This window comes from Thermoactinomyces sp. CICC 10521, assembly GCF_016055135.1.
Classification (GTDB): Bacteria; Bacillota; Bacilli; order Thermoactinomycetales; family Thermoactinomycetaceae; genus Thermoactinomyces_A; species Thermoactinomyces_A daqus.
The window spans coordinates 54,395-112,065 of record NZ_JAECVZ010000007.1; the positions used below are offsets into that span (position 1 = coordinate 54,395).

Consider the following 57,671-nt stretch of genomic DNA (forward strand, 5'->3'; position numbering starts at 1 on the left):
CTGTCAATAAACACCTGTTCCTGGATCCTCTTTAACCCCTCTTTAATCGTTCTCGCCCGAACATCGCCGATTCCCTCAACATCATCCAATTCCTCAATCGTCGCCATCATAATGCGCGACAGTGTTTCAAAACGGGCAACCAGCTTGTGAATTACATTGGAGGGCAAACGGGGAATTTTGTGCAAAATGCGGTATCCCCTGGGCAAAACCGATTCTTCCTGAATGTTGATATGGGTCGGGTAACCGAGAATCCGCACCAGGTGACCGTGTTCCAGCAAGTCATCAGCGGACAGCTTTTTCAGTTCCTTAAAGACGATCTGCGGGTTCATCTCCGGATCGACGCAATAATCTTTGATCAGCAATTCGGCTTCTTCCTCCACATCGGCGACCAACTCCTCCAGCTGCATGCTGATCAGTCGCCCTTCCGTCCCCAATTCATGGATATAAGTCTCGATCTCCCGTTTGATCCGAAGCACCATTTCCACCCGTTGCAACACCAACGCCACTTCGCTCAAGGTCACCAACTCTTCAAACTCCAAGGCCGTCAGGTTGGTCGTTGTCTGATCGAGAACGGATTTATATTTTTCAAGCGTCTGAATGGCCTGGTTCGCTTTGGTCAAGATCACGCCGATGTCCTTCAGGGCATAGCGGAAGTTTCCTTTATAAAGCGTAATGATGTTTCTTCGTTGCGAGATGGAAACGACCAATTTTCCCGTCTGCTTGGCCGTCCGTTGCGCAGTCCGGTGCCGAATCCCCGTCTCGGTGGATGGTATGGAAGATTGGGGGACTAGCTGGGCGTTGGCGTATAATATTTTTTTCCCGTCATTGCTCAAGATAATCGCGCCGTCCATTTTTGCCAATTCATACAAGTGAGCAGGCGTAAACGGGCAATCGATGTGAAATCCGCCGTCCACGATTTCCCGAACACTTTCATCATAGCCCATCACGATCAGGGCTCCCGTCTTTGCTCCCAGCACATTGTCAAGCCCTTCCCTGAGAGCTGTTCCCGGTGCAATCAGGCGAAGAATTTCGCTGCTCACCTTTTCTCTGCGTTCTTCTTCCTTCACACATTACCCCCCCAACGCCACTTTTAAAGCTTCATCCAATGTTTGTACCCCAATCAGTTCCACCCCGCTTGGCGGAGTCCACCCGCGGCAGTTTTTCTCCGGAATCACGACCCTCCGGAAGCCCATGTTGTGCGCTTCAGCCACGCGCTGTTCAATTCTGGAAACTCCCCGTACCTCCCCTGTCAATCCCACTTCGCCGACAAACAGGTCGAAAGGGGAGACGGGGCGATCGCGAAAACTGGAAGCCAGGCTGACTGCGATACTCAAATCGACAGCGGGCTCATCTAATCTTACCCCGCCGACAACATTAATATAAGCATCTTGGTTTTGTAAAAAGAACCCCAATCTCTTCTCAAGGACCGCCATTATCATTGCGACCCGGTGATGATCAACCCCTGTTGCCATGCGTTTGGGGGTTGCGAAGCTCGTCGGAGTGACCAATGCTTGCAATTCAACAAGCACAGGCCGTGTTCCTTCCATGCTGGCCGTCACCGCGGTCCCGGGGGCTCCGAGCGGCCGGCCCGACAAAAAGATTTCAGAAGGATTTTCCACTTCAACCAGCCCGATATCCTTCATCTCAAACACGCCGATTTCATTGGTGGAACCAAAACGGTTTTTCACCGCACGCAAAACGCGATACGTATGATGCCGTTCACCTTCAAAATACAAAACGCAATCCACCATATGTTCAAGCATGCGCGGACCGGCAATCGCCCCGGCTTTGGTTACATGGCCGACAATGGTGATCGCAATGTTTTTCTCTTTCGCCCATCTCATCAGAATTCCTGTACATTCGCGCACCTGTGAAACACTGCCCGGCGCGGAAGTGACTTCCGGATGAAACATCGTCTGAATGGAATCGATGACCATAAGCCTTGGTTTTGCTTCTTCCATTAATATTTCCACCGCGGTTAAATCCGTTTCCGAGGCGACGAGCAGATTATCGGAAAGAGCGCCCAGACGATCGGCGCGCAAACGGATTTGTTCTGTCGATTCTTCTCCTGATACATATAAGATGGGCAAGCCTCGCCTTGCCAATTCATTGGTCGCCTGCAACAGGAGGGTCGATTTGCCGATACCGGGATCGCCTCCAACCAAAATAAAAGAACCCGGAACCAATCCGCCGCCCAATACGCGGTTCAACTCCCGAATCCCCGTATCCGCGCGAGGCTGATCCAGCTTCTCCACCTGAGTGATCGGTGTGGCTTTTTCCTGTTTTCCCCTCTGGATCGACGTTCCCGGAACCCGCCGGGAAGAAGGCTCTCTTTCTTCCACCATGGTGTTCCAGGCACCGCAGCCGGGACAACGTCCCATCCATTTGGGTGTCTCGTATCCACATTCCTGACAGACAAATTTGCTTTTGTTCTTGGCCATCGTCTTTTCCCCTACTTCACTCCGCGTTCATCTATGTTTTTTCAGTCACTAAACAAAAATTTATGATCACAGCATTACTTCTTTCCCATTATAGCAAATCTTAAAAGAAATACACGTGAACATAAAGTGCAATTGTCAGGAAGACTTTAAAAAGCAAACGACAAAATTTTGACGAAAAGAAAAAAGACTGCTAAACCTCATTTGTTTAGCAGTCTGTGATGATCCCGGATCAGGTGGAAGATCTGGCCCCTTCTTTTTCTACCGTCAGCTGGCCGTCCCGGTAATCGATCACCACCGAATCTCCTTTTTGAATGTTGCCCCGCAGCAGCTCCTCGGACAGACGGTCCTCGATGTGTTTCTGGATTGCACGTCTCAACGGGCGGGCGCCGTATGACGGGTCAAAGCCTTCTTTTGCCAGATGTTTTTTCGCTTCGTCAGTCAGTTTGAAGTCGATATTTTGTTCATGGAGCCGTTTTCTCAGCTCTTCGACCATCAGCGAGACGATTTCCTGCAGATGCTCTTCTTTAAGCGGATGGAAGACAATCACATCGTCAATCCGGTTGAGAAACTCCGGCCGGAAGGTCTTTTTCAACTCTTCCATCACATTTTGTTTCATGTTCTCATAATCATCACGGGACGTGTCACCGACGGCAAAGCCGAGCCTTGCATTTTTCCGGATGGTCGAAGCCCCGACGTTGGAAGTCATGATGATGATCGTATTGCGGAAGTCGACCGTGCGCCCTTTTCCGTCGGTCAAGCGCCCGTCTTCCAGCACCTGAAGCAGGATGTTAAATACTTCGGGATGCGCTTTTTCAATCTCGTCAAACAAGACGACCGAATAAGGTTTGCGACGCACTTTTTCCGTCAGCTGCCCGCCTTCTTCGTATCCAACATATCCCGGAGGCGAACCGACCAGGCGGCTGGTGGAGTGTTTTTCCATATACTCGGACATATCGATGCGGATCATCGCATCTTCATCGCCGAACATCGCTTCGGCCAACGCACGCGCCAGCTCGGTTTTTCCAACCCCGGTAGGCCCGAGGAAGATAAAGGAACCGATCGGCCGTTTCGGATCTTTCAGTCCGGCACGGGCACGACGGATCGCCCGGGAAACCGACTTCACGGCCTCATCCTGTCCGATGACGCGGTTGTGCAGGATCGATTCCATGTTGAGCAAACGCTCAGACTCTTCTTGTGCCATTTTCTTCACCGGAATTCCCGTCCAGCTTGAAACGACTTCGGCAATATCATCAGCCGTCACTTCCGAGTCTGTTTTTCCTTGATCCTGTTTCCAGTTGTTGCGCGTAATCTGAATTTCCTCGCGCAGCTTTTGCTCTGTATCTCTCAGCGATGCCGCTTTTTCAAACTCCTGGCTCTGTACGGCCGCATCTTTTTCCTTTTTCACTTCTTCCAGTTTTTGTTCCAGTTTTTTCAGGTCCGGCGGAACCATATACGATTTCAAACGAACCTTGGATGCCGCCTCGTCGATCAAGTCAATCGCCTTGTCTGGCAGATACCGGTCAGTGATATACCGGTCGGAAAGCCTGACCGCCTGTTCGATGGCCGCATCGGTAATTTTCACGCGATGGTGCGCCTCATAGCGGTCGCGCAGTCCTTCCAAAATCAAAATCGCTTCCTCAATGCTCGGCTCATCGACGAGAATCGGTTGGAACCGCCGTTCGAGAGCTGCATCCTTCTCGATGTATTTCCGGTATTCATCAAGCGTGGTCGCCCCGATGCATTGCAATTCTCCGCGGGCAAGAGCCGGTTTCAAGATGTTGGAGGCATCAATTGCCCCTTCGGCTCCGCCTGCACCGATCAAGGTGTGCAATTCATCGATAAACAGGATGATATTCCCCGCTTGGCGGATTTCATCCATGATTTTTTTCAGACGGTCTTCAAACTCCCCGCGATATTTCGTGCCGGCGACCACCGTTCCCATGTCGAGCGTCATCACCCGTTTGCCGCGAAGCGTTTCCGGGATTTCCCCATCGACGATTCGCTGGGCCAATCCTTCTGCCACAGCCGTTTTCCCCACACCGGGCTCCCCGATCAGCACCGGGTTGTTTTTTGTCCGCCGCGACAAGACTTGAATCACGCGTTCAATTTCTTTGCTCCGCCCGATCACCGGATCAAGATTTCCGTCCCTGGCTGCTGCCGTCAGATCACGGGCAAGACTGTCCAGCGTCGGTGTATTGACGTTGGTGTGCGCACCCGGATGGGAAGAGAGTGCTTCGCTGCTGCCCAAAAGTTGCAGCACTTGTTGCCGTGCTTTGTTCAGGCTGACCCCCAGATTGTTGAGCACGCGCGCAGCGACGCCTTCTCCCTCACGGATCAACCCGAGCAGAATATGTTCCGTGCCGACATAGGTATGCCCCAGTTTGCGCGCTTCATCCATCGAAAGCTCAATCACCTTTTTGGCCCGGGGGGTATAGGCGATGTTTGTCGGTACCCCTTGGCCGCGCCCGATCAGGTTTTCCACTTCTTTTTGAATTTTATCCAGTCCCAGTCCCAGCGCGATCAACGCTTTGGCGGCAATCCCTTCGCCCTCGCGCACGAGACCGAGCAAAATGTGTTCTGTGCCAATATTGCCATGTCCAAGGCGAACCGCTTCTTCCTGTGCCAGAGCCAACACTTTTTGCGCCCGTTCGGTAAAACGGCCAAACATCATCTTCTCAGCACCTCACCTTTTCTGTGAAAGTGTGTTGAAAGAACCTTTGCCATGAAAATTTCTGCTCCGGAACGAAACCCGATCCCGACCCGCGCCTTTCGAGGCCGGCCGGCAATGGTTTCATCCCTGACCCGTTTTGTGAACAGTCCATCAACCAAAACGGTTTCTATGAGGGGTCAGGGCTTCCTCCTTTTCCTTTCTCAAGTGCAAGGCGTTCCCGAATCAATCTTGCCCGCCTGGTATCCCTCTGCTCCGCATTGAGGCGCTGACCGGCGTATTGTTGCAAAAAACCGGGTTGTGTCATCACCATCAGTTCATTCATGACATTGGCCGACACGCCGCGAATCAGTCCGAGATCAATGCCAAGCCTTACATCGGACAACCGTTTCATCGACTCCTTGGAATCGATAATCCGGGCATGAGCCAAAATCCCGTAGGAACGCTGCACGCGATCCTCCAGTTGAATCGGGGAAACTTCCTGCAATCGCTGTCTCGCCACATGCTCATGTTCGATCATCTGCTTGACAACTCCTTGCAGGTTGCTCAGAATCTCTTCTTCAGCAAGGCCGAGCGTTACCTGGTTGGATACCTGGTACAATTGTCCCAATGCCTCACTGCCTTCTCCGTAAATGCCCCGGACAGCCAGGCCGACCTGGGTAATCGCCGGCAACAGGCGATTCAACTGCTGCGTCATCGCAAGTGCGGGCAAATGCACCATCACTGAAGCGCGAATCCCGGTTCCGACATTGGTCGGGCAACTCGTCAGGTACCCCCGGCGGTCATCGAAGGCAAACGCAAGATGCCGCTCCAACCAGTCATCAATCTGGTTGGCCAGTTCCCATGCTTTTTCCAGTTGCAGTCCCGGAAAGAGCACCTGAATCCGAATATGATCTTCTTCGTTGATCATGATGCTGACTGACTCATCCTGGCTGAGAAGGACAGCACCATAACGCGATTCTTCAGCCAACATCGGACTGATCAGATGTTTTTCCACCAGCACCCGCTTCTCAAGATCGGTGAGATCTTGCATTCGCACCAGTTCGGCTCCCTGCAGGATGGGGTGAAGATCCTGTTCTTCCCTCCATGCCTGTTCCACCCTGCGGACAACCTCTTCTGCCTGCGATTGGGTACTGAGCATAGGAAAGGGAATCCCGACCAAGTTACGCGCGATCCGCACCCGGCTGCTAAACACGATATCAGATTGCGGACCCTTCACCCGCATCCATTCACTGATCGCATTTTGCATAAAATGTTCGAGCGACATGGAAGGTTCCTCCCTATTTCTCTAATCGTTCCTGAAGCGAGCGAATTTGGTCCCGCAGGCGGGCTGCTTCTTCAAACTCTTCCGCCTTCACTTTGATCGCCAACTGTTCTTTTAGTTTTTCCAATTGACGCTTTAACTTAAGCTCTCCTTTTGTCCGGGACGGTATTTTTCCCGCATGGTTTGCGTGACCGTGAATTCGCCGAAGCAGGGGATCGAGACGATCCTTGAACGTTTTATAACAATCGCCGCAGCCAAAGCGGCCGATTTTGCTGAATTGATTGTACGTCAGCCCGCAGGTGGGGCAACGCAGCGTCTGAGACGAGAACGATTCGTGCGTACCGGATGCAGGAGAATTATCAAAGTTTAAAAGTCCCGAGAGCAGCTGCTGAAAGGAGATTCCGCTGCTGAATCCCGGCATGCTTTCCCCTTTTTCTCCTGCACACACTTCGCAGAGGTGCATTTCGGTTTTATGACCATTGACGATCTTCGTGTAATGAATCGTAGCCGGCCGCTTTCCGCACTCAGGACAGAGCATCGGCCGTCACTCTCCTTTACTGAATAATGTAGTGATCAGGATTCGCATCATTTTCGCACGGATCTGGTCGCGAATCCGAACTGGGAGCTGAAGTGTTTCCCTGGAAATCAGGCGTTGCATCAGCATCGCTTCCCGTTGAGTCATCAGGTTCTTCTCCAGCAAATGGCTGATCACATGCTCCGCTGCCAACTGCGGAATGGCATCACCGATTTTTTCCAGCATCTCCTCGAAAATCTCCCGGCGGTTTTTATAACGGACTTTTTGAATTCGGATAAACCCGCCCCCGCCTCTTTTGCTTTCCACAATATACCCTTTTTCAATCGTGAAGCGGGTGCTGATCACATAATTGATCTGAGAGGGGACGCACTGAAACAAATCGGCCAGTTCACTGCGTTTGATCTCGATTACGCCATTTTCGCTTTCATTTAGAATGGATTTTAAATAGCGTTCGATTATGTCGGAAATACTGCTCATTCGAACGCCCTCCTGCTGACTTTGACTAACTTTGACCTTATGATTTTATTATAGATAAAAAACAAGAAATTGCCAAGCCTCTCTTCTCTATTTTAGAATTGACTTCGTTCGGCCCATTTATTACTCGAATCGTACCGATTTTACTCCTTCCAGCTCGCGCACCTCCTGAGCCAACAGGGGCGATTCGATCCGTTCCGGAAACCGGATGGTAAAGGTGATATTCAGACACCGTTCACCATCATCCTCTTCCTGGATATCGACTTTGCGGATACTTCCGCCTCTGTCTGCGATCATCGAGGCGATTTCGCCGAGCATCCCGGGTTCATCCGCTACCCTAATATGAAGGATATGCAGATGGCGCTTTTTAATCCAAACCGATTCGAGACGGTTGAGCAGTTCGAGGCTGACCAGTACCAGAAGTGTGGTTAAAATCGCCCCGAACAAAAAGCCGGCACCCACCGCCAGGCCAATGCCGGAAACCACCCACAGGGAAGCCGCAGTGGTAAGCCCGGTGACCGAGGCACGGTGGCGCAAAATCGTCCCCGCACCCAAAAAGCCGATGCCACTTACTACCTGGGCAGCTAGGCGCGCCGGGTCAATCCGAACATTGGCCTCTTTCACAAAATCGGAAAATCCGTAGATCGAGATCAGCATAATCAGCGCCGAACCCAGACTGACGAGAATATGGGTGCGAAATCCCGCCGGATGATTGTTCCGCTCTCGCTCCCATCCGACCACTCCCCCCAGCATGCCCGCCAAAAACAGGCGCAGGGCCACCTCAAACCAGGAGATTTCCCATATGCTTTGCATACCATGTTCGCCTCCCCGGCCGCTTTTTCCGTGAAAGTGATCAAGCCGGGTCAGGGCCCCACTCCAGACTTCCATCGTTCCTGATGGCCAGTCCTGCGGGACACTGTGACCCTCTTCAATCTTTCTTAAGCGAGATCGAGCATTTGCGCAAACGAAGAAATCAAGTGATCCGCCCCCGCCAATTCATCCCGGGAGCCAAACTGGGGAAAACCGCTGTAGCGGCAGCCGACCGTGACAAGCCCATTTTGCTTGCCAGCCTCCACATCGGAACTTCGGTCCCCGACCATCATCCCGTCTGTAACCTGATGCTGTTCTTTTAAAAGTGAGACCAAATCCACTTTGCTTTTCGTTTTATACTCTCCTGCGGAATAAATTCCCGTAAACAAGGAAGTTAAATCCCCGGATTCCAGTACGCCGCGGACATAGGGCCCCACCCCGTTGCTGGCGATAAATAAAGCGTATCCCCGTTCTTTTAATGCATGGAGTGTTTCTTTCACCCCGGGATAAAATTCCCCGCGGTGCCTGCCGATCAGCTCAAGCTCAAAACCGAGCATCATCCGGTCGGCTTTTTCCCTGATTTCTTTCGTCGCATCGGGCAGTAATGTCTGCCAGAGTTCATCATGGGTCATGCCGAAAACAGACTTGATTTTGTCTTCAGTCGGCATCTCTTCCCGGTAAAGCCCTTCCTCCTTTAAAACGCGAAACGTTTCAAGAAAAGCGGGGAGTCCCACTTTTTCCGATTGAAATAAAGTACCGTCAAGATCGAAGATGATCGCTTTCACCTGAATCCCTTCTTTCTATTGAAAATCATTCCCTATTTTAGCGCGAATCATCGCGATTGGCGATTTTCCCGCCGACTCCCCGGTTCAGAATAAAGAACAAAATAATAATTGACAAAATATTGTCCAAAAATATAAAATACTTCTATGAAGCGACTGAATTGTCGTTTCCCCATTCCATCCATCTTTTTGAAAGGAGGTCGTCAGCCATGATGTTGCTCATCGCTTTTGCATCCAACGGGATTCGTATGCCCATTTTCACCCTTGTGCCCGCAATGAACGGCAGCGGCAACATTTATCATGGCAAAATTCCATATTCATCCCCGTGCGGCGGCCTCAGTGAAAAAAAGGTGGATTAGGAATCTGACTGCAAAAATCACCACAGGGCTCCACACGGATACCTGTGGTTTTTATATTTGCGTTGAAAACCACAGGTCTGCTCCGTTCCTGTGGTCTTTTTTTTGCTTTGATTAACAAAAAAAGGAGTCGATGTGAGATGTTGGTCAATTTTTGGTTGATCGAAGGGCCCCGTTCATACCGGGAGAGCATTATCAACGACAAGATACGAGGCTTCTCATGGAAACGGCAGCTTTTCTTCTTTTATTATTAATCGCCCGGGCGGGAACGGGTCCTCATCCCGTCACGTCAACAAGTTCAATCCCTTGGGAGTGATTTCGATTGCTTACTGTGAATGAGGAAAAGAAAACAGAGAACCATTCCTCAGCGAGCCAAGTTGCGGTGGAATGCCGGGACGTCTGCAAATCATTTTATGAAGAAATAAAAGACAGCCGTTCATGGAAAAACCTGTTTCTGGGAAAGAAGCGGGAAGTGAAAGCCGTTCATCAAATCTCCTTTCAGATTCGCAGGAACGAGGTGTTCGGTTTGCTCGGCCCAAACGGCTCCGGCAAATCAACCCTGATCCGCCTTCTGTCCACCCTTCTGTTCCCGGACCGGGGCCAGCTGACCATCTTCGGACACGATGTCGTCCGCGACCAGCGTCAAGTTCGCCGCTTCATCAATCGCGTTTCCGTTGAGGCGTCCTTTTTCAAAAAGTTATCCGCGATTGAAAACTTGCGGTACGCCGCCCGGATCTACGGATTAAACACAAGCGAGGGAGAGAGAAAAGCGCTCTCTATCTTGCGGCGCCTCGGCATGAACGAAGACAAGGCGCAAACATCGCTGGAAAACCTCTCCCGCGGGATGCAGCAAAAAGTGGCCATCGCCCGCGCATTGATGACTTCACCCACCCTCCTGCTGCTGGATGAACCGACAACCGGGCTCGATCCCAAATCAAAACGGGATGTGCAGGAGTACGTGGAGGAAGTGATGGAGACGCACGATGCGACGATAATTTTGACTACACATGATATGGATGAGGCTGAACGGTTATGCGACCGCATCGCCATCATCGATCACGGCAAAATTGTCGCCATGGATACGGCGGAGGGACTGAAAAAACAGATCGGAACCGCTTCTATGGAAGAAGTTTTTTTCCGTTTTACCGGAAAATCATGGGAGGATGTTTTGGCCGATGAAAATACAGAATGAATTAAACGCCATGTATGCCTTTGTCGAAAGAAGCTTCAACCTGGTCCGGCGCTACATCACATGGGAGATCGTCTTCGTTTTTTACAACATCGTCAATGCATTGACCATCGGGCTGATCGGCACGACCATCAAAAACCAGGAGCAACGGGCCGAGATGATTCTCTATCTCGTGATCGGCGCTCTCTTCTGGGGTTTTATGTCCGTTTTATTTGAAGAAGTCTCGAACTCCATCACATGGGAACGTTGGGAAGGAACGATCGAATATACGTTTATGGCACCCATTCGCCGCATTACCCATCTGACGGGGATGTGCCTGTTCGCCATCCTTTACGGATTGGCCCGTACTGCGATCGTTCTCGTTGCCGTAGCCTCCTTTTTTGATTTTTCCCTGCAAAAGGCAAATCTGATCGGCGCCCTGCTCGTCCTGGCGGTCGCCAGCCCTGCGTTTATCGGATTGGGCTTGATCGCAGCCGTCCTGCCGTTGCTCTCGCCGGAGCGGGGAGCTCAAGCCACACATATCATTCAGGGGATTATCCTCCTCGTCTCCGGTGTCTACTACGATGTGAGCGTCCTGCCTGCTTGGCTGCAACCGCTCGCCTATCTGTCACCGGGAACCTATGCGCTCCAGGCAGTGAGAAAAGCGATCCTTGACGGGGCGGCGATCACCAGTCTCTGGCCCGATCTCCTCGCCCTGATCGGCATCGGGATGATCTTAATCCCGCTGGGGCTATTTGTTTTCTCCACTGCAGAAAAATATGCGATGCGCACCGGCAAACTAAAGAGAAACGGGTAAATCTGAGTTTCACCGTATTGGCGCTTTCGCCTGTAGCGACCCGCTTTCAAAAATCCCTCCATTTTATTCAGTCACAACTTGAAATAAACCGGGTTCATTTGACAAAATGGCAGAATTCGGTCTTTAATAACCCCAAACCATTTTCCGTTTGGGGTTTCTTTGCGAAAAAGGAGGGACGACCCATTTTGTCCTATAAACAAATCAAATGGCTGATCCTCATCATCCCCACACTGGTAACAGGAGTGTGGGAATACGTCCGCCATCAGTTTCTGCTGCCCGTCATCTCCATGCAATTCGGAAATTATCTGACACCGGTGCTGGTTTTTGCCGTGACCATCACCCTGCTTTACCGCCTGTTTGCCATCTATGAAAACATGCAGGAAGAACTGAAAAAGGAACGGGAGGAAAAAGCGGTCTTCAAAGAGCGGGAACGGATCGCCCGCGAGCTTCATGACGGAATCGCCCAAACCCTGTTTCTCTGCTCGGTCAAACTGAACCGGTTGCGGGAAAAGTACCCGGATGCCGATCTGGTCAGCGTCGATCAACACCTGCGCCAGATCCACGATGATGTGCGTCAGGCGATCTTCAATGTCAAAACGGCCTCATCCCTCCCGTCACAAGTCTGGCAAAAGCAGTTGGAAACGTGGTTTCACCTGTTTGAAACGGATACCGGTATTGCCGTCCGTAAGAAAATCGATCTTGAGGAGAGCAGGTTGTCCCCCAAAGAGAAGATCGAGTTGTTCGCCTGCATCCGGGAGGCATTTACCAATATCCGCAAACATTCGGGAGCCCGTCAGGTTGATTGCCGTCTCTCCTCCTGCCCGGGCGGCTGGAAGCTGGTGATTGAAGATGACGGAAAGGGATTTTGTGGCGATCCCTTCGCCTCCCCGACCAGCTTCGGCCTGAAGATCATGCAGGAGCGGGCCCGGCAAATCGGGGCAGTACTCTCCTTTACCCGAGAGCAGGAAAAAACGAAACTGATCATTCAAAAGGAGGGCGGGGAAATTGGAATCCCGTTGCCGTATCCTGATAGGAGATGACCATGATCACGCCCGCGAAGCGATGCGCATCATTCTTGAGGAAGATTCCCGTTTTCAAATCGTCGGGGAAGCCAAAACAGGGCAAGAGGTGATCCGTCTGGCGGAAGAATTGATGCCGGATATGATATTAATGGATATTAACATGCCCGGTCCGAGCGGTTTGGAAGCGACACGTGTGATCAAAGAGAAATTTCCCTACATCAAAATTGTGATGGTCACCGTTTCCGATGACGCGTCCGACCTGTTTGCAGCACTGAAACAAGGGGCACAGGGATATCTGCTGAAAAATTTAAATCCGTCGCTCTGGCTCACCTACTTGCGTTCCATTGCAGCGGATGAGACCCCGATGCCAAAAGAGGTCGCCAGACGAATCCTCCAGGAGTTTACAACACCGTACTCCCCTTCCGAGGAGCCCGGCCACGCCCTGACGCCGCGGGAGCAGGAGATTCTCACCCTGGTCGCACAAGGACTCACCAATCGGGACATTGCCGCAACTTGTTCCATCTCCGAATATACGGTAAAAAATCACCTGAAAAACATCATGCAAAAACTGCATCTGCAAAACAGGGTGCAACTGACGAGATATGCACTGAAAAGAGGCTTTTTGCGCTCCCGGCCCGGTGAATAAAACATTTCGGTCTTTTTGGCGCAACAATGGGATGAGACTCTGAACAAACGCGCGAGGAAGTCAGGCCCCTGACCGGCCTGCAACCAACTCTCACAGATAAAATAGCCCCAAAGAGGGATAGTATAAGCAAGGAGCTTTGTTAAGATGAATTTGTATCCTTCCGGCAACCATGCACGTTTTGCTGATGAAAAAGGAGGCCGTATGCCAAAATGGGGATGAAACGCCGTGTGATCGGACTGGCGGGAATCATCATGCTGCTGATTTCCGTAACCGCATGCAATCAGGCAGGCAGCAAACCGCATCATGAAGCGAATACGCCGACTCCGATTCAACTTAAAATCTCCTTCCAGTCCGATCCCAACCATCCACAGGCCAATCAGGCAACGCAGCTCAGCGCCAGTGTCCAGTCAAATACCGCTCCGGTAAAAAATGCGAAAGTGGAGCTGGAAGTGTGGAAAGAAGGAGAAAAACATCAAGTGCTTCCCACCACACAGACAAAAGCTGGCGTATACAGCACCAAACACACTTTTCCGCAAACAGGAACCTACCAGGTGATTGTCCATGTAACCACGCCCAACATTCACCAGATGATCATGGGAAAAGTCAACGTGGGTCGTTCTTAGCCCCTTTTTCCGCAATCAATCGTTTGGTAAAATAACCTGAAGATGGGCAATTGCCATAACATCTGAGCTAATTCCACTTCAATCGGGAGGAGTCTTTTTGAAGCAAAGACTCCTCCCGTTCATTCACCGCCTGCCCATGGCATCGCAGTTGATTCATGACCGTTTTCCCCACAACACCCAAAAGATAAGGATGGAACCCGTATGAATCAAGGCAAAATCGTGGTTATCGGAAGCATGAGCATGGATCTGGTCGTCACTTCACCAAAGCGTCCTCTTGCCGGAGAAACCGTCATCGGCGAGGAACTTCATATTGTGCCCGGAGGAAAAGGAGCCAACCAGGCGGTTGCCGCCAGACGGGCCGGAGCAGAGGTGGAAATGGTCGGAGCGGTGGGAAACGACCAGTTTGGCCGCATGGTGCGCGAAAATTTCCGCAAGGAAGGGGTATCGATCACCCATCTGAAACAGCTTCCTGGCACGAGCACCGGAACTGCCCACATCGTGCTTGCCGAGGGAGACAACAGCATCGTCATTGTCCAGGGAGCCAACAAAGAAGTGACCCCGGAGCAGGTCGAGGAAGCAAGCGAGCTCCTGTTATCCGCCTCCATCGTACTCATGCAATTGGAAATCCCCTTGGAAACAGTCTGTTATGCAGCGAATTTGTGTAAACAGCATAACATCCCGGTCATTTTAAACCCGGCTCCGGCAAACGCTTTGCCGCCATCGTTGATTGAACAGGTGACTTTTCTCACACCGAATGAACACGAATGCCGCACCTTGTTCGGGGAACAGGCAGAGGTGGAAGCGATTCTGCGCAAATATCCCAATAAATTGATCCTAACTGAAGGGGAGAAAGGAGTACGTTACTTTGATGGGGAAAAAATCAGCCGCATCCCCGCTCTGTCCGTCAAGGTAACCGATACGACCGGAGCCGGAGACACTTTCAACGGCGTATTAGCCGTCGCCTTGGCCAAAGGATTGTCATTGGAAGAAGCGATTCGGCACGCCTGTGCCGCCGCCAGCCTGTCGGTCACCAAGCTCGGTGCACAAGGCGGGATGCCTGCATGGGATGAAATCAAAAAAGCACTTCAATCACGAAATGAAATATAACCTCCTTCCCTTTTGCTTCAACTGACCTGACCGGGTACCAGCAAGCCGGACCGGCTCAACTGAATCATCATAAAGACGAGAAAGAGTGCCAGCCCGAAATAGGCGATGCCATACAGCCAGCGTATTTTTGCCGGAACACGATAGTACTCATCATCACTTTGCAACCCGCCGACCGGGTCCTGGATCATTTTTACCCGGATCACCATACGGACATCAGGATGATGCGGGGACGGGGAGGATGTGCTGACCAGTTCAGCCCCGGTCACCTCACCCGGGCATATAAACCGCAAAATCGTCCCAATCCCGGGAAACTCCACTTCGGCGAAATGTTCCTGTGTCTCAACCGTACAGTACTGGCGATAGGGAAGAGAACGGCGATGCGCTTCACCCGGAATCCAAATGCCCGATTGCTCAAAACGGGAACGTTCCACATTTGCCTGCATGTAAACATCCTTTTCCTTTCTCCGGCGTTTCCCTCGACGCAGGTGGGACCACAACTCCAGGACGAAGAGGATATAGATGAAGACCAGCAACAAGCTTTTAAGATAGATAATCAGCACCAGCCCGAAAACCAGTCCCGCCACCCACAGCCATCTCGTCACGGCGATGACAATCCGCCCGCCATCCAAAGGGTGAATGGGAAGCAGATTAAATAAATTAATAAAAAATCCGATGTAAGCGATGGCAAGCAAGATTGGATTATGCCACCAAATCCCCAGACAGTAGCAGGCAAATGCTCCCACTGTTCCCAACAACGGCCCGCCCAGGGCAATAAACGCTTCCGTTTCCGCATCGCTCGGCTGTTTCTTCATCGTGATCAAAGCACCCAAAAAAGGAATAAACGCCGGGGCGGAAACAGGCAACCCCCGCTGCTTGGCAGCAAGTACATGTCCCATCTCATGGATAAAAATCATCAGAACCAACCCGACGGCGATGCGAATCGGAAAAAAGAGGGCGTATCCGCCGATGGAGACCAACATGGAAATCAACGTACCGCCAAACTTCCCGAATTTCAAGAGCGGCAACAGCGCTTTCAGCTTTCCGAGCAAACTCATCAGAACCACACCGATCCAACCCAGCCAGGAAACAAATCGGTTCTTCTTTTTTGGATTCTCCTGATCCACTGCAAGGGCCTCCTTGTTGTTTATGTCGCGCTTTCTCCATTCGCAGTCAACCCTGCCAAAGAAACACCACTCCCCCGTTTTCAATAACTTATTTCCCGTGTTACCCCTATTCTATGACGAAACAAATCAAAAATAAAAAATATGCCGCATTTGTTTTACCGGGCCGTAACGGCAATCGGCCCGGCGTTATTCCTTCATATTTCACAACCGGTCGCCGGCCGGCTTACCGTCGCGGTCATCTCAATCGGTTTTACTCATACCGCAAACATTCGATCGGATGAAGACGGGCCGCTTTGTTTGCCGGAAGAATACCGAAGACGATGCCGAATACCATCGAGAACAAAAGGCCGCCGATGGCAACGGGCAACGAGACAGAAGCCGGCCACAGCCCGATCGCCTCCATTCCTCCCGCAACAGCGGCACCGAGCAAGATGCCGATGGCCCCGCCGATGAGGGACAAGGTAATCGATTCGACCAGAAACTGCATCAGGATATTGTTCCTGCTCGCCCCCAACGCTTTGCGAATGCCGATCTCCCTCGTTCGTTCCGTTACGGAAACAAGCATGATGTTCATAACCCCGATTCCGCCGACCAGCAGGGAGATTCCTCCAATGCTGCCGATGACGATCGTCATGATTCTCGCAATCTGGGTGATCCCCTGCGTCAGCTGTTCCAGATTTTGAACCTCATATCCATCCGTCTTATTATGGTTGCGGTTGAGAATGTTTACTGCTTCTTTCCCCGCTCTCTCCATCTGATCCGCTTGACTTACCTGCAAAGTCACTTGGTCAATTTTCAATTTTCCAAATACGACGCGCCAGGTTTGTGCAGGCAGATAAACCTCCGGGGTCTGGAGCAATCCCTGAATTCCTTCTGCTTTGTCCAGCACTCCGATCACTTTTAACGGTTGCCCTTTGATGCGGACAATTTGCCCAAGCGCAGACTGGCTGGGAAAAAGCTTTCTGGCCACGACATCGGACAAGATCACGCCGCCGCTTGAACTGTTAAAATCGCTCTCATAAAACAAACGCCCCTTGTCCACTTTTGCCCCGTTGGAGATTAAATGGGAATTTCTGTTAATCCCGAAGACGATCGCTCCGTCCACTTTATGATCGCGATACCGGATCGTCGCCGTATCATAGCTGTAGGACAGCACCTGACGCACCTCGGGAATCCGCTTCAGTTCCTCAATGTCTCCCTGGGTGAATATCTGTTCATCACCGGGAAGATCAAGATAGCTTTGATCCCGTTTGGGAACGAGGTTAATCGTATTTTTTGAACCGGCGAACTGCTCGGTCAATTGATCGGTTCCGCCTTGTCCGATGGAGACGATAATCATCACCGAGGCCACTCCGATGATAATCCCCAGCATGGTCAGGACAGAGCGCAATTTATGGGCCAGAATCGAGTCAAGGGCCATTCTGAAATGTTCCGCCAGTTTCATGTTGCCGCTCCTCTCACAGGGCTCATCCGTTCTTTTAACAGTTGTCCGTCGCGAATATAGACGATCCGTTCCGCCCTCTTGGCAACCTCCGCATCATGGGTGATCATCACGATGGTTCGCCCTTCCTTATGCAATTCCGCAAACAAATCCAAAATGACCTGACCTGACTTCGTGTCCAGCGCCCCGGTCGGCTCATCGGCCAAAAGGATTAAAGGTTCGTTAACCAACGCCCGCGCAATCGCCACCCGTTGTTGCTGCCCTCCCGAAAGTTCCGACGGCCGGTGATCTTTGCGTTCTTCCAGTCCTACCTTTCTCAGGGCCGCCACCGCTCTTTTCATCCTCTCCTCTCTGGAAACGCCGGCATAAATGAGGGGCAATTCGACATTTCGCCGGGCGGACATGCGCGGCAACAACTGGAACTGTTGAAACACAAACCCGATGGTGCGGTTGCGAATGGCCGCCAGTCCTTTATCATCTTCGGCCAACACATTTTTGCCGTTAAGAGTATAACTTCCCCCGGTAGGCCGGTCCAAACAGCCAATAATATTCATCAGCGTTGATTTCCCCGAACCCGAAGGCCCCATGATTGCGAGAAACTCGCCTTGTTTAACCGACAAATCGATATCCCGCAGCACCGGGATCACCTGGCTGCCGATCCGGTAAGATTTATGTATCCCCTTGAGCTCAATCATTTCAGCTTCACTTCCATTCCGGAACTCAGCTCTTTCGGCGGTTGGGCAATCACCTGATCCTTCGGCGTAATTCCGGACAGAATCTCGGTTGTCTGCTCGCTCGTTTTCCCGACGTGAACCTCTTTTTCCACCGCTTTGCCATCTTTCACGACATAGACGATTTTGCGATCCCCTTTGTCCACGACGGCAGATGACGGGATTCCCATTACTTTTTGGCTGCCCGTCATGATCTCCACAATCAGCTTGGTACCAAGCTTAAAGGGAACCGGCTCCGTCAACTTGATATCGACCGGGTAATTCACCTGGGAATCGGCATTATCCACGCCTGATTTTTCCTGCGGCATCAACCCCACTCTTTCCACCCGGCCGGACCATTTTTTCTCTGGTATGGCATCGGAAGTGAGCGTTACTTTTTGTCCCGGTTTTACTTTTAAAATATCGTAATCGGAGATGGCGGCTTCCACTTTTAAATGATCGAGATCCGCCACCACGACAAGCGGTTCGGTTCCTGCTCCGCCTGACACAATATTATCAACTGCCCGCACCACCGTTCCATTCAATTTGCTCGTCACATAGCGCTGCGCTCCGTTTTCATATTCGACGAGTCGGTCACCCCTTTTCACTTTCTCCCCCGGCTCGACCAGGATTTTCTTCACATCTCCGCGCTCCGGCTGCTGATAAACCGTCTGTTCACGCTCTGACATCATGGTTCCGGAGGTGGTAAAGGTTTGCGTAAGGGTAAGCGGCTTCAAGTTGACAACGGAAAGGGGAACATCCGCTTGCGCCTGATTCATCACCGCCACAGTGACTAAAACGGCCAGAAGCAAAACCGTCCCCAGGCCAATCCATCCTTTTTTTCGATCGATCCTTACTCTCATCCAAACTCATTCCTCCACATTTGATCTTTCTGTTGTTCATGAGGCGGCCAAAATGACGTTCAAGAGCAGGTCAGCGAGAAAAAACAGGAGCGAAATCAACCACGCCTGTCTCTTGGACAAGCCGGCAATCTCACGAATTCCGCCCGCATATAAAACCAAAGCCCAGATGGTAAACACTTCGATGGCGGACAGCAAGCCTTTCAACACCCCTGAAGCAGGTATGATGCCAGCCAGGCTGGTGACCGGTATTCTCGGGTCCAGTCCAAAACCCGCCACGCCGAGCACATTCAACGCGAGTGACAAGGCGTAGAGAACAGAGAGGTGAAGGTGGAAAGAAAAAAGGGAACGAAACTGGACAATCCGGCTGAACAACCTGATCGTCAGCCAGGCAATCCCGGTGGAGAGAAGCAGGGCCGAGAGATAGGCGAGCCAAGCTGCTGCCACGCTGGCTGCGATGAAAAGCGGCTTCAATGATTGGGCATCAAGCACGGGGGCACTCATGGTCAAGCGAATCCACTCATCGGACAAGTAAGGGTGATTCAAATAAAAATCCGCTTTAAATCCCACCAAAACGGCAAAAATCACCATCATCAGCGTCAGCGGAGCCCATACCAGCGGCGTTTGGCGAATCAGGGCATATTGTTTCCCGGGATTGACAAGCATTCCGAGCAAGCTCGGTTTCTCCTCCTCTTTGGTTGCAAACCCCAGATTTGGTTTCATCCGGCCCCTTCCTCCTTTACCTCCCATTCCCATTTTTCTCACTATTACATTAACACAGCTTGCCACCTGTTGTGGTAAAAATTTTTTGTTTTTTTACACATGGACTCCCGTTCGAATTCCAACGCTCTTTCTTTCATGGAAAACACAACTCTGTCTTTTCGGCACAACCCGGGGATCAACTTGAGCCCGGAAGGGAGGGTTCCCTCCGGAAAATATGAAAGATTCCTCAGAAAAAAGCCGTGCTGAATCAGCGCCGGCCCGGTTTGCAAAAAAAGCGGGATGCAATGCCCTGATCCGAAAAAGCACCGCATCCCGCCTGCTTGATTTTCAGGTGGTTTCATTCTCCATCTCTTTCCACATCTGATTCATCCTCTCATAGGTGGCCGGAAACGCGGCTTCATAGCGCAAAAAAGTGGGAATGGGATAGCGGACGCCACCCTTGTGGGTACCGGCAAGCCCCTCGGCGATTTCCTGCGCCCAAGCATACGGAAACGAAAATGCCATCTCTTGATCGTGCGTTTGCCCAAACACCCGGTCCCCGTAACACGGAAGAATCACTTGCGGTTCCCCTGTCTGTTTGGTGCGGACAACGATATCGGCACAATCGGCCCGCGCGCTGAAATGAGATGTTAACGAGCCTCCCCGTTTATACAGCGCTGCAGCAACCAGACGCATCACTTGCGCCGAATTGCCATAGACAAGCACCAAATCCGGTTCATGGCCGATTCGGGCAAGCGGACCGACCACAACCGTGCCCCGCTCCGCTTCGGAAAACTTCGGGACGGCAGCCTCGGCGTTTCTTCCCGCTTCCATCGTTTCCGTATACATTCCGCAGGCGAGCGTTCCTTCTTCATAATAGGGCAAACTCTCCTTAAAACCGAAGGCGACTTTGGCGATGGGACACGAAAGGTCTTCATCCCCCATGGCGAGGCTCCAACCATACCGTCGGGACATCGTGATCGCCTGGCAAATGGTCAAGGTCACTCCGAAGTCGCGAAAGGGTCGTTTCCATTTTCCTTCCGGCAGCTTTTCTTTTACGACCGTGATCCCCAGGGGAAATGTATCCGGACGCACGTATTTCTCAATCGTTTCTGCCAGTTTTGCCATTTCCATTCCGGCCACTCTCCTATCCCATGCATTTATCTTATAATTCCATTTTATCAGATCATTCTTTGCCGGATCGCAGAAAAATGCCGGCATTGATTAAACGATGCCGGCAACCAGCATACGAGATGGAGATCAAGCCAGCCAATTCAGCAGACGGGCATACTCCTCGATCCGGGGGCGCTTTCCCATGTCAAACGAAAAGGAACGCATCACCAATTCGTTTAATTCAGGCGGACAATCGCGGCGAACCGTTGAAAGGGGTGTAATCGTCAATCCTTGCCCCATCGGATTGTTTCCTGTCAAAATCTGATAGATAAGCACTCCCAATGTATACGAATCGTACAGCATATCCCTTTCTTGGTCAGGTGAGTAAAGGGAGAAGTCCATTCCCACCCCTTTGGGCAAAAAACCGAGTCTTCCCCCGTATAAAAAACGAAGGGATCTGTCAGTGGTTAACACCATGTTTTGGGGATGGACCAGTGTAAATTGCCTTTGATCATACAGCCGGCGCAGATGATTCACGATCCTCCGAATCAACCGCAGCCCTTCAGAAAACGGAAGTGGAGAACATCTGCTCAAGTGATGTGCGAGCAGCGTGCCTTCCATCCGGTGAAATACCTGGTACAACACATCCTCTTCCACAAATGCGTCCCGAACCGGGAAAAATACAATTTCATCACGATGGAAAACCGACTCAACACGAATGCGGTCCCGGACCGGTTCTATGTCCAATGCATGAATGAAGCGGGTTGCAACATCACCGCTGTCAAGGCGAAGCTCTGTGAAATAAAGGGTTCCGATGACAAACGGAAACGCCTTTACCACACGGTATGTACCTTTAATCCACTCTCCTTGTGTCTTTGGCTTCATTTCCCCTTCCCCTTTTTCACACCTACTACGCTTCATTCTATCACGATCATGGCAGAGAGAGTAGTCAACCGCCAAAATCGCCAAATCGCATGCAAACCGGAAAATCCGTATGATACACTTATAAATGAGGCAATCAATTTAGACAATTCAGATATGGAGGACCCCTATGGACAAAAAAATCATTCGCTCCTGGGCGATGTATGACTGGGCCAACTCTGCTTTTTCCACCACCATTCTGGCCACCGTCATGCCCATTTTTTACTCGGGCGTGGCCGGCAAGAACCTGGGCCCGACCACGGCAACGGCATACTGGGGCTATACCCAATCCGTCTCACTCTTTCTCATCGTCCTCCTTTCCCCGGTGCTCGGCGCCATCGCTGATGCCGGTAAAGGAAAGAAAGGTTTTTTGCGTTTTTTCACTGCCCTGGGCGCTGTCTCTTCAATTCTGATGGCCACGATCGGGGAAGGAGAATGGCTGTGGGCTTCGATACTCGTCCTCATCGGCTCTCTCGCCTTTGCCGGCGCAACCACTTTTTACGATGCCTTTCTCACGGATGTTGCTCCCGAAGCCAGTCGGGATCAGGTTTCCACCACCGGCTATGCCTACGGTTACATCGGCGGAGGCTTGTTGCTGGCCCTCAACCTCGCACTCATCCAATTCCACGACCGCTTTTTCCTGACAAAGCTGGCCGCCACGCAACTTTCCTTCCTCAGTGTCGGCATCTGGTGGTGGGTCTTCTCTCTTCCCTTGTTCCGTCATGTCAGGGAACGCGCACCTAAGAAACCCGTTCCCCCGATGCTCATTCTTGCCAAAACCGGAGTCCGGCGGGTATGGACCAGCCTCACCCAGGTGCGAAAATACCCCGAACTGCTCAAATTCCTCATCGCCTTCTGGTTTTTTAACGACGGCATCAACACGATCATCAAGATGGCAACCATCTATGGCACGGAAATCGGGATCGGTCAAACCGACCTCATCGCTGCACTCCTCATCACCCAATTCGTCGGGATTCCCTGCACCTTCCTGTTCGGAAACATCGCCAGGCGCATCGGCGGCAAACCGGCTCTGATTGTCACCCTGATCTGCTACCTGCTCATCGTCATTTTGGGATACTTTATGAAGAACGCGGTTCATTTCTATTTGCTGGCCGTTTTCGTCGGCTTCGTTCAAGGAGGCAGCCAGGCCCTTTCCCGCTCCCTGTTCAGCCTGCTCGTCCCTGTTCATAAGAATGCCGAGTTCTTCGGCTTTTACGGCTTGTGTGGGAAATTCTCCGCCATCTTCGGCCCCGCCGTCTTCGGTCTTGTCGGTCAACTCACCGGTTCCAGCCGAAACGGCATTGCCTCGCTCGCCCTCTTTTTCATCATCGGTATCATCCTGCTGCTGGTGGTCGATCTGGAAAAAGGAAAGAGGCAGGCACTCGCTGATGAAAAAGCGTCCGGTGCGGAGACAGGCACCGCGTAAAACAAAGAAAGAGGGTTTCCCGCAAGGACCTGTCCCTCCGGCGGCGAAACCCCGTTATCAAACAATAAACAATTACATATTTTATAAATTTTACAATTATACATTGACAAATGGCCATGACCTTGTTACGCTTGCCATTGAGTTTCCAGCACGAACCAATACTTATTTGCGAAGACAAATCAGTCAGGAGGAGACAAATGCCAAAAAGATTGCTTAGAGCATTCTTGTATGCGTTCTCTATTTCTCTTGTCATGTTAATCGCACTATTAATGCGTTTGAAAGCTGATACGGAGTTTGTTAATTTCATGCTGCCTTGGGGCCTGTCCTACGCCTTTATTGTCATTTTTGTCCTGTATCTGTTTTTCACATCAAATGTGATGAAAAAATTGATAAACTTCGTCAATTCCTGGGCGGCAGATTTTGCATTTTGGAAAATGAGCATTCTTGTTATCTGTATATTTATTGGCATCTTCATTTTTGCTACTGTGATCATCATCATACCCATCGCCATTTCTACAATATGAGTCTCGCTTAGGACAGGATGATTGGACATGGAGATCATCGAAACCATCGCTTTATCCCTCTTATTTCTCGTTATTGCGATTGCTATTTTTTTTGCTTTTTATTCCGCCTTCCAGGATTTCTGGGCCAAAAGAAAAGAGCTGAAAACATTTTTAAAAGATGCCGTGATCTTGGAAGCGACAGTGGTTGAGGTAAAAAGGGTGAAATTGGATCAACCGGTCTATGTCGGCAGGTTCAAAACCCCCGTATGGGAGATTGAATCACCGGTTCTTTGTTTCGTTGATCCGGAGGGAAATGAGTCGATTTGGGATACATCCGATCCAAAAGATCGTTACACTTTTTTTAATAAAAGGCAGTTTTACATCGGTGTATCTGACTTAACTCCCCCCGTGCCCGGCGATAAAAAGAAAATTTACTATAACCGCCGAACTGGGGAGAAATGCTTCTACTACCGCTATGGGATCACTCTCTTTGGCTTCAGTCTTGGATTCGCCCTTTTATTATTGCTCGGCCTCATTACCCTGCTATTGCTGATCAGCTCCTTCTCTCTGCTATTTAACGGCTAACGGGAGGATAATCTCCCTCCCGTTTTGTTGACTTTATGCTTTCTTTACCATTCCCATTTGTTCGTAATCCCCGCCCAATCGCGGAAATAAAAGGTTGTTACACCGGTCACATAGGGGACGAACAGCATGTTAAACAAGATTTGCGCCACACCGTAAACGAGCAATGTTCCGGTCAATTCCACGGCGATGAACTGAAACAGCAGATTAACAATCAGTGTTATGATCATCAGGAGGACAGAGATCCCCAGAATCGGAAAAAACTTTGCTTTGCCAATGGAGAACGCTCTTTTCCAAGCGGTGAACCAGCGGTGTTTTTCGATCACAGCAACATAAGGAAAATTCATGAACCAGACCATTAAAACAATTCCCGGAATAATAAACAACATCGACCCAAAAGCAACCAAAAATGCCGTAATCGCCCCGATCACATAAACGGGAAAAAGATTTTCAAAAAAGGTGGAGTAAACTTCCCCATAAGTGGGCCGCTCCTGGTTCATCCACTCATTGGCCATGTAAATAAAGGGAATCTCGATGACAAACATAAAAGTAAGGGAGATGATATACTGCGGAATTCTCATGAGAAACGGAACTCCCAGCGCAAGGTTATAAGCAGTCATAAAGGTGGACAAAAAGTCGGACAACAACAATAGCGGCAGTGTCGTCGTCAACGCCAGCACCAATATCGCCACAAAATTTCTTTTATAAAAAGAAAATCCATCCAAGAAGTATCTCATGAATCCGATCACCCATCTGTTAAGCATATTTCTGTCAGATTTAATGTTCCTTAATCCGGATTTCTCAATTTGGTCAATGCTTTTTGGAATTCTTCTTCATCCTCATGCAATTTCTCCCCATCCAAAAATCTCCTTTTCGACAACTCAAAATCCTTGCGGTCTTTTTCTTTTATCTCGTCAGTCAGAAGCTGACCATGATAAAAAGACAACAGCAACGCGCTCATCCATTTTCGGTACTGTCGAAGATAATCAATTACCTTTTTCCGATCCTCATAAGTTTGCATCTGAATATAGTTTTGATTAAAAAAGGCCTTGCCGATTTTAAATTGGTATTCCTGCATCTCTTCGTATAATGTCAATGTCAATACTCCATCTTGGATTCCTTTCTCGATAAACTTTGTCATTTCTCCTGTAACGTTTCTGGCCAGCTCCTGCTCTTTTAGCATCGTCTGCGTCATCTCCAGAAAACGATCAAGAGAAACCTGATAATCGGTCTCTTTGATGTTTTCAGTCGACTTCTTCAATTTCAACAGGAGATTTCGTGCCATTTTGGTCAAGGTTAATTTCCTTTTAGACGCTTTGAGAAAAAAAGTTCGATAGACCTGGGCTATATGGGAAACCCCAGCTGCTATTAATAGATGCTCATCAAGCCCATTTCTCGAAGGAAGCATTCCGTTCTCGTCGATAATTATATAACCTACTACATCATTCCCACGATGATAAGATGCACCATAGTAGCGTTGATTTTGCACCAGAATAAGCTCTGGTAAGATATTATAATATTCCCCTTGTTGTTTATGCTGTTCAATAACGGACTGGATATGTTTTGGAGTTGCCATTGCCATCCCCCACTTTCAGGAAATATTCAGCAACAATCGGGTGAAAAACCCGACTGTTGCCCGTTTAGAAAGGCCATAACTTCTTGGCAACACTCTTGACAGCACCTACCGCAGATTTGGCTATCTTTTTACCAACATCCGTATGCTTAAGAATAGTAGACGCTCCCCAAACAATTCCACCGCCCACGGCCATTCCTACTGCCAAAGGCGGACATGCTGCAGCAAATGGAGCTGCCGCCATCGCCATATTCCCCAGGCCCCCAATGCCGTTCCAAAAACCATCAGACTGATCTTGACTGCCTGCCTGGGCCGTAAAAGCTTTGGCAAATCCGCTTCCCGATTCAATCGCGGAAAAGCCGATCCCCACGACGCCCCCTACTTTTCCAAGGACAGAGGGTGCTTCCACATTTGATAATAAACCGAGTGCATTTTTTACATTACCACCTAAACCACTAAACCCTGCACCAGTAAAAGTTCTAGCCGCCTGAGCAAGATTACTCCATTTAACTGCTTGACCCGCTGTAATCGCGTGATCAAGACCATCCCAAGCATCCAGCCATGCGTTATCAAATTTGACTCCCAGAGAATCCCGGGTAATCGCAGATGCTAACAGATAAACTTTGGAAGAAATCGATAACTTCCCGCTCATAGTCAGGGGGTTTCCTGAAACGCTGGGCAATTCATTAAATATTTCTTCCAATGTTTGAGCTTTGGCTGCCCAAAGATCACCAAGTGCCACTTTTGTAATTTTGTATGTTTCCGAATCCGCGGTCTTGCCGTACAGATCCCACACTCCAGGCTTTGAAGACGGCGGTTTCTGCGCTTTTACCTCCGACTTGTTTATCGACTGTTGCGGGGCCGGCTTCGGACCTTCCTTCGGCTTATCAAAATGGTCACTCACATGGGGAACGGAGATCCCTCCCGCTTCTGCATAAACAATGCCTTGTCCAAATGAAATGCCGACTCCAACCACTGCGATCAAAAAAGCCATGATCCATCGATAGATGCTGTTTCGCATACTGATCGTTACGGAAAACAGGTGATGCCGGGATCATGCTCCGGTTCTTCCAAAGCCATGATGCCATTTCCCTCCCTCTCCATTGCCTTCCGTAACCGGTTCACCGTCCTTTCTCCCTGATGTTCAACACATGATGAAAAACCGGCCGGAAAAGAAGACAAACTTCATCCTTCGGCCTCTCTTCTCAGGAAAATTCCTCCATTTCACTGAAAATTCACCGACATGAAGTTCAATCCTTCCCGCAATATGTATTAGAGTGTTACTATAGATTACATGGTAAAATTATACCTTTATTAAGTATTATTTATAATATTCATTCTAGTGAATTTTGTGTCCAAATCCGTAAATTTGTCCCATTTATTCATAACTGATCTTAATCGATTAACTTCCGGAGGGGAGTCAATTAATGGAAAACGTTGTAATTCGGGATGCAACCATCGAGGACTTGACACGAATTGTTGAAATTTATAATGCCACGATTGCCGGAAGGATGGTAACCGCAGACACCCAACCGGTGACGGTGAAGAGCAGGGAAAAATGGTTTTATGAACACTCGGCAGACTCCCGTCCCTTGTGGATGCTGGAATATCAGGGGGAGGTATGCGGTTGGCTCAGTTTTCAATCGTTCTATGGCCGGCCCGCTTATCAAAGTACGGCGGAAATCAGTATTTATCTGAGCGAAAAGGCAAGAGGAAAGGGACTTGGATACCATTTTTTAAAAAAAGCGATTGAAAGCTGCCCCCGTCTCGGAATCAAGACCTTGCTGGGGTTTATCTTTGCCCATAATGAACCCAGTTTAAGGTTGTTCGCCAAATTTGGCTTTGAACGGTGGGGATATCTGCCGAAGGTGGCCGAACTGGACGAAGTGGAGCGCGATTTGGTGATCATGGGCAAAAGGGTTATGAACTGAGAATAAACGGGTCTTCTCTTGACCTTCGGCAGGGGCTGACGCGTCCCGATCTGCAACAAAAAAGCCGTCCCCGGGAATTGGACGGCTGGCGCCATTTGCGGTCCGGATGAGAATCATGATTCATCCGGGCGGTATTTCTCCAACACTTCGTCGAGAGCGCTGCTCAGATCATTTTCCGATAACCATTCGTCCGGATCGCACTCAAACGGAGGGAGCGTTTCCGCAAAAAAAGCTTCGCGGAGAATCAGCGGTACACGGAATCGTTCAAACGTCCGTTCCATCATCCGCATATAAACCGAAGCATCGGGCAGTTCCGCGAACAGTTCATGGCTGGGCATTCCGATCGCATCATTGGTGTTAACCTCAATGATCCAGGGGTTCTGCTCATGATCCACCCCAAAATCGATCCCCACTTCGTCATAATCATAAATTTGATCCAGCAGCCGGCAAATTTTAAAAGAAACTTCCTCCAGCTTTTGTCTGATTTCTTGCGTCTCCTCTTTCAGGATCTCATCGGTGGGATGAACGCGGCCATTGCTGATTTTGACATTAGAAACGATCGCATTTTCCCCGCCGATTCGGACCAGATCACCTGCATAGTGCCAGGTGCCGTCGCTCCCTTTTTGCATGTGGACGCGAATATCCATCGGCCGGTCGTTGCTCTGGCGGATGGGTGCACTCTGTTGGATAATATAATTCTTTTTTTCCATTCGCAGAGCCATCTCCCGGATCAATTCCTGTTCATCGAAAAAAACTTTGAGCTCTTCCCCTTGAGATGACAAAACAAAGGAATCAGGGCAATCCTGAAGCTGAATCCGGAATATCCCTTCCCCGCCCCAAGTGGAGATCGGTTTCACATAAATGCAGTGATAACGGCGGAGCATCGGGACAAGGTCGGCTTCCTTTTCGTACAAGACCGTAAACGGGAGGAGTCCCGGCTTGATTTCCTCTTGGGACAGGAATTTATACATTTCCCACTTATTGATAAATCTTCTTTGGGGATCAAATTGAACCATCGCTTGCCTCCTGGAAGTGAGCAGATTGAAACGCTGTTGTTTTTGTCTCCGTCACTTTATTTTGTTCATCCACATAAACCGTTGTATGTTGAAAACCGTCCATTTCTTGGGGATTCAGATAAGCCAGACTCAGGATCGCAACATAATCACCCGGTTGAAACAGGCGGGAGGGGGGACCGTTGAGGCAGATCGTTCCTGAGCCGGGAGGAGCAGGAATCGCGTAAGTTCTCCATGTCTGCCCGGTTCGGTAACCGTTGATTTGCACCATTTCAAAGGGCAGGATGTTCGCTTTTTGCATTAAAATCTCATCAATGGTAATACTCCCTTGGTAATCAAGGTCTGCTTCTGTTACGAGTGCCTTGTGGATTTTCCCTTTGCAGAACAAGCACAGCATGATTAAAATCCTCCCTTTTGCGTCTGTCCCACGTCATACTATGTTGGCAAGAACGCAGATGAAACTTGTCCTGAAGGGGTTGAGCCGCTCGACATCGGCTTTCCCAAACCGCGATATTTCGCCAAGCAATCTGGTCTTATGTTAGAATAAACAGGAGGTTTTCCAGGGAGCCGCAGCATTGTCGCTGGTCCGGTTCGGGAGAAAACGCACAGTGGCAAACTGTGTACATGAAGGGCGAAAAGCCCGGGAGGATATCAATCAGGATATCGCTCCCGGGCCTTTTCAATTGCAATCGCGTCGTGTGGTACCGCCGACCTCCTCACGTTTTCGGGGGTGGTCAGGGGACGCCACACTCTCCGTGGGGTGCGCAATGAAACATTTTATCAAAGGAGGATTTTCTTATGGCATGGCTTTATCTCTTGATTGCCGGTATCTTTGAAGTGGTATGGGCCATCGGGATGAAATACACGCAAGGTTTTACCCGGCTTATTCCTTCCTTGATCACCATTGCCGGTATGGTTCTGAGCATTACCTTTCTCTCCTTGGCAACCAAAACACTGCCAATTGGCACCGCCTATGCCGTCTGGACAGGCATCGGAGCATTGGGAGCGATCCTTCTGGGAATGATCTTGTTTAATGAACCCCGTGATCCCGGCCGCCTTCTCTTTCTCAGCCTGATTCTGATCGGCATTATCGGTTTGAAACTGACAACCCGGTAAACAAGATTTAAAAGCATAAACAACGCATGTGGTTGCCAAAGGATATACCGGAACCGTCTCAGGGTTTTTCCCCTGATGATCGCAAGAAGAGACAGTCGGAAACCGTCCGGCCTCGGTAAGAAGGACAAAAACCACGGAAATTAAAAAACGGGAAGACTCAGCTTCCCGTTTTTTACCTGATGGTCAGGTTACAATTCATGATGAATAATAATTGCAATAAAAAGATGCTTTCGCTTATGTTTATCCAATCGCCAGCTGCGCCACACGTCGTCTCTTTTCAATCACTTCCGACTCGGTCAGGTTGGACGTACGCTGGATCTGAAGCTCTCCAAGCCGGGCCCCCTGGGTCGAATCAATCACAGTGATATGAATGATACCGTCGCTGTCGTATTCAAAGATGACTTCCAGAGGTGCGCCTTTGGGGTATTCAGGGAGATCGATCATGCCTTCACCGACGATTTTTACATAATCGAGCTCACTGTACTCTCCTTCGGTGATCTGTAAATGCAATCGCGTCTGATGATCGACCGTGGTGGTATAGTGCCCGCTCACTTTGCAGGGGATCGGCGTATCTTTGCGCAAAACGATGGAGTTGAATTCACGTCCTTCTTCATCGAGCGCCACAACCCCCATGCTGTGCGAATTGACATCCTGCACATTAACCACAGGGAAAACGCTGGTAAGCTGAGGATCGGCCTTTCCTTGTTTCACTTGCAAAATGGCTCCCTGGATCGCCGCTCCCATCGCGACCACTTCGTCGGGGTTGACATCCAGTGACGGTTTTTTACCAGTGACGCGCTCAATCATGGCCGGTACCTGTCTCATGCGGGTCGAACCGCCGACAAGGAGCACTTTATCAATATCCTTCCAATTCAGTTGGGCATCTTCCAGCACAAACTCCATGATTTTTTTCGTTCGGGTGAGAAGATGCGCAGTGATCTCGTCAAATTTTGTCCGGGTCAGCGTCACCGATGTGTTTAACCCGTTGGCGGAGAGGAAGACGTTGGTACGATCCCGCACAGAAAGGGTCTTTTTGGCAATCTCCGCTTTATCCCGGAGATCTTGCTCCAGCATCGGATCTTCCAGAAGATCAATCCCGCCCTGCTTTTTAAACTCCTCATTCAGGTAAGCCATCACGGCGTTGTCCCAATCGAATCCGCCCAAATTTTTGGCTCCACCCGTGGATAGCACACGCAGGCCCTGCGGAGACAGATTCATGATGGTGACGTCAAACGTACCGCCTCCGAGATCATAGACCAGAAGGTTTTGTTCCTGGTTCATTTTGTTCAACCCGTAGGCAAGGGCGGCTGCGGTCGGTTCGTTAATGATGCGCAAAACGTTGAGGCCCGCGATCCGTCCGGCATCCTGCGTCGCTTTCCGCTGCGCGTCGTCAAAATAAGCCGGAACGGTGATCACTGCATCTTCGATCTCTTCATTCAGCAGCGTCTCAGCATCTTCTTTTAGACGGCGCAAGATCATCGCGGAGATTTCTTCCGGAGTAAAATCTTCCTTGTTATCGGTCTGGAACTTCCATGATTTGTCCCCGATCTGCCTTTTGACAAACTGCACGACATTAAAGGGGCTGGCTACAGCCGAGCGCTTTGCGATACTTCCGACGATGACATCGCGGTTATCAAAGAGAACGACTGATGGGGTAATCCGTTCTCCTTCGCGGTTCGTCAATATCTCTGGTTTGCCGTAATTGTTGACTATAGCGATCGCCGAATAAGTTGTTCCCAGGTCGATCCCTACAACTCTTCCCATCTTTTTTCACTCCTTCGTTCACTTCCATGTGAATCAGCCAAAAAAAGAAACCGTGATTAGAAAAAAGATCTTATGTAAGAGAGGCAAAAAGTGGATGATGATCTTGCAATAAATGAAAACGAAAAGATGGGAATCCCATCTCTCGTTTTTAAAAAGGCATATGGCATTTGCGGCTGCTTCTCCCGTCCCGGTTTGAGGGAGAAAAAGCCGCGGGGAACCATTCGCTTTGTTGAATCAGGGATGGTACTTTTTCACTACTACTTCTTCAGGGCGGAGAACCACTTCTTTATATTTAAACCCATGTCGTACCATATGGACAACCAAATTATCTTCTGCCGGATTTTTGGTGGGTATGACTTCGACGACTTGCTGAATGCGCGGATCGAATTTATTCGATGGCGCAACGATCAACTCGACGCCACGCCTGTACAAAATCTCCAATACTTCATGGCTGAGCGTCTGCAAAATATTGACAAGCTCAGGATTTTTCTCCCCCACTTCCAACTTGTCATTATAAATGTTATTCATGCGATCAATCAGCAAAATCAGGTCAATATATAGAGGACGAAGCTGGTTAAGCTCCTGATCCTGTTTCAGCTCTTCCATTTCCTTATACAGCCGGTCGAAAGCCACTTCTTTTGTTTTATCGTAACTCAGGCGATTGGTTACTACCTGAAGCAAAGAGGCAAAATTCTGCTGCAAGGAAGACAGCATGGAAAGAACCTGCTGATGTTGCCTGTCAGGCCTGGTCTCTTTCACCTCTCTGATCGCATTCTCTCGCCTCGCTAAGCCAAAACGGGATTCAGGCAATGAAAGATGGTTGCTCTGTTCAAAGAATCTATGGTTCTCTTTCCTGGGACCCATAGCTTAACCTCCCCGATGTTGTCGATTTTAAATTCAAATTTATATAAAGGCTAAACTATCTGTAAAATATTAAGCCGATAGAAGGAAACCAATCTCCGTGTCACGTTTTCTCTTTTGCCTTATATAATTTTACTAATAACATAAATAATGTCGCAAGTATATGTGCAAAAACATTTGTAATCCAAATATAATATTTACAGATAGGGTTACTCCATTCCAAATAAGAAAGAAAATACGGAAAATAGCCAAAAAGAGGGAATGGGTCGCTACTGCGTAACCTAGGGCAATTATAGACCCTTTCCTACATTTAGACAAGGATTATTTATCTTTAAGGAACCCTTAATTTTACGGCCCTTCTATCTATTCGCTAGGCAGGAAAAAGTTCCTGCACCTGAAAACCGAAAACAAAAAGCCCTTTCAACCAGGGCTTCGATCAGTAAAACTTTCAAAATTGCGTTTAACGGTTATTTTGATCTTCCTCTCCCTGGGCCTGCGAATTTCAGGGAATCTGACAAAGAGCCGGAAGAACCGCTTTTTTTTGACCTTTTGCAATTGATCGGTCAGGCACAACCGGCAATAATGCTTGCCTTCAAATTGAAAAAACTGAATGTATAAGGACTTTGCTCCACAATTTGAACAAGTGCACTTGTCCGCCATCACAGCCCCTCCCCCCGCTCTGGACTCATGAAACAAAAAAGGGTGTAATGATTTATTCTTCAAAAAGAGGAAAAATCCTCCAATCATCCGAATATATTATCATTTTCTTTCTGGCATTCAGATTCCAATAAAAAAAGCAGCCCCGAGGAAAGGCTGCTTTATTCACAACTTATCCACATTTTTCTTCCCGGTTGTGAACAAAATGTGGATAACTTTGTTTAACCTTGTTGTTCACGCATATGCGGGAACAGGAGCACATCGCGGATCGAAGGCTGATTGGTCAACAACATCACCAGGCGGTCAATGCCGATGCCCAGTCCGCCGGTTGGCGGCATCCCGTACTCGAGCGCTTCGAGGAAATCTTCATCCATCGGATGCGCTTCATCATTGCCTGCCGCTTTTTCCTTCACTTGCTGTTCAAACCGCTCACGCTGATCAATCGGGTCATTCAACTCAGAAAAGGCGTTGGCGTGTTCGCGGCCCACGATGAACAATTCAAAGCGGTCCGTAAAGCGCGGGTCTTGTTCGTTCTTTTTCGCCAACGGGGAAATTTCAACCGGGTGACCGTAAACAAAGGTCGGTTGAATCAGTTTGTCTTCAACCTTTTGTTCAAAAAATTCGTTGACGATATGGCCGAATTTCATCGAATCCGTAACGTTCACACCATGTTCCTTGGCCAGGCGATGCGCTTCTTCATCAGTCATTTGCCGGCTGAAATCAACACCTGTGTGCTCCTTGACCAGTTCGACCATCGATTTGCGCGCCCAGCCCGGAGACAGATCCACCTCATGCCCCTGATACTCGATCCGGGTTGTGCCGAGAACTTCTTTGGCCGCGTGGCTGATCAGGTTTTCGGTCAGGTTCATGATATCATGGAAATCGGCATATGCTTCGTACAGTTCCAACATGGTGAACTCCGGATTGTGCCGGGTGGAAATCCCCTCGTTGCGGTAGACGCGACCAATCTCATACACTTTTTCAATCCCGCCGACAATGAGGCGCTTCAGATGAAGTTCGATCGCAATGCGCATGTAGAGGGTCATGTCCAATGCATTGTGATGGGTGATAAACGGACGAGCCGCAGCCCCGCCGGCAATCGGATGCATCGTGGGCGTCTCCACTTCCAGGTAACCTTTTTCATCGAGATAACGACGGATTGAAGAGATGATTTTACTCCGGGCGATAAAGGTATCCTTTACTTCCGGATTCATGATCAGATCGAGATAACGTTTGCGGTACCGAAGCTCCACATCTTTCAGGCCATGGTATTTTTCTGGGAGCGGCAGCAACGATTTGGTGAGAAAGACGACTTCATCCGCCTTGACGCTCAGTTCACCGCGATTCGTTTTAAAAACAACACCCTTGATTCCCAGAAAGTCGCCGAGATCAGCCAGTCCAAACGCTTCGTACTGTTCTTCCCCGACCCGGTCCAGGCGGACGTAGATTTGCACGCGTCCGCTCATATCCTGCAAATGGGCAAAAGAGGCTTTGCCTTGCTGGCGTTTTGCCATCAATCGCCCGGCAATGGAAACCTCGATATTTTTCTCCGCCAGTTCTTCTTTGGATAAAGATTCATACTGACTCAGAATGTCACGGGCGGTTGCCGTTCGTTCAAACTTGTGTCCGAAAGGATCAATTCCCCTCTCTCTGAGGCGATCCAACTTATCCCGGCGCACCTGAAACAGATCGCTGTGTTCTTCATGAGACATGATTCATCACTCCTTCATTTCTTGCCAATCCGGCCTCCTGCATATGTAGAAAAGCGGGCGGCAAAAAAGCCGGGAGCCATCCGCCCGCACTCGACAAAACACAATGCTTACGCCGGTTCTTTTTGTCTTCTCTCTTCTGCCTCAGCAGCAAAATTCAATAAAAGCTGTGCCATTCCATCCCGTGTTTCCTGCTGGTTGACGAGATCTTTGATTTTGGAAGCACCGGGCAGCCCTTTCAGATACCAGGCGGCATGCTTGCGCATTTCCCTGACGGCGATCCGTTCCCCGCGAAGACGAACGAGCCGGTCCATGTGCAACACGGCGATCTCCATCTTCTCTTGCGGCGACGGTTCGGGCAAAAGTTCCCCCGTTTCCAGATAGTGAACCGTACGGTAGAGCATCCAAGGATTCCCCAAAGCACCGCGCCCGATCATCACCCCGTCACAGCCGGTGGTATCCAGCATGCGTTTTGCATCTTCGGGTGTCAATACGTCACCGTTGCCAATGACCGGAATCTTCACTGCTTCTTTCACTTGGCGGATAATATCCCAATTCGCCTTGCCTCTGTACATTTGCTGCCGGGTCCGTCCGTGAACGGCAACTGCTTTGCCGCCGGCGCGCTCCACGGCCTGGGCGTTTTCCACGGCATAGATATGATCCTCATCCCAGCCCATGCGCATTTTCACGGTAACCGGCTTTTTGACGGCTTCCACCACTGCGGAAACCATCTCCTCGATTTTGTTCGGATCGAGAAGCCAGCGTGCCCCGGCATCGCATTTCACGACTTTTGGAACCGGGCAGCCCATATTGATATCAATGATATCCGCATTGGTTTGCTCGTCAACCACTTTGGCTGCTTCGACAAGCGTTTTCTTGTCGCCGCCGAAGATTTGCAAACTGAGCGGTTTTTCCCGTTCGTCGACGAACAGCATCTCTTTTGTCCGCTTGTTGCCGTGCAAAATCGCTTTGTCGCTTACCATTTCCGCACAGACAAGCCCGACTCCAAACTCCTTGGCAATCAGGCGGAAGGCGGGATTGCAGACACCGGCCATCGGAGCCAGCACAACCCTGTTTTTCAGCTCGATATCACCAATCTTCAGCATCGGAAACAACCTCCTTCCATTCCAATAATACCTTTTCATATGAAACCATTTATATGAACAACTGGCGTTCCGTGAAAAGATCACTGAGCGGCGAAAGCTTTTTGATCTCCTGATCGGGCGGCAAGTGGCTGATCCATTCCTCGAGCGTCTTGTCCGTTCCCGGAATCCGTATATTTCCCGCCACTTCACGCAAAGGAATCAAGACAAAAGCGCGCTCCGTCATTCGCGGATGAGGAATGGTCAATTTATCCGCAGTAATGATTTGCTCATCATAGAGAAGCAGATCAATGTCAATGGTGCGGGGCCCCCAGCGAATCTCGCGGACCCGGTGCAATTTTTTCTCGATGTCCAGCACCCGGGCGAGCAGTGCAAAAGGGGACAGCGCCGTTTTCACTTCGACCACGAGATTGTAGAAATCGGGTTGCCGTGTAAATCCGACCGGGGCCGTTTCATAGACAGAAGAAACGCCGGTAACCAGAATGTCTTCGCTCTGGTGCAGCAGCTCAATCGCTTTTTTCAGCTGGCCCGGACGATCTCCCAGATTGGCTCCCAAACCCAGATAGGCGGTTGTTTGAGGATTCATGCTCTTCTCCTCACGATCTCGACACCGACTGATTGATAGTATCCGGGGATGGGCGGGTCCGGCTTTGTGACACGCACCCGGACCTCGGCGATCGGAAAAACGGAAAGGAGGCTGGCCGCGATCCTCTCTGCCAGCGTTTCGATCAATTTCACTTGTGTTTCCGTCGTTTCCTTTTTGACCAATTCGTATACATCCGCGTAATTTACGGTCTTGCTCAGGTCGTCGCTCTCTCCGGCCGCTTTCAGATCAAGCCTCATTTCCAGATCGACGTAAAACCGCTGCCCCAATCTGTTTTCCTCCGGAAATGCCCCATGATAAGCGTAAAAGCACATTCCGTTCAGCAAAATTTTGTCCACGGCTATGCCTCCTTCACGGACGATTCATAGACAAGTGCATCCATCATCCGGCATACCCGCACCATCTGTTTCACATCGTGAACCCGCACGATCTGACATCCTTTGGTAATCCCGAACGCCACGGTCGCCGCCGTCCCTTCCATCCGCTCTTGCGGCGGGAGTCCCAATGTGCGGCCAATCATCGATTTGCGCGAAGTTCCCAACAGGACGGGATACCCCAATTGGACAATGCGGTGCAAATTGCGCATGACAATTAAATTTTCCTCATAATTCTTGGCAAAGCCGATCCCGGGGTCAAGGATGATATTGTGATCTTTTACTCCCGCCTCTTTTGCCAGGCGAACGGACTCGAGCAAATCCCCGCATACCTCTTCGACCAGGGAATGATACCGGGCTTCACGGCGATTGTGCATCAGGATGAGGGGAACATCCAATTCCGCGGCCACGTGCGCCATCTCCGGATCTTTTTTTGCTCCCCAGACATCATTGATGATATGCGCACCCGCCCGGATCGCCTGCCGCGCGACTTCCGCTTTATAGGTGTCAACCGATAGCGGAAGATCAATTTCCTTTGTCAAAACCTCAATCACGGGCAGAACCCGCTCCAGTTCCTCTTCAAGGGAAACCGGTTCCGCTCCCGGCCGGGTGGATTCACCGCCGATGTCGATGATGTCCGCTCCGTCCTGCGCCAACTGCCGGGCATGGCGAACCGCCCGGTCGATCCGGTCATATTTTCCGCCATCGGAGAAAGAGTCGGGTGTCACATTTAATATTCCCATCACCAATGTGCGATTGTGGTAAGAAAGTTGATAAGGTCCAGCTTCAATCACTTGATTCGTCATTTGTTTCGCCCTTCCCGCGCAACTCATCGCTGTCAGTCAGCCATGTCACATATTGATGATAGGCTTCAATCAGGCGTTTCGTCAAAGGAAACTGAAACCACTCCCGCCCTTCCCATTCGGTGACCGGGACAATTTCAAGCAATGAGTTAGCGATAAAGATTTCGTCAGAATCGTACAGAAAAGAGGGAGAAAAGGCACCCTCTTTTACCGGAATGCCGAGCAGCGCTGCCAGGCGCAGGATAAAGCGGCGCGTCACTCCGTTTAAAATCCCGAGATCCAGCGACGGTGTGTACAACACGCCATTTTTCACAAAAAAAAGGTTGCTGACGATTCCTTCTGCCACATAGCCATCGGGAGTGAGCATCAATCCTTCGGTATCCGACAATTGGCCCAGCTCCTGCCTGGCCAGGATGCTGTTCAGATAGTTATTTGTCTTGTACGGCTCCGCTCCCCCGATCGCTTGGCGGGGAACAGATACCGTTTTCATCTTTCTTCCGCGGTTAAAAGGCTCTCCCGGAGAAAAGGGGAGCGGACGCAGCCAGACAAAGCTGTTCGGCTGATCATAGCCGGAACCCAGCCCTGCCCCCGCATTTCCGCCGGTCACCATCAGGCGGACGACTCCCGAGGTATATCCGGTCTCTCTGATCAATGTATCAATCTGGCCCCGCCACTCATCGGGAGAATGCGGAGACTTGATGGCCATTCGCTTCAGCCCGGCCTCCAAACGTTCGAGGTGATCGGCAAACAAAAACAGATGACCATCATAAAGGCGCATCGTTTCAAATGCCCCCACTCCGTACAGCAGGCCGTGATCAAAGACGGAAACCACCGCTTCCTCTTCCCTAACGAGCCGTCCGTTCATCATGATCGTTCCCATGGGATTCCCCTTCCATTCCCGCTTGAGGAAATCAATTCTGTTTGACATAGGTTTGCAGGAAGTTGGCCAAAAGCGTTTTTCCATGTTCACTCAAAATCGCTTCAGGGTGAAATTGCACACCCTCCACCGGCAAAAAGCGGTGTCGTATTCCCATGATTTCACCTTCCGCCGTTTTCGCGCTGACAACCAGCTCTTCAGGCAACCGATCCGGATTGACGATCAGGGAATGGTAGCGGGTCATCGTCACAGGGGAAGGAAGCCCGCTGAAAATGGTTTCTCCGTCATGGAGCACCTCGGAAGTTTTTCCGTGCATAAGACGTCCCGCCCGGATCACTTCCCCGCCAAATGCCTCGGCGATCGTCTGATGTCCGAGACATACGCCCAGGATCGGAATTTTCCCGGACAGGTGCTTGACCACATCAAGGCAAATCCCTGCTTCCCGCGGCGTTCCCGGCCCCGGCGACAGCACAATCGCCTGCGGGTTCTCCTTTTCTATTCCATCAACGGTGAGCTCATCATTGCGCACCACTGTCAAATTCTCACCCAGTTCTCCAAGATATTGAACCAAGTTGTACGTAAACGAATCATAGTTGTCAATCATGAGAATCATCTTTTCTCTTCTCCTCTCACCTGATCTTATCTAAGCTCTTCTAATCACATTATTTTAACACATGCATAATCAATCTTCATCTGTCATTCTCTCTTCAAGCCAAAAAAGCCATCCCGGAAAAAGGGACAGCTTGGAACAGGTCATGATTCGATTAATCAAACTGGTACAACGGCGTGGTCAGATACCGTTCACCGTTGCTCGGAGAAACGGTAACCACTTTCTTGCCGACACCCAGGCGACGGGCTACTTTAACCGCAGCGGCCACAGCAGCTCCCGAGGAAATGCCGACAAGAATTCCTTCCTCGCGGGCCACACGGCGCGCCCAGTCAAACGCTTCCTCGTTCCCGATCTGGATCACTTCATCGTAAATTTGCGTATCCAAAATTTCCGGTACAAATCCCGCACCGATTCCCTGGATTTTATGAGGCCCCGGTTTGCCTCCGGATAATACGGGAGAATGAACCGGTTCAACCGCAATCACTTGAATATGGGGAAATTTCTCTTTTAACCGTTTCCCGACACCGGTAATCGTGCCGCCTGTTCCCACACCGGCCACAAAAGCGTCAAAGTCGCCGCCTGTTTGTTCGATGATTTCCACCGCAGTGGTTTCATAATGAATCTTGACGTTATCCTGATTGCTGAATTGCTGAGGCATATAGGCATTGGGGTTTTCGCGCGCAATTTCTTCCGCTTTGGCGATCGCTCCCTTCATTCCTTCGGCACCGGGGGTCAGCACCAATTCGGCCCCATATGCTTTCAACAGATTGCGACGCTCCATGCTCATGGTATCCGGCATGACCAGAAGGGCGCGGTAACCTTTGGCAGCAGCCACCATCGCCAGTCCGATTCCGGTATTTCCGCTGGTCGGTTCCACAATCGTATCGCCCGGCTTTAGTTCGCCCCTTTTTTCTGCTCCTTCTATCATGCTCAAAGCAATCCGGTCCTTGACACTTCCTCCGGGATTGAAAAACTCCAACTTGAGAAACACATCAGCATCCGATTTCCCGACTACGCGGTTCAGTTTCACCAATGGCGTCTGCCCGATCAAATCCAAAACGTTGTTGACCACTCGCATCGCGAACCCCTCCTAATCCGATTTAGTTGATCAGAATTAAACCCTAGTATAGCGAATCATAGGACCATGGATCAATCCATTTTTCTCATTTTGAGGGCTGCTTGGCGGGAATTTCGGGCTGATCCATGCACCCGCGAAGCCAACGGTTTTCCCTTCTGCTGAATGAAGAAGGAGGGCTGTTCTGCCGGTTGACAAAATCCGAACAGGAATCCGCCGGGCCACAGGGCTTTACTCTGCTCCCGGCTCCTTCATCGCAAAGGTCGCTGAAAAAAAAGCACCCATTCGCTTCTGTTTAAAGCTTGTCAAAAGCCTTTACCGGTCAAAAGAGGAAATCAGCTTTTCCAGATCACCGGCACTGAATAGATATTTTTCGTTGCAGAAGTGGCAAATCACCTCTGCTTGCCCCAATTCACGCAAAATGGATTCCAGTTCCTCTCTGCCCAGCGCTTTCAGCATCGCTTCCGTTTTGGTGCGGGAACAATTGCAGGCAAACTGCACCGGCTCCCGATGCAGGATCTCCAAATCATTCCCCATCAGGAAAGCGAGCAATTTCTCAGGGGTTTCCCCTTCTTTCAATCGCTCCGTAATCGACTTGAGCTCGGAAATTCGCTGTTCCAGCCGGCTGATCGTTTCATCATCGGCGCCCGGCAATACCTGAATCATATAACCACCGGATACGAGGATTTTCTCCTTCTGCACCAGGACTCCCAGCCCGACGGAAGAGGGGATCTGCTCCGATACGGTCAAATAATAAGTAAAGTCTTCGGCCAATTCCCCGGAGATGATCGGCGAAGTTCCGCGATAGGGTTCCTTTAGCCCCAGGTCTTTGATGACATAAATGCTCCCTTTTCCCACGGCGGAAGCTACATCCAATTTATAGTCCTGATTGCCTTCCACGGCCGGGTTATCCACATAGCCGCGAACTTCCCCTCTCCCGTTCGCGTCCGCCACGATCTGCCCGATCGGTCCGTCTCCCTGCACCTGAAGGGTTACCTTATGTTTTTCTTCCTTAAGCGTCAATCCCATCAAAGCTCCCATGGTAGCCGTTCTTCCCAAAGCCGCGCTGACCACGGGCAATGTCTGATGACGACGCTGCAATTCTTGCACCAACTCCGTCGTGAGGGCAGCAAACCCACGCACCTGCCCGTTCGCTGAGATGGCTCGAATCGCATAATCACCCATGTTGGTTTCCTCCTTCAATCCTTGACGACAGTAACTGAATCCTGCAGTTTGGCAGAGTCTTACTTTTGATTTCGTTCATAAATGAGTTTCAGCCCTTCCAGAGTCAGGTGGGGGTTCACGATATCGATTGTTTTAGTATCTCCGCAGATGAGTTGGGCCAATCCGCCGGTCGCCACTACTTTGGGGCGCTTTTTCAACAGGGCTTTCATCCGTGTCACAATTTCATCGACAACCCCCACATAGCCGTAATAAATGCCTGCCTGCACCGCGTGTACGGTATTCCGGCCGACGACTGAATCCGGCTTGACAATTTCCACCCGCGTCAGCTTGGCCGCTCTTTGGTATAAAGCTTCAGCGGAAATGTTTACCCCAGGGGTAATCGCTCCGCCAACATAATGCCCCTCTTCATCGATGAAGCAAAAAGTGGTAGCCGTGCCGAAGTCCACGATGATGAGCGGCGCCCCGTAGAGTTCCAGTGCGGCTACGGCATTGGCAATACGGTCGGCCCCCACTTCTCTCGGATTGTCATATTTGATGTTCAGTCCGGTTTTTACCCCGGGCCCGAGAATCAAAGGCGTCTGATTCATGTATTTTTGTGTCAGCCGCGTCAAGACGATGGTGAGCGGAGGAACAACCGAGGAGATGATGACACCGCCGATCTCATTTAACGACAATCCTTCGTGGCTTAACAAATTTTTCAGCAACACCCCGTACTCATCTTCGGTGGCATTGCGATCGGTTTGCAGACGCCAGTGATGGAGAAGATGATCTTTATGGTAAACCCCTAACACGATATTGGTATTTCCCACATCCATCACTAATAAAAGTTGATCGATTTTCTTCATTTTTGACACCCGCTTTTGGTATAATCACCTACATCTTAGCAATCTCCGGTTTATTGGACAATGGCATCGGGAGCTCACCAAAGCAACCCGGCAGAGTCGTGGAGGCCATCAATCCGGTGAAACAGGCCCCACGACTGTACATGCAAAGACAGGATCATAGAAAAAAGAGGCGTTTTCCCGCCTCTTTTCCCGTTAAACCGTTCGGTTTCCGTCCGGATTGGTTGAATCCGAATCATTGTGGACAATCGAATTTTTATCCGGCTCTTCATCCAACTCGTTCAATGCGGATGCTCCGTTGGTATAGGAGGTATCACCGGAATTCTTTGTTTCATGGGAGACGCTGCTCTCGTCCTTCTCTTTTTCCTCTTTCCCCTGGATCGTCACCTTCACGTCATCATCATCCAACTTCCCGTTTTCGAGAAGCTGCTTAATTTGTTCTTCATCCAAGGTTTCACGAACAAGAAGCGTTTGCGCAAGCAATTCCAGTTTATCGCGATGTTCGATGATCAGGTTTTTGGCGCGATTGTAGCATTTGCGAATCATCTCTTGCATTTCCATGTCGATTTCATATGCCACTTTATCGCTGTAGTTTTGCTCATGACCGAGGTCACGGCCCAGGAATACCTGACCTTGGGAACGCCCGAAAATCATCGTCGCCAGCTTGTCGCTCATCCCGTATTCGGTAATCATCGCACGAACGATGCTGGTTGCTTTCTCGAAGTCATTGCTTGCTCCCGTGCTGATCTCCCCGAAGAAAACCTCTTCGGCCACGCGACCGCCCAACAAACCGGTAACCCGATCGAGAAGTTCGCCTTTGGTTGCCAGGTAGCGATCCTCTTTGGGCAACATCATCGCATAACCCCCGGCCTGACCGCGGGGAACAATGGTTACTTTGTGAACGATATCCGCATTCTCCAGGTAGTAGCCGCAGATTACGTGGCCGGCTTCGTGATATGCCACAATCTTGCGTTCTTTTTCACTGATGACGCGGCTTTTCTTCTGCGGGCCGGCGATTACCCGGTCAACCGCTTCGTCGATTTCTTCCATGGTGATTTTCTTCTTGTTGTTGCGTGCTGCCAGCAATGCCGCCTCATTGAGCAGGTTTTCCAGATCTGCTCCGGAAAAACCGGTCGTCCTCTGTGCAATCACGCTCAATTTAACACTGTCCGCCAGCGGTTTGTTGCGGGCGTGCACTTTCAATACCGCTTCCCGGCCTTTCACATCCGGACGGTTGACCAAAATCTGACGGTCAAAACGTCCCGGACGCAACAGCGCCGGATCGAGGATATCGGGACGGTTGGTTGCGGCCATGATAATAATTCCCGCATTGACGTCAAATCCATCCATTTCCACCAACAGCTGGTTGAGCGTCTGCTCGCGTTCATCGTGACCTCCGCCCAGGCCGGCACCGCGCTGACGACCAACGGCATCGATCTCATCTATAAAAATAATGCAAGGAGCATTTTTCTTCGCTTGTTCAAACAAGTCGCGTACACGGGAAGCTCCCACCCCGACAAACATTTCGACAAAATCGGAACCGCTGATCGAGAAAAACGGGACTTTTGCTTCACCGGCAACCGCTCGCGCAAGCAAAGTTTTCCCCGTACCAGGCGGACCGACGAGCAGTACCCCTTTGGGAATGCGCGCGCCCATTTGCGCATAACGGCGGTTATCCCGCAAGAAATCCACAATTTCAACAAGTTCAGCTTTCTCTTCATCTGCCCCTGCCACATCATCAAAGGTTACCCGCTTCTTCTCATCATTGTACAGTTTCGCCTTGCTCTTGCCGAAGTTCATGACACGGCTGCCGCCGCCTTGAGCTTGGTTTAACATGAAAAAGATAAGAAGTAGGATGATGACCGAGGGAATGATGGATGTAATGAAGCTGAGCCATACGGATTCACCCTTCGTCGGCTCCACTTTCATCCGAACATTGGCCTTTTGCAAATCCTGAATGACCGTGCTGCCATCACCGGCAGGTGCAGTGGTGACAAAGCTTTTCTTGGGGTCATTTGTGAACTTGCCGGTAATATGGTAAGTTCCTTTATCCAACTGGATCGAAATGTCGTTCACTTGCTTGTGAAGGAGCATCTGCCTGTATTGAGAATAATCCAAAGTTGTCGTATCCGTGCTCGGGTTTGCGATCATATTCACAACCCCGATGGTTACTAGGATGAGGATAATATATAATACTCCGTTCCTGAGGAAGAAGTTTTTCATCCCTGGCCTCCTCTCAGTCCACTTGTATCATTGTATCACAGTCGGCAAAACATTCTCAATAGAACCTGATTACGACTTGTAAACCTCTTCCTTTAGGATGCCGATGTAAGGGAGGTTTCGGTATTTTTCGGCATAATCCAATCCATAACCCACCACAAACTCATCCGGGATGGTAAATCCGGAGTAGTCAGGACTCAAATTCACTTTCCGGCGATCCGGCTTATCGAGTAAGGTAACGATTTTGACGGAAGCGGCATTTCTCCCTTTAAGCATTTCTACGAGATAACTGAGAGTCAAACCAGAATCGATAATATCTTCGACGATCAATACGTGACGTCCTTCGACGGCGCTGTCCAAATCTTTCAGGATTCGCACTACACCGGAAGATGTGGTGGAATTGCCATAACTGGATACCGCCATAAAATCCATCTGCAGCGGGATCTCCAATTTGCGGATCAAATCGGCCATGAAGGGAACGGCTCCTTTCAGAACGCAGATGCAAAGAGGGTTGAGGTCTTGATATTCTCTGGAAAGCGCCTTCCCCAGTTCGGCCACTTTTTCTTGAATCTGCCTTTCCGAGATTAGTATTTCCTTAATATCCTGATGCATGTCCGTCCTCCTGTATCTTTTTTCAATCATTCTCCCGATTCGGACCATCTCCTGCATGCCAATGCAAATAAAGAAAGCGCCTGGTATCCGGTGTTACCGGTGCCGCGCCCGACCGCTTAATCCCCGGAATCCATACGATCTCATCTTTCGTCACCACAAGCGGATACTGATCCCGGATCCGTTTCGGCACTTTCGCCTCCATCATTAAGCTTTTCACTTTTTTTCTTCCGGTCATACCCAAAGGTTTCATTTTGTCTCCCGGCCGGCGAAATCGTACATAAAGCGGTTCTTTCAGCTTGTCACGATCAAAGACGGCACTGTTCGGCCCCATCCTCATCCTATGTATCGGCTCATCCGTTTCCAACACTTCTATTTTACCCAAAAGACCCGGCAACGAAGTCACTCCAGGAATGGACAGCGGAATGGTCTCTGAGAGAATCGGCGTTGTTTGTTCATTTGTGCTTGAATGAACTTTCAGGATCAGCTTTTCATATTCCCGCTGCGCGATGATGCCTCCAGGGAGGTGGATCATTGCAGACGGGGACGGAAGCTGGGCCAGATTCCTTACTTGTTCCACAGAGTCAAGCGTCACCTCATGCGTACCGTAATCCCAAAGATAACTTAATATTAGTTTAACTACCCTTCTTTGTAAAGCGACCGGAAGGTGAAGAAAACTTGAAACATCGACAAGAAATTGTCCATTTTCCTGCTTCGCCATGACTTGATCCGCTGCCTCAAGTGTCAACTTTTCCCAAATTTTTTCTTCCTCACGGATCAATTCCGACAGGCGCAAAACGGCGTCTGCCACTCTGGGGTTAAAAGAGTGGATCAGCGGAACGAGTTCGTGACGCAAACGGTTTCGGGTATAGTCATTGGACAGGTTGCTCGAGTCCAAGCGAGGGTGAAGCCCCTGCTCCCGGCAATAATGTTCAATCTCCTCCTTGGTGACTCCCAGAAGGGGGCGGATCAGCCCGATGCCCTGCCACCGCCTTTCCCATTCCATCCCGGCAAGACCGCTTACCCCGGTTCCGCGGATCAGCCGCATCATCACTGTTTCCAGCTGGTCATCGGCATGGTGCGCCAGCGCCAGCTTCGTCGCTTTTCGCTTCCTTGCCACCTCTTGAAATGCATCGTAGCGCAACTGACGGGCAATCGCCTGCTTGTTCCCGCCCAGCTCCTTTCTCTTTCCGCTCACATCGACCCGCACTACATCGCACGAAAGAGCCAGGCTGCGGCAAAATTCCCGGACAAAACGGGCATCCTCTTCGCTTTCCTCTCCCCGCAACTGGTGGTTGACATGAACAGCCCCCACCGAAAAACCCGTTTCCGCAGACAAACGGTGCAAAACATGAAGGAGTGCGATAGAATCAGGGCCGCCTGAAACACCGACCAGGACATGATCCTGTTTCCCAATCAGTTTCCGATTGGCAATTTCCTGTTTTACCCGATCATAAAACAAAGCCATCTTCCCCTAATCGTGAAAAATAAAATCCCGGGAACCCCCCGGGACTCTCCACTTCCATCATACTCTTTTTGCCGTCTGGAAGCAATTTCATCCAGCTGCTTGCGTCCGCTGCAATCTTTTTACACCCGGCAGGCGGATGGTCGACCATTCGGGCGTGTGCCGTTCGACTTTGGAGACGACAATCGTCATATCGTCCCTGATTCTTCCTTCATAAACCCGGACCACCTTTTCCAGCAGACAATCGGCAAAATGCTGCGGGTCCTTGGTATCGATTTCCGCAATCATCCGGGTCATCCACGCATCTTTGTTCACTGCATAATGCGGCGCATCATAAACCCCGTCGGTCATCATGATCAGCAAGTCTCCCGGCTCCAGCTGCATTTCGATCGGATCGAACTCAATCTCGTTCAAAATCCCGATTGGCGGGTTGGAGCCGGAAAGCATGATCACCTTTTGTCCGCGTTTAATGAACCCCGGGGTTGAGCCGATCTTCATAAACCGCCCCACCGCCGTGTTCAAGTCCACAATCGCCAGATCGACGGTGGCAAACATCTCATCTGCCGAACGCAGGCTCAGTATGGAGTTCACGGTGTCAACCGCCCGTTCTTCATGCATTCCCGCCATCAGCAGGCGCCGGAGCAGTTTCAAGGCCGCACTGCTCTCCTCTTGCGCCCGTTGACCGTTCCCCATTCCGTCGGAAAGAGCCACCGCATATTTTCCCGTTCCCAGATTCATGTAACAATAGCTGTCCCCGGAAACCAAGCCTCCGCCCTTGGCCGCCGTTGCCGCCCCTGTCTTCAGTTCAAACCGCTGGGCGGAACCCAACGTAATCACCGCACCGGGTGAGCCGTCTTTCACCACCTTGCGATAAACGGAAATCGGTTCGCCCAGGATCTCCGTCAACAGGGGAGCAACCAGCTTTTTGCATTCCTCCAGGCCTTCCCGTTCCGGCATGACAACCTCGATCTCCACTTTCCCCTCTTCGAGATTGATAATATCCACCCGCTGAATCGCCAGTCCCAGTTCTTCCAGTGCCTCATGGATTTGCTCTTCATGGGCGGTCAGCACTTGTGTCTCATGCCTGATTTCCTTGGCCAATTTGCCCATCACTTCCGACATTCCCGCCAGTTGGTCGGAGACGAGCCGGCGCGATTCCTGCATTTTTTCTTTCCAGTAAATATTTTGCTCGAATCGCGCATATTGATTTCGTATCGAGGCAAGAACCCGCTCCGGACGGATACAGTGGCCCCGCCAGCTTTCCGGAATTTGCACCGGGGCCCGCGCTCCCTTCGCTTCGACCAGTGTCATGAGATCCGTCATGCCCTGATAGGTTTTCATCACATGTTGTTCCCAGCATCGCTCTGCATTGCGGCAGCCCGCGCAGGCCTGGGTCATGATCTCCGAGATGAAGATCTGCACCTGGTCTTCATCCTCTTTGCGATGTTTGGTCGCATCCTCGCGGAAACTGAAAGCCAGCTCTTGGAACAATTCCGTAAATTGCTCTACTTTTTTCGCCGTTACATCGCGAAGCCGCTTGATATATTCCTGATGGGCAATCTGATTTTCCGATGTCCCCGGAACATAGCGGGACAGCATGCGAATAAGCCTCTCCGGCGTCAGCAGAAGGAAAACAATGGCGATCGCCGATTCCTGCAAGGACAACCACATCGCCGAAGTCCCGCCGTCATAAAGCGTCAAAATGGAAGAACCCAACATAAAGCCAATTGCGACTCCAATGCGTTTTCCTTCTTTGAACAAACCCGCGAGCAAACCGGAAAAAGCCAGCAAGCTGATTTCAGGAAGCGTCCGCGTATCGGACAAGCTAAGGATGAGACCTGTCACCACTCCCATTGAAGAGCCGAGCATGCCTCCTCCGACCAGAGCCAATACCAGGATCGCGTAGCGGGAAACGATGTGAACCAGGGACAAGTCTCCCGCTTTTAAGCCAATCGTGCCCGTCATCACCGACCCGAGCAAGATGACCAGGCAGACGATTTCCTCATGGCGCAGGGTGATTCTTTTTTTCTTGACGGTAAACACGGGGAGGGACTGGACGAAAATGAATGTGAGAATAAAGCTGAGAGTCACATCGACCCCGTCCAGCATCATCCGGTACGGACGAAATCCCGTCCATCCCAGTTCAATAAGGTGGGCCGCGATGCTTGACAATCCCACAACGAAAGGGGCGTAATTGATCTGTCCTTTGCCCGCCCATTCCCACAATCGATGCATTAAAAGCAAAATGAGCAAGGTTCCGGTCGTTTTTGCCGCTTCCATCCCCCCCAGCGTCGCTGACCCGGCAATCAGGGAAGCCATCACGACCGGCCATTGTTTTCGTGCCAGGTATAAAATCACCGCCAGATAGGCGATCGCAAACGGGGAAACAAAATCGAGAATCGTCGCGCGGCCCAGCAGCACCCCCATTCCGATCACAGGGATATTCCACATGCCGGTCCAGCGATGGATCGCCCTCTTCTGCCGGCTTCGATCCACACCAAACCACATAACCGGACGAATGAATAAATTTTTAAAATGAGTTCTTACTTGCATCCCTTCCACCTCGCTATTCGATTTGTGCCCTCCCATTATAGCGAGGAAGCAACTGGAAAGTTTGTCAATTTCTCTGACTGTTTTAAAATTTTTTTGCGACATTTTTTAACCATCATCGCCTTTTATTCATTTTCCCGGTTTCCTTCTGTTGCAAGATTTTCAGGGCAAATGAAAAAGGCCCCGGAATGGGTACCGGGGCTCATTTGTTTGCGTCATAGTTTGTCGTTTTCAATCTGATTGGGCATGGGAGCGACAAAACTTCCAAAGAAAGGATCAGACGGGAAATCCTCCCTGTCGAAAACGGGCTATGTTCTGCGATGGTAATGATCAGTCAGAGGGTACATCTTCGCTTCGTGGATAAACGCCGGGATCAGCTTTCGTTCCGTTTGCAGGCGAATCATTTGATCGAGCGTGCGCAAGGCATGTACCTGCTGCCGCCGTTTCAGCTGCCCGCGCTCCACCGCATCGGCAAACTCATCGATGTCGATAAGGTGATAGCGCCCGTCCGGGTAGACGATCAGATCGAGCAGCAAATCGACCATCACATATTTCAGCCGGTTGACCTGGTACATTTGCATCACATCGCAATAGTAATACAGGAATTCACCGGAACGGCCAAACACTTTGGAAATCGTATATCCTTTGCGAACGAAATAATAGGTGAGAAAAATGCGCTCGCCATCCGGGTTGGCATATTGGGTGGCAAAACAATGGCGGCCACGCCAGTCTCGCACTTTTTCCGTATAGGTTTTATTAATCGTTGTAAATTTTATTTTTTTAATGGCGACATTCACACAACCACTCCCATGCTTTTCAAGCCGCAAAACGGCACAAAAAAAAGGCGATTTCCCACCCGCGCGGGCTTCCTCGCCTTCTCCTCGGTTTAAAATTGGTAGCGGCGGAGGGCCTCGAACCCCCGACCTCACGGGTATGAACCGTACGCTCTAGCCAGCTGAGCTACGCCGCCATGTTTGGTTGCGGGGACAGGATTTGAACCTGCGACCTTCGGGTTATGAGCCCGACGAGCTACCGACTGCTCCACCCCGCGACATTTTAATGAGCATCGCTGCGAACAATGTTTATTATACTGACAGTCCACTGCAATGTCAACAAATAAATTTATTTTTTTTATACGAAATTCTCCATGGCGGATAGAGAAGGTCTTTCCCTTGAAAATCCTTAACTTATTCAATTCTCCCGTCCGTTTCCGGTCATGTCATCCCGGCGGAAACCGCTTGAGCTTCTGTTCGCGAAACTCGCCGCTCCCTGTTTATACCGGTCTATCCTGTATGGTTCCCGGGATTCCCCCCGGACAAACTCATTCGCATCTACTTTTTCGATTTTCTGTAAAAGTCTGTTGCCGTCTCCCCCCTTCTGGGTTTGCTGAGCTTTCTCATAAAATCCTGCCGGCCGTCCTTCTCTTCCAGAAAAGAAGCCTCTTGCCCTTTCCCAAAAGCAAGAGGCTTCCCCTGGACACGACCCCTTAATCATCTCCGGTTGAATAAACTTCTTCACCCGGTTTCCCAAATCCCATTTTATGCGCCAATTCGAGCAGGTACTTTTCATCGTGCAACTTTTTGATCTCATCCTTCAGCTCTTTGGTGTGCCGCTGCCCGTCAGCCAGTTCCGCCTTTCTTTCCGCCAGGATCTTTTCCCTGTCCCAGATATGCACCTGCTGCACAATCAGCTCCACAATCGCCCAGCAGAAGAAGAGAACCATGGCGCCCAGCCAGATCAGGCGTCGCCGACGTACAACCGGGTGCAGCGATCTCTGCTTTCTCTCCCGGACTTTGGGCTTTTCCGATTCCTGTGATGTCCGACGAAACTGCAAAATGTTGTCGTTCATCCGATGAAAAGGCACGTTATCCACCCTTTGCTCTTATCTTATTCCACCATCGCTTTCCTCTCTGAATCAAGTTGCGACCTTTGATGAAGCAAGGCTCCAGCCAGCGCTGCACGGGTCGGTACAGCGGGCGTGCCAGCCACAGAAAGGGCATGAGCAACCACCTGATCACCTGAAGGGCAAACCGCAGAACCACGATGGCCAATTGCCAAAGAGAAAGGAGCGGCACCCAGAGACACAGGCGCAAAATCCGGAAGCAGAAGAACAAAAGCCGCTCCATCCCGTAAAGAAACAAACGGATCATTTTAGTGACCGTCCGGCTGAACCAGCGAAAGTACAAGAGAAAACCAACTCCGACGGCCACAAAAAAATAAAACCGCATCTCTCCCCAATTGCTCCAGAAGAGCAAACCGAACACAAGCCCCGCTGAAACAACCCAGTATAAAAGGTCGATCAGGGAAATGATCCAACCCCGCAAGCGGAACCGAATGGTCAGCACGCGATAAAAGTCCAAAAAAACGCCCAAGATCAGCCCGGAACTGAGCATGAGCCCCATCGTCAGCCATTGCGTGCCGAGGTTCACTTGAAGATCCTTCCCCAGATGCTTTTCGCTTTTTCCGAAGCGGGCATATGGACATCCAAATAGCTCATATCGATAATGTTGCCTTCGATGGAAACCCGCCCTTGATCGAGATCCAGATTTTTTATGTGCAAGTCTTGTCCGCGAATGCCAAGATACCCGTAGTCGGTTTGCAGCAAAAATTCTTCGCTGTCAAAACTCTCCACCCGGATCACACCGCTCACTTCGAGCGTATTCCGGTTGGTCAATACGATTTCATGCCGGGTTGCAGCCAAGACGTCTTCAACCATATCAAGTACCTCCTTCCTTGGTACCATGATATGGACAAAGCTTATAAATTAGAACTGGCCTGTTCCTCTTCCACGGTCGGCTCTTCTTTGACGATGGTAAACATCTGCCCCGCATCCTCTTTTTTGACGGATTCCCGGATCGCTTCGACCCGGGCTGTTACCGTTTTTTGGCCAAAACGGATGCTGATCTCATCCCCCACTGCCACATTTGTCCCGGCTTTTGCCGGCTTGCCGTTGACCGAAACCCGTCCCTGGTCGCACACTTCCTTGGCAAGCGTACGGCGCTTGATGAGGCGTGATACTTTTAAAAATTTGTCCAATCTCATGCTGTCACCTCATTTTTCAGGCGGCCGATGTGCATTGGATGGCAAGGATTCCGCCTCCAAACGGAAGGAATCCTGAAGAGGAAATTTGCTCCCGGACACTTGACGCTTACGGCAAAGCGATCAGAACCGCTGAAATCCCCCTCCGTCCCAATCCTGTATTTGCTTAATCAACACCGCCTGATCTGTCAGTTTTAGATTTTCTCATCAGAAGGGAAAATCCCTGCTTAGAATTTCACATTATTGACAAGATCCGGGAAGAAGCCGATTTTTCACCGGACCTACCGGTGTTTCTCTTTTTGTTTGGCTTCGTTCCACCATTCATCCATCTTCTCCAGCGTCAGATCTTCCAGGCGTTGGTTATGCAGAGCAGCCTGGTTTTCGATATGGCGAAATCTTCGTTCAAACTTGCGGCAGGCGTTTAAAAGCGCCAATTCCGGATCGACTCCAAGGAAGCGGGACAGATTGACAATCACAAACAGAAGATCGCCCAGCTCCTCTTCCTGTTCCGCTGCGGTCCGAGCCTGGTGCAGTTCCTTCAGTTCCTCCTGCACCTTTTCCAGCACTTCCTCTTTTTTCTCCCAATCAAACCCCACTTTTGCCGCCTGTTTCTGCTGTTCAAAAGCCATCATAAGCGCCGGCAGATGCTTGGAGACCCGATCCATGACCGACTTTTCCTGATGCCCTTCTTTTTCCTTCGCTTTGATCTTCTCCCAATTCACCTTCACATCCTCGGCGGTTTCCGCATGCTGCTCGCCAAAAACATGGGGATGGCGCCGGATCATCTTGTCATTCAGGCGGCCGATCACATCGTAGACATTAAATGTCCCCTCTTCACTGGCGATTTGCGCATGGAGCATCACCTGAAGCAAAACATCGCCCAGTTCATCCGCCATTGCATCGGCATCCCCCTGGCTGACGGCTTCCAAAAACTCATATGCCTCTTCAAGCAAATAGGGGCGCAGACTTTGGTGTGTCTGTTTGCGGTCCCACGGACAGCCCTCCGGACTGCGCAAATGCCGGATCACTTCCACCAAGTATTCAAAGCGGCGGTAGAGGGCTTTCTCTTCCTTGACCGGCGGAACATAAACGGAAGTCAGATCGGTAAAAGCCTCCACCCGGTCGAGTTCAAACAAGGGGAGCGTAACCATCTCTTCCATTCCTTCAATCCCCAAAGCCGTGGCAATCGTTACCTCGTACTCATCGGGATACACCTCCATCAGCGTGAGCTTCACATCGGAGGCAACAAAACGATCATATACCTGTGCGATCAGCACATGGGAGCGCGGATTGAGTTGTTCCGCAGTTAAACCCGTTCCATCCAAAAGGACAAACCCTTCGACCGGGTCGATTTGCAGCCGGGCAAACGCGGGATCCAAAAAGCTCCCGCTTCCCCCGCGTATATCGATCTCAATTCCTTTCCGTTTCCCCTGGTCGAGCAGCAATTGCACCGTCCGCTCAGCGACCATGGGATGACCCGGAACCGCATAGACAATCTCTTCCCCTGAAGCAAGCGCGAGCAACCGACTGGCAATTTCCCGGTAGACAGAAGGGAAGTCGGCGAATTCCTCATAGACGGAATCGAAAGAGGAAAAAGGAATCCCCTCCTGTTCCAGCCAGTTCACCACCGGATGCTTTGCCGTTCGCAGCCAGATCTTTTTCTTGTCTTTCAAAAGGCGAAGCGTGCCAAGCGACAACCCTGTTTCATCGCCAAATCCCAATCCGACAACCACAATTTTTCCGTTCATCGTTTCACTCCTTCAGCTCGAGCAGCCGCCACCTTTCCAAAAGCGGCAAAATTTTTTTTTCCAGTTTCGGCACTTTTTCAAGGTCGGCACGCGTCAACGCACCGAAGCGCAAAAGCGCCCACAAATAGACGACTCCCCCGATTCCCACGCAAGAGAGAGCGATCACGCTCATCGCCATGCGAGACTCGTCGCCGTCAACGAGGAGCGCCTTTAAGCCCAGCATCACCAGATAAACGACTGCCGCCATCCACGCGGTTGCCCAGATGGTTTTCAACGGCAGCCCCTTCAGGACGGTGGTTCCCCATTCCTTTTTGAGGGCAAACAAATTGAGTGCTGCCGTACAAGCAAAAGCGATGACAGTGGCAACCGCCGCACCGCGGATGCCCAGCAGAGGGATCAGCCACAGATTGAATCCCAGTTTCACGGCTACTCCGATGAGCAAGGTCACCGCCGGTACATAAACCCGGCCCAACCCCTGCAAAATGCCGGTTGTGGTATGCACGAGTACGGTAAAAATCGCGACAAAGGCCAGGATCGACAGCGCATCTGTACCGGCAGCATCCTTAAAGAGCATCACATTGACAGGTTCGGCAATCACCGCCAAGCCGACCGATGCCGGCAGTCCCAGCATCCACGTCAGACGCAGGGCCAGCTGCGCCCTCTCTCCGGCCATCTGATCCTGTTTGCGCGCTCTTGCTTCCGCAACGGCGGGCACGATGGAAAGAGAGATTGCCGTCGCAAAAAAAGAGGCAAATTGAATCAAAGGCTGCCCCCGGTCAAAAATGCCTTTAGCAATCACCGCCTGATTCAAGCTCAAGCCGGAATCAACCAGCAGATTGGCAATCGTAAAGGAATCCACCAGGGAAAAGAGCGGCAGCACCAGCGCACCGAAGCAGACCGGTAAAGAAATCGAGATAATGGAAACGACGATGCTCCTTATGGAAGATTTGCTTCGCGGTCCTCCCGATACGTTCCGGCTGTACTCTTCTGCCCGGTTTTTGCGCATAAAAAACAGGAGTACAGCGATGGCTCCAACTGCACCCGTTGTCGCACCGAAAACGGCCCCGGCACCGATCTGCGCAAACCCGAAGCCCGTTCTGGTCAGATACCAGGAGAGAGCCAGAATCGTCGCCACGCGGATCAACTGCTCCACTACCTGTGACAGAGCTGTCGGAGCCATGTTCTGATACCCCTGGAAAAAACCCCGAATCGCTGAAGCAGCCGGAACGAGCAAAAGAGCAAACGATACCGCTTGAATGGGCAGGGTTAACAAGTTCCTGTTTCCCATCCATTCAGCCAGCTTCCCCGCTCCGAAAAAAAGAACCAGAAAGAAAACAAATCCGATGAGCAGAAGCGACACCAGAGCAATCCGGAAAATTTGTCGCGCTTCCTCTTCTTTTTCCTCGGCCAACTTTTCTGAAACCAATTTGGAGATGGCTGTCGGGAATCCGGCCGTCGCCAGGATCAACAGCACACTGTACAAGGGGTAAACTTGTTGATAGACAAACATCCCTTCATTGCCGGTGATATTTTGATACGGAATCCGGTAAAGGGCGCCAAGTATTTTGCTGAAAAAAGCCGCCAGCCCCAATATGGCCGCCCCGCGAACAAAAGATGATTGCAGTTGTGCCATAACGTTCCCCTTTCACTCCGCTATCCTTCCCATTATACAAGGAGTGAAAAAGGCCCGCAAAGAAAAAGTGGCAGTGCTGAGCTGGTCATAATCCGGCACAATCCGGGGATGAAGCCAAAAATGCGTGAATCATGGTGACACCGATGAACAGCCATTCGAAACGCAGGGAAGCGGGGGATGTCCGCCCATCGGACTGAAATGCACTTTTGCAGAAAAAAAGCAGGTGTCATTTACCTGCAAATTTACCTGTACAACCATTTTGGGGCTTTCAGGCCGGCAGCCAAGCGCTTCATGCTTCATCTCTAGTGTTCCATCTGCTTGCCGAGAAACGATGCCGCCGTTCCGGCCACCTTCACTTCCAATTCGCCCAGCCTGACTCCCTCTTTTTTTGAAAAAATCACCACGGCTCCGATGGGATCTCCTCCTGCGATGATCGGGACGATGCAGTAGGATTGGTATTCTTCTTGCATCCCCTTGAAAATCTCCGCCTTCCCCGGCACGGTCTCCAAATGGGTCCGGCGCTGCTCCATACAGGATTCCACCGTCTCACTGATCGGCTTATCCAAGTATTCCTTTTTGGATACTCCTGCCGCCGCGATCACCCCATCCCGATCGCAAATCACCGTGGCATGCTGCAAATTCTCAAACAGCGCTTCCGTGTATTCCTGTGCAAAATCGCCCAACTCGCCGATTGGGGAATACTTCTTCAAAATGACTTCGCCATCGCGGTCAACAAAAATCTCAAGCGGGTCACCTTCGCGAATGCGCAGTGTTCGACGAATCTCCTTGGGGATCACAACACGTCCGAGGTCATCAATTCGGCGAACAATGCCGGTTGCTTTCATAAACACGAGTTCCTCACTTTCCTAAAAATTTTTAGTAGTTCTGGTTAAATTAGTTCTAACGCCCATAGTATTGTTCTGCTTCCAATTAATTATGTACATAAAAAAAGCAGAGTCCGATTGAACTCTGCTTCAGATCAAACGATTTGATTGTTACGCGGGCAAAAGCGATTTGAACTTCAAGTCACTTTTAACCAGGTTGTTGTAGATTTCTTCCCGCTTTTGGGCTTTGACATCATCCGGGGCATCGGCAATCGGTTTCTGCTGTCGGTCCAGCACCTTGATGATGTGATAGCCGTAAGAGGTTTTGACAGGATCGCTCACTGTATTCAGAGGCAATGTTTTGCATGCTTTGGAAAACTCAGGTACAAACTGGTCAACCGATCCCTCGATCACCCCACCGTTATCCTTGGAGCCGGGATCATCGGAATACTGCTTGGCCAGTTTGGCAAAATCACCGCCAGCCGCCAGTTTTTTCTCAACTTCTTCGGCCCGTTTCTTGGCATCGGCATCAGAACGCTTCGGCTGCTGGTTTTGTCCATCCCCGACGGCGATCAGAATATGGGCCGCCTTCACCCAATCATATTTGTCACCTTTCATCTGCTCATCGTAGTACTCATTTACTTTATGGTAATCGACGAAGAACTGTTGGAGTTCCTCTTTCGTAAATCCTTTTCCTTTGATGGCATCCGCCAGATTTTTCGGCGCTTTGGAGCCTTCTGCCTGCGGTGCGTTTTTCAAACCATTTTCAATATCGCTCATGGTTTGATCCGCTTCCTTGTCATACTTTGGATCATCCTTGACCTTGCTCACCATATATTGTCTGGCCGCATATTCTTTTGCCAGCTCTGCCCGCAACTGATTCTGCTTATCCTTCATCGAAGACATCATCAGCCCCAACTGCGGATCAAGGAAAGCGATAATATTGATATAGCGATTGAGTTCCCCTTCCGTCACTTTCCCTCCGTTATACTCCGCCACCACTTTTTTCCCCGTCGTACTGAGCGGCTTGAATTCCGTCACCTGCTGTGAATTCTCCTTGTCAGCGGTATCCTGGTTGCTCTGTGTGGCGGCACATCCGCCGGCAACAATCGAGACAATCAAAATTAATGCTAACAGTCCCGCGATCCATTTTTTACCCAGTCGCATTTTTAACGGCTCCTTTCAGTTTGGGAACGTCTTTATATTTTATCAAAAACTGTTCCACCATTTCTAATGCCCTCTTTGAAGACATTCCTTTCACTTTGAAGACAACCCCGATTTTTTCTCCTGTGGAGAAGCGAATTTTTCCCGGGAAATCTTGCGCGATTTGGAAAAGCTTTTGTCCGTCGATTTTCTCGTTTTGCGAAGGGTGAAACAGAAGGGAGATATCC

General features: G+C 50.4%; 58 protein-coding genes and 2 tRNA genes (2 of these 60 running past the window's edge). 12 read left to right on the forward strand and 48 right to left on the reverse strand.

From position 1 onward, the window contains the following. From disA to I8U17_RS07095, 8 genes are all read right to left on the reverse strand, one after another. Window positions 1-1,067 carry the 5' portion of a DNA integrity scanning diadenylate cyclase DisA gene (gene disA, locus I8U17_RS07060; protein ID WP_033100640.1) on the reverse strand. 10 nt of this gene lie to the left of the window's left edge, so only the first 1,067 of its 1,077 coding nucleotides appear in the window; the start codon lies at window positions 1,065-1,067; its stop codon lies off the left edge, out of view. A 3-nt stretch (window positions 1,068-1,070) separates the two neighbouring features. Beyond that, window positions 1,071-2,441 carry a DNA repair protein RadA gene (radA, locus tag I8U17_RS07065; RefSeq protein WP_033100641.1) on the reverse strand — a complete coding sequence of 457 codons (1,371 nt, stop codon included), beginning with the start codon at window positions 2,439-2,441 and terminating at the stop codon, window positions 1,071-1,073. A 229-nt stretch (window positions 2,442-2,670) separates the two neighbouring features. Continuing rightward, window positions 2,671-5,112, reverse strand: a complete 2,442-nt coding sequence (clpC, locus tag I8U17_RS07070) for an ATP-dependent protease ATP-binding subunit ClpC (RefSeq protein ID WP_232330954.1) — start codon at window positions 5,110-5,112, stop codon at window positions 2,671-2,673. Window positions 5,113-5,278: 166 nt separating this feature from the next. After that, window positions 5,279-6,376 carry a protein-arginine kinase McsB gene (mcsB, locus tag I8U17_RS07075; RefSeq protein WP_033100643.1) on the reverse strand — a complete coding sequence of 366 codons (1,098 nt, stop codon included), beginning with the start codon at window positions 6,374-6,376 and terminating at the stop codon, window positions 5,279-5,281. A gap of 13 nt (window positions 6,377-6,389) precedes the next feature. Continuing rightward, window positions 6,390-6,911 carry a protein-arginine kinase activator protein McsA gene (gene mcsA, locus I8U17_RS07080; protein ID WP_033100644.1) on the reverse strand — a complete coding sequence of 174 codons (522 nt, stop codon included), beginning with the start codon at window positions 6,909-6,911 and terminating at the stop codon, window positions 6,390-6,392. A gap of 6 nt (window positions 6,912-6,917) precedes the next feature. Further along, entirely contained in the window at window positions 6,918-7,385 is a 468-nt protein-coding gene (locus I8U17_RS07085) for a CtsR family transcriptional regulator (RefSeq protein ID WP_033100645.1), read from the reverse strand. A 120-nt stretch (window positions 7,386-7,505) separates the two neighbouring features. Further along, window positions 7,506-8,195: an MgtC/SapB family protein gene (locus tag I8U17_RS07090; protein ID WP_198056011.1), complete on the reverse strand. Its 690-nt coding sequence runs from the start codon at window positions 8,193-8,195 to the stop codon at window positions 7,506-7,508. A gap of 125 nt (window positions 8,196-8,320) precedes the next feature. After that, window positions 8,321-8,977: an HAD family hydrolase gene (locus I8U17_RS07095; RefSeq protein WP_370589221.1), complete on the reverse strand. Its 657-nt coding sequence runs from the start codon at window positions 8,975-8,977 to the stop codon at window positions 8,321-8,323. 206 nt (window positions 8,978-9,183) lie between these two features. Between I8U17_RS07095 and I8U17_RS07100 the strand changes: the two genes are divergently transcribed. The 7 genes from I8U17_RS07100 to rbsK all read left to right on the forward strand — a co-directional run bounded on the left by I8U17_RS07100 (window position 9,184) and on the right by rbsK (window position 14,713). Then, entirely contained in the window at window positions 9,184-9,333 is a 150-nt protein-coding gene (locus I8U17_RS07100; protein WP_160173828.1) for a hypothetical protein, read from the forward strand. 328 nt (window positions 9,334-9,661) lie between these two features. Beyond that, window positions 9,662-10,522, forward strand: a complete 861-nt coding sequence (locus tag I8U17_RS07105) for an ABC transporter ATP-binding protein (protein WP_235281646.1) — start codon at window positions 9,662-9,664, stop codon at window positions 10,520-10,522. Beyond that, window positions 10,506-11,315: an ABC transporter permease gene (locus I8U17_RS07110; RefSeq protein ID WP_198056009.1), complete on the forward strand. Its 810-nt coding sequence runs from the start codon at window positions 10,506-10,508 to the stop codon at window positions 11,313-11,315. Before I8U17_RS07105 ends, I8U17_RS07110 begins: the two co-directional genes overlap by 17 nt. Before the next feature lie 185 nt (window positions 11,316-11,500). Further along, window positions 11,501-12,355: a sensor histidine kinase gene (locus tag I8U17_RS07115; protein ID WP_033100728.1), complete on the forward strand. Its 855-nt coding sequence runs from the start codon at window positions 11,501-11,503 to the stop codon at window positions 12,353-12,355. Then, window positions 12,321-12,983 (forward strand): response regulator, encoded by a 663-nt coding sequence (locus tag I8U17_RS07120; protein ID WP_198059202.1) that lies wholly within the window; start codon window positions 12,321-12,323, stop codon window positions 12,981-12,983. The genes I8U17_RS07115 and I8U17_RS07120 overlap by 35 nt, the downstream gene beginning before the upstream one ends. 209 nt (window positions 12,984-13,192) lie before the next feature. Further along, window positions 13,193-13,606, forward strand: coding sequence for a FixH family protein (locus I8U17_RS07125; RefSeq protein WP_033100649.1), 414 nt, complete (start codon window positions 13,193-13,195; stop codon window positions 13,604-13,606). 201 nt (window positions 13,607-13,807) lie between these two features. Further along, the gene (gene rbsK, locus I8U17_RS07130) at window positions 13,808-14,713 is read left to right on the forward strand and encodes a ribokinase (protein ID WP_198059203.1); all 906 of its coding nucleotides are present in this window, start codon (window positions 13,808-13,810) and stop codon (window positions 14,711-14,713) included. A gap of 17 nt (window positions 14,714-14,730) precedes the next feature. Here rbsK and I8U17_RS07135 read toward each other — a convergent pair whose 3' ends face one another. From I8U17_RS07135 to I8U17_RS07165, 7 genes are all read right to left on the reverse strand, one after another. Next, complete coding sequence (locus tag I8U17_RS07135) at window positions 14,731-15,837, reverse strand: site-2 protease family protein (RefSeq protein ID WP_033100651.1); 1,107 nt, start codon at window positions 15,835-15,837, stop codon at window positions 14,731-14,733. 250 nt (window positions 15,838-16,087) lie between these two features. Continuing rightward, window positions 16,088-17,281 carry an ABC transporter permease gene (locus I8U17_RS07140; protein ID WP_033100652.1) on the reverse strand — a complete coding sequence of 398 codons (1,194 nt, stop codon included), beginning with the start codon at window positions 17,279-17,281 and terminating at the stop codon, window positions 16,088-16,090. After that, complete coding sequence (locus I8U17_RS07145; protein ID WP_033100653.1) at window positions 17,278-17,973, reverse strand: ABC transporter ATP-binding protein; 696 nt, start codon at window positions 17,971-17,973, stop codon at window positions 17,278-17,280. Before I8U17_RS07145 ends, I8U17_RS07140 begins: the two co-directional genes overlap by 4 nt. After that, window positions 17,970-18,851, reverse strand: a complete 882-nt coding sequence (locus I8U17_RS07150) for an efflux RND transporter periplasmic adaptor subunit (protein WP_198059204.1) — start codon at window positions 18,849-18,851, stop codon at window positions 17,970-17,972. The genes I8U17_RS07145 and I8U17_RS07150 overlap by 4 nt, the downstream gene beginning before the upstream one ends. Window positions 18,852-18,887: 36 nt before the next feature. Then, the gene (yknW, locus tag I8U17_RS07155) at window positions 18,888-19,571 is read right to left on the reverse strand and encodes a YknW family membrane protein (RefSeq protein ID WP_033100655.1); all 684 of its coding nucleotides are present in this window, start codon (window positions 19,569-19,571) and stop codon (window positions 18,888-18,890) included. A 327-nt stretch (window positions 19,572-19,898) separates the two neighbouring features. After that, on the reverse strand, window positions 19,899-20,684 hold the full coding sequence (locus I8U17_RS07160; RefSeq protein WP_198059205.1) for a DUF169 domain-containing protein: 786 nt from the start codon (window positions 20,682-20,684) through the stop codon (window positions 19,899-19,901). Between the two features lie 126 nt (window positions 20,685-20,810). Continuing rightward, window positions 20,811-21,548 (reverse strand): protein kinase family protein, encoded by a 738-nt coding sequence (locus tag I8U17_RS07165; protein ID WP_033100658.1) that lies wholly within the window; start codon window positions 21,546-21,548, stop codon window positions 20,811-20,813. A 166-nt stretch (window positions 21,549-21,714) separates the two neighbouring features. Here I8U17_RS07165 and I8U17_RS07170 point away from each other — a divergent pair, with 166 nt between their 5' ends. From I8U17_RS07170 to I8U17_RS07180, 3 genes are all read left to right on the forward strand, one after another. Then, entirely contained in the window at window positions 21,715-23,010 is a 1,296-nt protein-coding gene (locus tag I8U17_RS07170; RefSeq protein WP_198056003.1) for an MFS transporter, read from the forward strand. A gap of 197 nt (window positions 23,011-23,207) precedes the next feature. After that, entirely contained in the window at window positions 23,208-23,534 is a 327-nt protein-coding gene (locus I8U17_RS07175; protein ID WP_198056002.1) for a hypothetical protein, read from the forward strand. 27 nt (window positions 23,535-23,561) lie between these two features. Further along, a complete protein-coding gene (locus I8U17_RS07180; RefSeq protein WP_198056001.1) occupies window positions 23,562-24,098 on the forward strand; it encodes a hypothetical protein in 537 nt (178 codons plus the stop codon). 44 nt (window positions 24,099-24,142) lie between these two features. On the opposite strand, the gene I8U17_RS07185 is transcribed toward I8U17_RS07180, so the two are convergent. The 3 genes from I8U17_RS07185 to I8U17_RS07195 form a co-directional block, all read right to left on the reverse strand. Further along, window positions 24,143-24,832 (reverse strand): hypothetical protein, encoded by a 690-nt coding sequence (locus I8U17_RS07185; RefSeq protein WP_198056000.1) that lies wholly within the window; start codon window positions 24,830-24,832, stop codon window positions 24,143-24,145. Between the two features lie 50 nt (window positions 24,833-24,882). Then, complete coding sequence (locus tag I8U17_RS07190) at window positions 24,883-25,671, reverse strand: hypothetical protein (RefSeq protein WP_198055999.1); 789 nt, start codon at window positions 25,669-25,671, stop codon at window positions 24,883-24,885. Window positions 25,672-25,735: 64 nt separating this feature from the next. Continuing rightward, on the reverse strand, window positions 25,736-26,653 hold the full coding sequence (locus tag I8U17_RS07195) for a hypothetical protein (protein WP_198059206.1): 918 nt from the start codon (window positions 26,651-26,653) through the stop codon (window positions 25,736-25,738). 442 nt (window positions 26,654-27,095) lie between these two features. On the opposite strand from I8U17_RS07195, the gene I8U17_RS07200 reads away from it, so the two are divergent. Next, on the forward strand, window positions 27,096-27,599 hold the full coding sequence (locus I8U17_RS07200) for a GNAT family N-acetyltransferase (protein WP_198055997.1): 504 nt from the start codon (window positions 27,096-27,098) through the stop codon (window positions 27,597-27,599). A gap of 113 nt (window positions 27,600-27,712) precedes the next feature. On the opposite strand, the gene I8U17_RS07205 is transcribed toward I8U17_RS07200, so the two are convergent. Further along, window positions 27,713-28,615, reverse strand: a complete 903-nt coding sequence (locus tag I8U17_RS07205) for a YheC/YheD family protein (RefSeq protein ID WP_198055996.1) — start codon at window positions 28,613-28,615, stop codon at window positions 27,713-27,715. After that, window positions 28,602-29,009: an aspartate 1-decarboxylase gene (locus I8U17_RS07210; RefSeq protein WP_033100669.1), complete on the reverse strand. Its 408-nt coding sequence runs from the start codon at window positions 29,007-29,009 to the stop codon at window positions 28,602-28,604. Before I8U17_RS07210 ends, I8U17_RS07205 begins: the two co-directional genes overlap by 14 nt. Before the next feature lie 401 nt (window positions 29,010-29,410). On the opposite strand from I8U17_RS07210, the gene sugE reads away from it, so the two are divergent. Continuing rightward, window positions 29,411-29,728 carry a quaternary ammonium compound efflux SMR transporter SugE gene (gene sugE / locus I8U17_RS07215; RefSeq protein WP_033100670.1) on the forward strand — a complete coding sequence of 106 codons (318 nt, stop codon included), beginning with the start codon at window positions 29,411-29,413 and terminating at the stop codon, window positions 29,726-29,728. 240 nt (window positions 29,729-29,968) lie between these two features. On the opposite strand, the gene I8U17_RS07220 is transcribed toward sugE, so the two are convergent. The 28 genes from I8U17_RS07220 to mfd all read right to left on the reverse strand — a co-directional run. After that, on the reverse strand, window positions 29,969-31,492 hold the full coding sequence (locus tag I8U17_RS07220; protein ID WP_033100671.1) for an Hsp70 family protein: 1,524 nt from the start codon (window positions 31,490-31,492) through the stop codon (window positions 29,969-29,971). Window positions 31,493-31,726: 234 nt separating this feature from the next. Further along, the gene (locus I8U17_RS07225) at window positions 31,727-32,356 is read right to left on the reverse strand and encodes a nucleotide exchange factor GrpE (RefSeq protein ID WP_033100672.1); all 630 of its coding nucleotides are present in this window, start codon (window positions 32,354-32,356) and stop codon (window positions 31,727-31,729) included. Between the two features lie 875 nt (window positions 32,357-33,231). Continuing rightward, the gene (gene lysS, locus I8U17_RS07230; protein ID WP_033100674.1) at window positions 33,232-34,722 is read right to left on the reverse strand and encodes a lysine--tRNA ligase; all 1,491 of its coding nucleotides are present in this window, start codon (window positions 34,720-34,722) and stop codon (window positions 33,232-33,234) included. 107 nt (window positions 34,723-34,829) lie between these two features. Continuing rightward, entirely contained in the window at window positions 34,830-35,825 is a 996-nt protein-coding gene (gene dusB, locus I8U17_RS07235) for a tRNA dihydrouridine synthase DusB (protein WP_033100675.1), read from the reverse strand. Window positions 35,826-35,874: 49 nt separating this feature from the next. Further along, window positions 35,875-36,408 carry a 2-amino-4-hydroxy-6-hydroxymethyldihydropteridine diphosphokinase gene (gene folK / locus I8U17_RS07240; protein ID WP_033100676.1) on the reverse strand — a complete coding sequence of 178 codons (534 nt, stop codon included), beginning with the start codon at window positions 36,406-36,408 and terminating at the stop codon, window positions 35,875-35,877. Continuing rightward, entirely contained in the window at window positions 36,405-36,764 is a 360-nt protein-coding gene (gene folB / locus I8U17_RS07245; protein ID WP_033100677.1) for a dihydroneopterin aldolase, read from the reverse strand. The genes folK and folB overlap by 4 nt, the downstream gene beginning before the upstream one ends. A 2-nt stretch (window positions 36,765-36,766) precedes the next feature. After that, window positions 36,767-37,606, reverse strand: coding sequence for a dihydropteroate synthase (gene folP / locus I8U17_RS07250; RefSeq protein WP_033100678.1), 840 nt, complete (start codon window positions 37,604-37,606; stop codon window positions 36,767-36,769). Continuing rightward, window positions 37,587-38,483 (reverse strand): aminotransferase class IV, encoded by an 897-nt coding sequence (locus I8U17_RS07255; protein ID WP_232330955.1) that lies wholly within the window; start codon window positions 38,481-38,483, stop codon window positions 37,587-37,589. Before I8U17_RS07255 ends, folP begins: the two co-directional genes overlap by 20 nt. A 31-nt stretch (window positions 38,484-38,514) precedes the next feature. Continuing rightward, the gene (locus I8U17_RS07260) at window positions 38,515-39,093 is read right to left on the reverse strand and encodes an anthranilate synthase component II (protein WP_198055994.1); all 579 of its coding nucleotides are present in this window, start codon (window positions 39,091-39,093) and stop codon (window positions 38,515-38,517) included. A gap of 151 nt (window positions 39,094-39,244) precedes the next feature. Beyond that, window positions 39,245-40,168: a cysteine synthase A gene (cysK, locus tag I8U17_RS07265; RefSeq protein WP_033100680.1), complete on the reverse strand. Its 924-nt coding sequence runs from the start codon at window positions 40,166-40,168 to the stop codon at window positions 39,245-39,247. A 312-nt stretch (window positions 40,169-40,480) separates the two neighbouring features. After that, window positions 40,481-41,350, reverse strand: a complete 870-nt coding sequence (hslO, locus tag I8U17_RS07270; RefSeq protein WP_052154125.1) for an Hsp33 family molecular chaperone HslO — start codon at window positions 41,348-41,350, stop codon at window positions 40,481-40,483. A gap of 59 nt (window positions 41,351-41,409) precedes the next feature. Continuing rightward, on the reverse strand, window positions 41,410-42,195 hold the full coding sequence (locus I8U17_RS07275) for a type III pantothenate kinase (protein WP_033100682.1): 786 nt from the start codon (window positions 42,193-42,195) through the stop codon (window positions 41,410-41,412). 192 nt (window positions 42,196-42,387) lie between these two features. Then, window positions 42,388-44,415, reverse strand: coding sequence for an ATP-dependent zinc metalloprotease FtsH (ftsH, locus tag I8U17_RS07280; RefSeq protein ID WP_198055993.1), 2,028 nt, complete (start codon window positions 44,413-44,415; stop codon window positions 42,388-42,390). Window positions 44,416-44,484: 69 nt separating this feature from the next. Next, window positions 44,485-45,024, reverse strand: a complete 540-nt coding sequence (gene hpt / locus I8U17_RS07285; RefSeq protein ID WP_033100684.1) for a hypoxanthine phosphoribosyltransferase — start codon at window positions 45,022-45,024, stop codon at window positions 44,485-44,487. Between the two features lie 22 nt (window positions 45,025-45,046). Then, complete coding sequence (tilS, locus tag I8U17_RS07290; protein WP_198059207.1) at window positions 45,047-46,483, reverse strand: tRNA lysidine(34) synthetase TilS; 1,437 nt, start codon at window positions 46,481-46,483, stop codon at window positions 45,047-45,049. A gap of 93 nt (window positions 46,484-46,576) precedes the next feature. Next, a complete protein-coding gene (spoIIE, locus tag I8U17_RS07295) occupies window positions 46,577-49,039 on the reverse strand; it encodes a stage II sporulation protein E (RefSeq protein WP_198059208.1) in 2,463 nt (820 codons plus the stop codon). 305 nt (window positions 49,040-49,344) lie between these two features. After that, window positions 49,345-49,833, reverse strand: a complete 489-nt coding sequence (locus tag I8U17_RS07300; RefSeq protein ID WP_160173830.1) for a ribonuclease FAU-1 family protein — start codon at window positions 49,831-49,833, stop codon at window positions 49,345-49,347. A gap of 96 nt (window positions 49,834-49,929) precedes the next feature. Further along, window positions 49,930-50,006 (reverse strand) — tRNA-Met (locus tag I8U17_RS07305). Window positions 50,007-50,011: 5 nt separating this feature from the next. Beyond that, window positions 50,012-50,087, reverse strand: a tRNA-Met gene (locus I8U17_RS07310). 435 nt (window positions 50,088-50,522) lie between these two features. Continuing rightward, the gene (locus I8U17_RS18760; protein ID WP_033100687.1) at window positions 50,523-50,900 is read right to left on the reverse strand and encodes an FtsB family cell division protein; all 378 of its coding nucleotides are present in this window, start codon (window positions 50,898-50,900) and stop codon (window positions 50,523-50,525) included. Between the two features lies 1 nt (window position 50,901). Beyond that, entirely contained in the window at window positions 50,902-51,465 is a 564-nt protein-coding gene (gene yabQ / locus I8U17_RS07320; protein ID WP_033100688.1) for a spore cortex biosynthesis protein YabQ, read from the reverse strand. Continuing rightward, window positions 51,462-51,752 (reverse strand): sporulation protein YabP, encoded by a 291-nt coding sequence (gene yabP / locus I8U17_RS07325; protein ID WP_033100689.1) that lies wholly within the window; start codon window positions 51,750-51,752, stop codon window positions 51,462-51,464. Before yabP ends, yabQ begins: the two co-directional genes overlap by 4 nt. 41 nt (window positions 51,753-51,793) lie before the next feature. Continuing rightward, window positions 51,794-52,078: an RNA-binding S4 domain-containing protein gene (locus tag I8U17_RS07330; RefSeq protein ID WP_033100690.1), complete on the reverse strand. Its 285-nt coding sequence runs from the start codon at window positions 52,076-52,078 to the stop codon at window positions 51,794-51,796. 278 nt (window positions 52,079-52,356) lie between these two features. Continuing rightward, the gene (yabN, locus tag I8U17_RS07335) at window positions 52,357-53,823 is read right to left on the reverse strand and encodes a bifunctional methyltransferase/pyrophosphohydrolase YabN (protein ID WP_198059209.1); all 1,467 of its coding nucleotides are present in this window, start codon (window positions 53,821-53,823) and stop codon (window positions 52,357-52,359) included. 4 nt (window positions 53,824-53,827) lie between these two features. Continuing rightward, the gene (locus I8U17_RS07340) at window positions 53,828-55,456 is read right to left on the reverse strand and encodes a putative polysaccharide biosynthesis protein (RefSeq protein ID WP_198059210.1); all 1,629 of its coding nucleotides are present in this window, start codon (window positions 55,454-55,456) and stop codon (window positions 53,828-53,830) included. 302 nt (window positions 55,457-55,758) lie between these two features. Next, window positions 55,759-56,301: a stage V sporulation protein T gene (gene spoVT, locus I8U17_RS07345; RefSeq protein WP_033100693.1), complete on the reverse strand. Its 543-nt coding sequence runs from the start codon at window positions 56,299-56,301 to the stop codon at window positions 55,759-55,761. Between the two features lie 150 nt (window positions 56,302-56,451). Next, window positions 56,452-57,447, reverse strand: coding sequence for a peptidylprolyl isomerase (locus I8U17_RS07350; RefSeq protein WP_033100694.1), 996 nt, complete (start codon window positions 57,445-57,447; stop codon window positions 56,452-56,454). Further along, on the reverse strand, window positions 57,434-57,671 hold the 3' end of the coding sequence (mfd, locus tag I8U17_RS07355; RefSeq protein WP_198055988.1) for a transcription-repair coupling factor. Its footprint extends 3,305 nt past the window's final position; only the last 238 of its 3,543 coding nucleotides appear in the window; its start codon lies beyond the right edge, outside the window; its stop codon occupies window positions 57,434-57,436. Before mfd ends, I8U17_RS07350 begins: the two co-directional genes overlap by 14 nt.

Excerpts from the sequence above, each read along its gene's own strand:
- radA (WP_033100641.1), bottom strand. The coding sequence starts at position 2,441 with ATGGCCAAGAACAAAAGCAAATTTGTCTGTCAGGAATGTGGATACGAG.
- clpC (WP_232330954.1), bottom strand. The coding sequence starts at position 5,112 with ATGATGTTTGGCCGTTTTACCGAACGGGCGCAAAAAGTGTTGGCTCTG.
- mcsB (WP_033100643.1), bottom strand. The coding sequence starts at position 6,376 with ATGTCGCTCGAACATTTTATGCAAAATGCGATCAGTGAATGGATGCGG.
- mcsA (WP_033100644.1), bottom strand. The coding sequence starts at position 6,911 with ATGCTCTGTCCTGAGTGCGGAAAGCGGCCGGCTACGATTCATTACACG.
- I8U17_RS07085 (WP_033100645.1), bottom strand. The coding sequence starts at position 7,385 with ATGAGCAGTATTTCCGACATAATCGAACGCTATTTAAAATCCATTCTA.
- I8U17_RS07090 (WP_198056011.1), bottom strand. The coding sequence starts at position 8,195 with ATGCAAAGCATATGGGAAATCTCCTGGTTTGAGGTGGCCCTGCGCCTG.
- I8U17_RS07100 (WP_160173828.1), top strand. The coding sequence starts at position 9,184 with ATGATGTTGCTCATCGCTTTTGCATCCAACGGGATTCGTATGCCCATT.
- I8U17_RS07110 (WP_198056009.1), top strand. The coding sequence starts at position 10,506 with ATGAAAATACAGAATGAATTAAACGCCATGTATGCCTTTGTCGAAAGA.
- I8U17_RS07125 (WP_033100649.1), top strand. The coding sequence starts at position 13,193 with ATGGGGATGAAACGCCGTGTGATCGGACTGGCGGGAATCATCATGCTG.
- rbsK (WP_198059203.1), top strand. The coding sequence starts at position 13,808 with ATGAATCAAGGCAAAATCGTGGTTATCGGAAGCATGAGCATGGATCTG.
- I8U17_RS07140 (WP_033100652.1), bottom strand. The coding sequence starts at position 17,281 with ATGAAACTGGCGGAACATTTCAGAATGGCCCTTGACTCGATTCTGGCC.
- I8U17_RS07145 (WP_033100653.1), bottom strand. The coding sequence starts at position 17,973 with ATGATTGAGCTCAAGGGGATACATAAATCTTACCGGATCGGCAGCCAG.
- I8U17_RS07150 (WP_198059204.1), bottom strand. The coding sequence starts at position 18,851 with ATGAGAGTAAGGATCGATCGAAAAAAAGGATGGATTGGCCTGGGGACG.
- yknW (WP_033100655.1), bottom strand. The coding sequence starts at position 19,571 with ATGAAACCAAATCTGGGGTTTGCAACCAAAGAGGAGGAGAAACCGAGC.
- I8U17_RS07160 (WP_198059205.1), bottom strand. The coding sequence starts at position 20,684 with ATGGAAATGGCAAAACTGGCAGAAACGATTGAGAAATACGTGCGTCCG.
- I8U17_RS07165 (WP_033100658.1), bottom strand. The coding sequence starts at position 21,548 with ATGAAGCCAAAGACACAAGGAGAGTGGATTAAAGGTACATACCGTGTG.
- I8U17_RS07170 (WP_198056003.1), top strand. The coding sequence starts at position 21,715 with ATGGACAAAAAAATCATTCGCTCCTGGGCGATGTATGACTGGGCCAAC.
- I8U17_RS07175 (WP_198056002.1), top strand. The coding sequence starts at position 23,208 with ATGCCAAAAAGATTGCTTAGAGCATTCTTGTATGCGTTCTCTATTTCT.
- I8U17_RS07180 (WP_198056001.1), top strand. The coding sequence starts at position 23,562 with ATGGAGATCATCGAAACCATCGCTTTATCCCTCTTATTTCTCGTTATT.
- I8U17_RS07185 (WP_198056000.1), bottom strand. The coding sequence starts at position 24,832 with ATGAGATACTTCTTGGATGGATTTTCTTTTTATAAAAGAAATTTTGTG.
- I8U17_RS07190 (WP_198055999.1), bottom strand. The coding sequence starts at position 25,671 with ATGGCAACTCCAAAACATATCCAGTCCGTTATTGAACAGCATAAACAA.
- I8U17_RS07200 (WP_198055997.1), top strand. The coding sequence starts at position 27,096 with ATGGAAAACGTTGTAATTCGGGATGCAACCATCGAGGACTTGACACGA.
- I8U17_RS07205 (WP_198055996.1), bottom strand. The coding sequence starts at position 28,615 with ATGGTTCAATTTGATCCCCAAAGAAGATTTATCAATAAGTGGGAAATG.
- I8U17_RS07210 (WP_033100669.1), bottom strand. The coding sequence starts at position 29,009 with ATGCTGTGCTTGTTCTGCAAAGGGAAAATCCACAAGGCACTCGTAACA.
- sugE (WP_033100670.1), top strand. The coding sequence starts at position 29,411 with ATGGCATGGCTTTATCTCTTGATTGCCGGTATCTTTGAAGTGGTATGG.
- I8U17_RS07220 (WP_033100671.1), bottom strand. The coding sequence starts at position 31,492 with ATGGGAAGAGTTGTAGGGATCGACCTGGGAACAACTTATTCGGCGATC.
- I8U17_RS07225 (WP_033100672.1), bottom strand. The coding sequence starts at position 32,356 with ATGGGTCCCAGGAAAGAGAACCATAGATTCTTTGAACAGAGCAACCAT.
- lysS (WP_033100674.1), bottom strand. The coding sequence starts at position 34,722 with ATGTCTCATGAAGAACACAGCGATCTGTTTCAGGTGCGCCGGGATAAG.
- dusB (WP_033100675.1), bottom strand. The coding sequence starts at position 35,825 with ATGCTGAAGATTGGTGATATCGAGCTGAAAAACAGGGTTGTGCTGGCT.
- folK (WP_033100676.1), bottom strand. The coding sequence starts at position 36,408 with ATGAATCCTCAAACAACCGCCTATCTGGGTTTGGGAGCCAATCTGGGA.
- folP (WP_033100678.1), bottom strand. The coding sequence starts at position 37,606 with ATGACGAATCAAGTGATTGAAGCTGGACCTTATCAACTTTCTTACCAC.
- I8U17_RS07255 (WP_232330955.1), bottom strand. The coding sequence starts at position 38,483 with ATGGGAACGATCATGATGAACGGACGGCTCGTTAGGGAAGAGGAAGCG.
- I8U17_RS07260 (WP_198055994.1), bottom strand. The coding sequence starts at position 39,093 with ATGATTCTCATGATTGACAACTATGATTCGTTTACGTACAACTTGGTT.
- cysK (WP_033100680.1), bottom strand. The coding sequence starts at position 40,168 with ATGCGAGTGGTCAACAACGTTTTGGATTTGATCGGGCAGACGCCATTG.
- hslO (WP_052154125.1), bottom strand. The coding sequence starts at position 41,350 with ATGGGTGATTATGCGATTCGAGCCATCTCAGCGAACGGGCAGGTGCGT.
- I8U17_RS07275 (WP_033100682.1), bottom strand. The coding sequence starts at position 42,195 with ATGAAGAAAATCGATCAACTTTTATTAGTGATGGATGTGGGAAATACC.
- ftsH (WP_198055993.1), bottom strand. The coding sequence starts at position 44,415 with ATGAAAAACTTCTTCCTCAGGAACGGAGTATTATATATTATCCTCATC.
- hpt (WP_033100684.1), bottom strand. The coding sequence starts at position 45,024 with ATGCATCAGGATATTAAGGAAATACTAATCTCGGAAAGGCAGATTCAA.
- spoIIE (WP_198059208.1), bottom strand. The coding sequence starts at position 49,039 with ATGCAAGTAAGAACTCATTTTAAAAATTTATTCATTCGTCCGGTTATG.
- yabP (WP_033100689.1), bottom strand. The coding sequence starts at position 51,752 with ATGGTTGAAGACGTCTTGGCTGCAACCCGGCATGAAATCGTATTGACC.
- I8U17_RS07330 (WP_033100690.1), bottom strand. The coding sequence starts at position 52,078 with ATGAGATTGGACAAATTTTTAAAAGTATCACGCCTCATCAAGCGCCGT.
- yabN (WP_198059209.1), bottom strand. The coding sequence starts at position 53,823 with ATGAACGGAAAAATTGTGGTTGTCGGATTGGGATTTGGCGATGAAACA.
- I8U17_RS07340 (WP_198059210.1), bottom strand. The coding sequence starts at position 55,456 with ATGGCACAACTGCAATCATCTTTTGTTCGCGGGGCGGCCATATTGGGG.
- spoVT (WP_033100693.1), bottom strand. The coding sequence starts at position 56,301 with ATGAAAGCAACCGGCATTGTTCGCCGAATTGATGACCTCGGACGTGTT.
- I8U17_RS07350 (WP_033100694.1), bottom strand. The coding sequence starts at position 57,447 with ATGCGACTGGGTAAAAAATGGATCGCGGGACTGTTAGCATTAATTTTG.